General features: G+C 39.0%; 49 protein-coding genes and 1 pseudogene (1 of these 50 cut by a window edge). 10 read left to right on the forward strand and 40 right to left on the reverse strand.

All coding sequences use genetic code 11. From position 1 onward, the window contains the following. The 3 genes from AC07XU_RS15565 to fsa form a co-directional block, all read right to left on the reverse strand. A protein-coding gene (locus AC07XU_RS15565) for a RagB/SusD family nutrient uptake outer membrane protein (protein ID WP_494944563.1) crosses the window boundary here: on the reverse strand, positions 1 to 666 show its 5' end (the start). It extends 1,224 nt beyond the left edge of the window; 666 of the gene's 1,890 nt are visible here — the first part of the coding sequence; it begins with the start codon at positions 664 to 666; its stop codon lies beyond the left edge, outside the window. Positions 667 to 677: 11 nt separating this feature from the next. After that, complete coding sequence (locus tag AC07XU_RS15570) at positions 678 to 3,851, reverse strand: SusC/RagA family TonB-linked outer membrane protein (RefSeq protein ID WP_494944564.1); 3,174 nt, start codon at positions 3,849 to 3,851, stop codon at positions 678 to 680. Between the two features lie 871 nt (positions 3,852 to 4,722). After that, positions 4,723 to 5,382 carry a fructose-6-phosphate aldolase gene (fsa, locus tag AC07XU_RS15575; protein ID WP_494944565.1) on the reverse strand — a complete coding sequence of 220 codons (660 nt, stop codon included), beginning with the start codon at positions 5,380 to 5,382 and terminating at the stop codon, positions 4,723 to 4,725. Positions 5,383 to 6,376: 994 nt separating this feature from the next. Between fsa and AC07XU_RS15580 the strand changes: the two genes are divergently transcribed. The 3 genes from AC07XU_RS15580 to AC07XU_RS15590 are packed head-to-tail and all read left to right on the forward strand — an operon-like array spanning position 6,377 to position 7,566. Continuing rightward, complete coding sequence (locus tag AC07XU_RS15580) at positions 6,377 to 6,745, forward strand: ArsR/SmtB family transcription factor (protein WP_494944613.1); 369 nt, start codon at positions 6,377 to 6,379, stop codon at positions 6,743 to 6,745. Beyond that, the gene (gene merTP / locus AC07XU_RS15585) at positions 6,742 to 7,350 is read left to right on the forward strand and encodes a mercuric transport protein MerTP (RefSeq protein WP_494944566.1); all 609 of its coding nucleotides are present in this window, start codon (positions 6,742 to 6,744) and stop codon (positions 7,348 to 7,350) included. Before AC07XU_RS15580 ends, merTP begins: the two co-directional genes overlap by 4 nt. Continuing rightward, positions 7,351 to 7,566 (forward strand): GDCCVxC domain-containing (seleno)protein, encoded by a 216-nt coding sequence (locus AC07XU_RS15590; RefSeq protein ID WP_494944567.1) that lies wholly within the window; start codon positions 7,351 to 7,353, stop codon positions 7,564 to 7,566. It abuts the gene before it with no gap. Between the two features lie 606 nt (positions 7,567 to 8,172). On the opposite strand, the gene AC07XU_RS15595 is transcribed toward AC07XU_RS15590, so the two are convergent. The 30 genes from AC07XU_RS15595 to AC07XU_RS15740 all read right to left on the reverse strand — a co-directional run bounded on the left by AC07XU_RS15595 (position 8,173) and on the right by AC07XU_RS15740 (position 44,662). Then, on the reverse strand, positions 8,173 to 8,634 hold the full coding sequence (locus AC07XU_RS15595) for a YybH family protein (RefSeq protein ID WP_494944568.1): 462 nt from the start codon (positions 8,632 to 8,634) through the stop codon (positions 8,173 to 8,175). Positions 8,635 to 9,101: 467 nt separating this feature from the next. Next, complete coding sequence (locus AC07XU_RS15600; protein ID WP_494944569.1) at positions 9,102 to 9,548, reverse strand: hypothetical protein; 447 nt, start codon at positions 9,546 to 9,548, stop codon at positions 9,102 to 9,104. A 131-nt stretch (positions 9,549 to 9,679) separates the two neighbouring features. Further along, positions 9,680 to 10,768, reverse strand: coding sequence for a YncE family protein (locus tag AC07XU_RS15605; RefSeq protein ID WP_494944570.1), 1,089 nt, complete (start codon positions 10,766 to 10,768; stop codon positions 9,680 to 9,682). 17 nt (positions 10,769 to 10,785) lie between these two features. After that, on the reverse strand, positions 10,786 to 11,274 hold the full coding sequence (locus AC07XU_RS15610; RefSeq protein ID WP_494944571.1) for a DUF305 domain-containing protein: 489 nt from the start codon (positions 11,272 to 11,274) through the stop codon (positions 10,786 to 10,788). Between the two features lie 33 nt (positions 11,275 to 11,307). Then, complete coding sequence (locus AC07XU_RS15615) at positions 11,308 to 13,821, reverse strand: heavy metal translocating P-type ATPase (RefSeq protein WP_494944572.1); 2,514 nt, start codon at positions 13,819 to 13,821, stop codon at positions 11,308 to 11,310. Between the two features lie 10 nt (positions 13,822 to 13,831). Continuing rightward, complete coding sequence (locus tag AC07XU_RS15620) at positions 13,832 to 16,459, reverse strand: multicopper oxidase domain-containing protein (protein ID WP_494944573.1); 2,628 nt, start codon at positions 16,457 to 16,459, stop codon at positions 13,832 to 13,834. 10 nt (positions 16,460 to 16,469) lie between these two features. After that, positions 16,470 to 16,937 (reverse strand): heme-binding domain-containing protein, encoded by a 468-nt coding sequence (locus tag AC07XU_RS15625; protein ID WP_494944574.1) that lies wholly within the window; start codon positions 16,935 to 16,937, stop codon positions 16,470 to 16,472. A gap of 5 nt (positions 16,938 to 16,942) precedes the next feature. Beyond that, positions 16,943 to 17,515 carry a DUF3347 domain-containing protein gene (locus AC07XU_RS15630; protein WP_494944575.1) on the reverse strand — a complete coding sequence of 191 codons (573 nt, stop codon included), beginning with the start codon at positions 17,513 to 17,515 and terminating at the stop codon, positions 16,943 to 16,945. A 157-nt stretch (positions 17,516 to 17,672) separates the two neighbouring features. Further along, on the reverse strand, positions 17,673 to 18,161 hold the full coding sequence (locus AC07XU_RS15635) for a DUF3347 domain-containing protein (protein ID WP_055132851.1): 489 nt from the start codon (positions 18,159 to 18,161) through the stop codon (positions 17,673 to 17,675). Between the two features lie 109 nt (positions 18,162 to 18,270). Then, complete coding sequence (locus AC07XU_RS15640; protein ID WP_136875614.1) at positions 18,271 to 18,705, reverse strand: hypothetical protein; 435 nt, start codon at positions 18,703 to 18,705, stop codon at positions 18,271 to 18,273. 112 nt (positions 18,706 to 18,817) lie between these two features. Continuing rightward, positions 18,818 to 19,384 (reverse strand): DUF3347 domain-containing protein, encoded by a 567-nt coding sequence (locus AC07XU_RS15645; RefSeq protein WP_136875616.1) that lies wholly within the window; start codon positions 19,382 to 19,384, stop codon positions 18,818 to 18,820. Between the two features lie 24 nt (positions 19,385 to 19,408). Beyond that, positions 19,409 to 20,638, reverse strand: a complete 1,230-nt coding sequence (locus AC07XU_RS15650; protein ID WP_494944576.1) for an efflux RND transporter periplasmic adaptor subunit — start codon at positions 20,636 to 20,638, stop codon at positions 19,409 to 19,411. Between the two features lie 4 nt (positions 20,639 to 20,642). Beyond that, a complete protein-coding gene (locus AC07XU_RS15655; protein ID WP_136875620.1) occupies positions 20,643 to 21,854 on the reverse strand; it encodes an efflux RND transporter periplasmic adaptor subunit in 1,212 nt (403 codons plus the stop codon). Next, complete coding sequence (locus tag AC07XU_RS15660; protein ID WP_225871291.1) at positions 21,832 to 23,058, reverse strand: TolC family protein; 1,227 nt, start codon at positions 23,056 to 23,058, stop codon at positions 21,832 to 21,834. Before AC07XU_RS15660 ends, AC07XU_RS15655 begins: the two co-directional genes overlap by 23 nt. Positions 23,059 to 23,068: 10 nt before the next feature. Next, on the reverse strand, positions 23,069 to 25,006 hold the full coding sequence (locus AC07XU_RS15665; RefSeq protein WP_494944577.1) for an efflux RND transporter permease subunit: 1,938 nt from the start codon (positions 25,004 to 25,006) through the stop codon (positions 23,069 to 23,071). After that, the gene (locus tag AC07XU_RS15670) at positions 25,003 to 26,301 is read right to left on the reverse strand and encodes an efflux RND transporter permease subunit (protein ID WP_494944578.1); all 1,299 of its coding nucleotides are present in this window, start codon (positions 26,299 to 26,301) and stop codon (positions 25,003 to 25,005) included. Before AC07XU_RS15670 ends, AC07XU_RS15665 begins: the two co-directional genes overlap by 4 nt. 45 nt (positions 26,302 to 26,346) lie before the next feature. Beyond that, complete coding sequence (locus tag AC07XU_RS15675) at positions 26,347 to 26,715, reverse strand: heavy-metal-associated domain-containing protein (RefSeq protein ID WP_494944579.1); 369 nt, start codon at positions 26,713 to 26,715, stop codon at positions 26,347 to 26,349. 100 nt (positions 26,716 to 26,815) lie between these two features. Beyond that, a complete protein-coding gene (locus tag AC07XU_RS15680; RefSeq protein ID WP_494944580.1) occupies positions 26,816 to 27,214 on the reverse strand; it encodes an HYC_CC_PP family protein in 399 nt (132 codons plus the stop codon). A 158-nt stretch (positions 27,215 to 27,372) separates the two neighbouring features. After that, a complete protein-coding gene (locus AC07XU_RS15685) occupies positions 27,373 to 27,936 on the reverse strand; it encodes a helix-turn-helix domain-containing protein (protein ID WP_090993203.1) in 564 nt (187 codons plus the stop codon). 113 nt (positions 27,937 to 28,049) lie between these two features. Further along, a complete protein-coding gene (locus tag AC07XU_RS15690; RefSeq protein WP_090993202.1) occupies positions 28,050 to 28,262 on the reverse strand; it encodes a heavy-metal-associated domain-containing protein in 213 nt (70 codons plus the stop codon). Positions 28,263 to 28,283: 21 nt separating this feature from the next. Next, positions 28,284 to 30,518 carry a heavy metal translocating P-type ATPase gene (locus AC07XU_RS15695; protein WP_090993201.1) on the reverse strand — a complete coding sequence of 745 codons (2,235 nt, stop codon included), beginning with the start codon at positions 30,516 to 30,518 and terminating at the stop codon, positions 28,284 to 28,286. A gap of 1,070 nt (positions 30,519 to 31,588) precedes the next feature. Beyond that, entirely contained in the window at positions 31,589 to 33,598 is a 2,010-nt protein-coding gene (locus AC07XU_RS15700; RefSeq protein ID WP_494944581.1) for a heavy metal translocating P-type ATPase, read from the reverse strand. A 17-nt stretch (positions 33,599 to 33,615) separates the two neighbouring features. After that, a complete protein-coding gene (locus AC07XU_RS15705; RefSeq protein WP_494944582.1) occupies positions 33,616 to 33,792 on the reverse strand; it encodes a hypothetical protein in 177 nt (58 codons plus the stop codon). Between the two features lie 62 nt (positions 33,793 to 33,854). Further along, complete coding sequence (locus AC07XU_RS15710; protein ID WP_494944583.1) at positions 33,855 to 35,054, reverse strand: efflux RND transporter periplasmic adaptor subunit; 1,200 nt, start codon at positions 35,052 to 35,054, stop codon at positions 33,855 to 33,857. Position 35,055: 1 nt separating this feature from the next. Next, positions 35,056 to 39,423: a CusA/CzcA family heavy metal efflux RND transporter gene (locus AC07XU_RS15715; RefSeq protein WP_494944584.1), complete on the reverse strand. Its 4,368-nt coding sequence runs from the start codon at positions 39,421 to 39,423 to the stop codon at positions 35,056 to 35,058. Positions 39,424 to 39,492: 69 nt separating this feature from the next. Further along, positions 39,493 to 39,810: a DUF6660 family protein gene (locus AC07XU_RS15720; RefSeq protein ID WP_494944585.1), complete on the reverse strand. Its 318-nt coding sequence runs from the start codon at positions 39,808 to 39,810 to the stop codon at positions 39,493 to 39,495. 1,258 nt (positions 39,811 to 41,068) lie between these two features. Continuing rightward, positions 41,069 to 42,316, reverse strand: a complete 1,248-nt coding sequence (locus tag AC07XU_RS15725) for a 5'-methylthioadenosine/S-adenosylhomocysteine nucleosidase family protein (protein ID WP_494944586.1) — start codon at positions 42,314 to 42,316, stop codon at positions 41,069 to 41,071. Between the two features lie 85 nt (positions 42,317 to 42,401). Next, positions 42,402 to 42,827 (reverse strand): ubiquitination-like system serine protease family protein, encoded by a 426-nt coding sequence (locus tag AC07XU_RS15730; protein ID WP_494944587.1) that lies wholly within the window; start codon positions 42,825 to 42,827, stop codon positions 42,402 to 42,404. Then, a complete protein-coding gene (locus tag AC07XU_RS15735) occupies positions 42,814 to 43,992 on the reverse strand; it encodes a ThiF family adenylyltransferase (protein WP_494944588.1) in 1,179 nt (392 codons plus the stop codon). Before AC07XU_RS15735 ends, AC07XU_RS15730 begins: the two co-directional genes overlap by 14 nt. Continuing rightward, positions 43,967 to 44,662, reverse strand: a complete 696-nt coding sequence (locus tag AC07XU_RS15740) for a multiubiquitin domain-containing protein (protein ID WP_494944589.1) — start codon at positions 44,660 to 44,662, stop codon at positions 43,967 to 43,969. Before AC07XU_RS15740 ends, AC07XU_RS15735 begins: the two co-directional genes overlap by 26 nt. A 104-nt stretch (positions 44,663 to 44,766) precedes the next feature. Here AC07XU_RS15740 and AC07XU_RS15745 point away from each other — a divergent pair, with 104 nt between their 5' ends. The 5 genes from AC07XU_RS15745 to AC07XU_RS15765 are packed head-to-tail and all read left to right on the forward strand — an operon-like array spanning position 44,767 to position 49,774. After that, the gene (locus AC07XU_RS15745) at positions 44,767 to 45,354 is read left to right on the forward strand and encodes a hypothetical protein (RefSeq protein ID WP_494944590.1); all 588 of its coding nucleotides are present in this window, start codon (positions 44,767 to 44,769) and stop codon (positions 45,352 to 45,354) included. Beyond that, on the forward strand, positions 45,351 to 46,976 hold the full coding sequence (locus tag AC07XU_RS15750) for an ImmA/IrrE family metallo-endopeptidase (RefSeq protein ID WP_494944591.1): 1,626 nt from the start codon (positions 45,351 to 45,353) through the stop codon (positions 46,974 to 46,976). The genes AC07XU_RS15745 and AC07XU_RS15750 overlap by 4 nt, the downstream gene beginning before the upstream one ends. Next, positions 46,958 to 48,598 (forward strand): adenylosuccinate synthetase, encoded by a 1,641-nt coding sequence (locus AC07XU_RS15755; RefSeq protein ID WP_494944592.1) that lies wholly within the window; start codon positions 46,958 to 46,960, stop codon positions 48,596 to 48,598. Before AC07XU_RS15750 ends, AC07XU_RS15755 begins: the two co-directional genes overlap by 19 nt. 3 nt (positions 48,599 to 48,601) lie before the next feature. Then, positions 48,602 to 49,231: a DUF7002 family protein gene (locus AC07XU_RS15760; protein ID WP_494944593.1), complete on the forward strand. Its 630-nt coding sequence runs from the start codon at positions 48,602 to 48,604 to the stop codon at positions 49,229 to 49,231. Between the two features lie 39 nt (positions 49,232 to 49,270). After that, positions 49,271 to 49,774: a hypothetical protein gene (locus tag AC07XU_RS15765; RefSeq protein ID WP_494944594.1), complete on the forward strand. Its 504-nt coding sequence runs from the start codon at positions 49,271 to 49,273 to the stop codon at positions 49,772 to 49,774. A gap of 94 nt (positions 49,775 to 49,868) precedes the next feature. Here the strand turns inward: AC07XU_RS15765 and AC07XU_RS15770 are convergent, their stop codons facing one another. From AC07XU_RS15770 to AC07XU_RS15795, 6 genes are all read right to left on the reverse strand, one after another. After that, on the reverse strand, positions 49,869 to 50,924 hold the full coding sequence (locus tag AC07XU_RS15770) for a DUF932 domain-containing protein (RefSeq protein WP_494944595.1): 1,056 nt from the start codon (positions 50,922 to 50,924) through the stop codon (positions 49,869 to 49,871). Further along, positions 50,908 to 51,111, reverse strand: a complete 204-nt coding sequence (locus AC07XU_RS15775; protein ID WP_494944596.1) for a hypothetical protein — start codon at positions 51,109 to 51,111, stop codon at positions 50,908 to 50,910. Before AC07XU_RS15775 ends, AC07XU_RS15770 begins: the two co-directional genes overlap by 17 nt. A 59-nt stretch (positions 51,112 to 51,170) precedes the next feature. Further along, positions 51,171 to 51,854 (reverse strand): hypothetical protein, encoded by a 684-nt coding sequence (locus tag AC07XU_RS15780; protein ID WP_494944597.1) that lies wholly within the window; start codon positions 51,852 to 51,854, stop codon positions 51,171 to 51,173. A 436-nt stretch (positions 51,855 to 52,290) separates the two neighbouring features. After that, a complete protein-coding gene (locus tag AC07XU_RS15785) occupies positions 52,291 to 52,497 on the reverse strand; it encodes a hypothetical protein (protein WP_494944598.1) in 207 nt (68 codons plus the stop codon). Between the two features lie 7 nt (positions 52,498 to 52,504). Next, positions 52,505 to 52,969 (reverse strand): JAB domain-containing protein, encoded by a 465-nt coding sequence (locus AC07XU_RS15790; RefSeq protein ID WP_494944599.1) that lies wholly within the window; start codon positions 52,967 to 52,969, stop codon positions 52,505 to 52,507. A 278-nt stretch (positions 52,970 to 53,247) separates the two neighbouring features. Continuing rightward, the gene (locus AC07XU_RS15795; RefSeq protein ID WP_494944600.1) at positions 53,248 to 53,868 is read right to left on the reverse strand and encodes a UPF0758 domain-containing protein; all 621 of its coding nucleotides are present in this window, start codon (positions 53,866 to 53,868) and stop codon (positions 53,248 to 53,250) included. Positions 53,869 to 54,499: 631 nt separating this feature from the next. On the opposite strand from AC07XU_RS15795, the gene AC07XU_RS15800 reads away from it, so the two are divergent. Continuing rightward, positions 54,500 to 54,718 (forward strand): DUF6965 family protein, encoded by a 219-nt coding sequence (locus AC07XU_RS15800; protein ID WP_494944601.1) that lies wholly within the window; start codon positions 54,500 to 54,502, stop codon positions 54,716 to 54,718. Between the two features lie 159 nt (positions 54,719 to 54,877). On the opposite strand, the pseudogene AC07XU_RS15805 reads toward AC07XU_RS15800, so the two are convergent. Further along, positions 54,878 to 55,060: pseudogene (locus tag AC07XU_RS15805) on the reverse strand (Y-family DNA polymerase); the annotation flags it as partial. 137 nt (positions 55,061 to 55,197) lie between these two features. Here AC07XU_RS15805 and AC07XU_RS15810 point away from each other — a divergent pair. Continuing rightward, a complete protein-coding gene (locus tag AC07XU_RS15810) occupies positions 55,198 to 57,660 on the forward strand; it encodes a tetratricopeptide repeat protein (RefSeq protein ID WP_494944602.1) in 2,463 nt (820 codons plus the stop codon). Positions 57,661 to 57,671: the final 11 nt, after the last annotated feature.

Consider the following 57,671-nt stretch of genomic DNA (forward strand, 5'->3'; position numbering starts at 1 on the left):
CCAATTTATTGGCAATAAATCTGCAGCTTCTCTAAAATCTTGTGCCGCTTTAGCTGCTGCCTCTTGATACTTTAATCTAGGCAATCTAAATGCTTCATCAGAAGGTAAAACTTTGTCGATATATGGCAAGCCACCAAAATATTGGATGAGCATAAAATGAAACCATCCTCTAAAAAACAACAATTGGCCTTTAATTACATTGCGTTCTTCTGGCGTAGCATTTACCATCAAGTTCATATTCTCCAAACCTAAATTGGCTTTACGTATGCCGTACCAAGCTAAAGGATATAAACCTTTAGTGAACCTATCGTTATTTGTATTAGCACCATTGTTATCCATAAAGCCAGCGCCCCAACCATCAAATTCTCTTTGCCAACCCCAAAAATCTCCATTGTCAATTTTATTCACAAAGTGAAAATTTTGGACTGTACTTTGGATCTCATCTTCACCCCAGTTGAAACTGTTTGTCCAATAGCGATTAGTGAAATCTGGTATACAGTTATATAATTCTTCGGTAAAGCCCTGAAAACTGCGAAAATCTTTAAATGCTGATTCTGCTGATACAATTGCCTCAGGATCCCTATCCAAATATTTTTTACAAGAAGTTAAACTTGTACTTGTCCAAATAATGCCTAAAATTAAAAGGCTTTTAAAATATTTTTTCATAACAATATTAATTAGAAGATGAAATTAGCACCTAAATTATAGCGTTTTACAGTTGGATACGCCCCTTGAGCAGCCCAACCTTGCCCACCAGCACCTTGATAATTAGCTTCGCGATCATCCGGCATCTTAGTCCATACTGCTAAATTGTTCCCGTTTACAAAAACCCTTAAACTTGATACACCCAGTTTTTTGATCCAATTTTGTCTAAAAGTGTAAGCAACTTCTGCATTTTTTAATCTTATATATGAGCCATCAAACATAAATCTATCTGCCCTAAAATAGTCTGCAGGAGTAGTTTCCCATCTTGGCAATGGTCCGTCGGGATTAGTATTATCTTTAGACCAATAAGAACCTTCATCGTAAGCCACTGTATTTTTACCAGAAAAAGAACCCAGCACAACTTGGCGAGTAACATTATTTACACCATAAAACTGTGCAAATACGCTAAAACCTTTCCAATCGAAACCGATTGTTGCATTATAAGTGTTTTGAGGAGCCCCAGCATAGCCAAACGGAATGTTATCATTTGCGTCAATAATTCCATCGGCATTAAAATCAACTATATGATAATTACCAGGGAGTTTTTGTTGATCATTAGCATTGTGCCTAGTACTTCCATAAAGTTGATCCCAAGTATTGTAATAACCTTGGCTAACATACGAGTAAGCCTGACCTATTTGTTTATCAATTGGTTTTGAGTAAAGAGGTAAAAGTTCTGCCACATCAGCATCAATTACTTTGTTTTTAGCATGGGTGTAATTTAAATTTGCCCAAGCCGTTAGATTATTATTAATTTTCTTGTTAACACGAACATCTATCTCGTAACCTCTAGATTGTACTTTACCAACGTTAAATGTTGGAGGTTGAGCACCATAATAGGTTGGCACCGCTCTAGCTGTTCCAGTTAAAATATCACTTCTATCGTCTTGAAAGAAATCAACACTACCTGAAATCATATTTCCAAAAAAGCCAAAATCTAATGCGATATTCTTTTTAACTACTTTTTCCCAACGCACATTCGGGTTACCAACACCAGTTTCTCTATACCAATTATACGGACTTTGTTCAGCTGCTTCGCCAGTTATTCCTAGTGGAGTTGTACCCCCAAAAGCCCAGTTTGTAAGGAATGCAAATCTTGGCGAACCACCATCATCACCTATCTCACCATATGAACCTCTTAATTTAAGAGAACTGATAAATTTAAGTGGCTTCATGAAATTCTCTTCAGAAATCATCCACCCTAAACCTCCAGAAGAGAAGAAATCAAAACGATAAGCAGGGCCGAATTTTTCAGACCCATTGTAAGCACCATTGTATTCTGCACTGTATTTTCCTTTATAACTATATGTAGTTCTAAATACCCAATCTTCACGATAAGAAGGAATGATACTACCTGTAGCGGTTTCATCTCTGCTCCACAAACCCATTGCCGTAAAAGCATGATTTGTGGCAATAGTTTTAGCATAGTTTAATTGTAATTGTGAGAACATTCTACGGAAGGTAGCTCCATCATTAACAGTACCTGCTCTACTTGCCCATCTTACACTCTCTCTCCATTCTAGCTCAGTAGCTGCATCTTTAGTTTGGGAGTAACTAACAATCCCTGTTTCTGGATCGATATATTTACTTAAAGTACCGTTATTTCTATCATCAATTCCTCTTCCAGCCTCAATAAAAGTATTATCAATAGACAATGTTCCTTTAAAATTTAAGCCTTTTGCAATTGCATCTAAATTTTGATCTAAAGTAAAATCTGTAGTTATTCTTGATGTTGTTGTAGTTTGTAAACCGCTTGTTGCAACAATACGAGCAGAGTTTAAGCTTTGCTGCTCATTAGGTTTATAAAAACCCCATGTACCATCAGAATAAATAGGTAAATATAAATTTGGCGCAGCAGAATAGGCAGCTGTCCACGTATTGTAAGGATTAACATCTATCCATGGTCTATCAGAAAGACCTCTAGAACCTGAAATGTTGGCTCGGAAGACAGTTGTTGGTGTTAACTGAAAATCTAAATTACTTCTAACATTCAATCTTTTAAAACTGTAACCGCCACTGTAACCTCGGTCATTTTCAAATCTTCTAAATAAATCTCCTTCATCAAGATAATCAACAGAAGAAAAATATTTAACAAAATTAGTTCCACCACTTACATTTAAGTTTGCGTTATATGACATGGCATTATCCTTAAACAAGGTATTTACCCAATCTACATTTGGATAACGTTCAGCTTCTTCTAAATTAGCTGGAGAACGATATTTTTGCATTACCGCCTCTGGCAAGTATGAAGTCCAAGCTCCAGGTGCTAAAGCTAATTCATATTCAATTGCTTTATTTCGTACCTGAAACATATCATACGAATCAAGCTTACCAGGAAGTTTTGAAGCTGATTTAACAACTGTGTTTGCAGCAGCTCTAATTTCTGCTTTACCTTCTTTTCCTCTCTTTGTGGTAATTAAGATTACACCATTTGCTCCTTTTACACCGAATACAGCAGTAGCTGATGCATCCTTTAATACAGAGACTGATGCTACCGAACTGATATCGATATTGTTGATCGATCTTTCAACCCCATCAACTAAAATAAGCGGACTAGCATTATTCCATGTACTTCTACCTCTAATCAATATTTGAGGATCTTCTTCACCAGGCATACCACTACTTGCTGTAGTAATAACACCAGGTAAATTTCCTGTTAAGGCAGCTCCTAAACTCGATACACCACCCGTTCTTTCTAAAACTTCACTTGTTGTTTGGGTAATTGCTCCAACCACGCTTTGTTTCTTTTGCACACCATAACCAACCACTACCACTTCTCCTAATTGGTCTGCACTATCTTGCATTACTACTTTAATTGTAGTTTTTCCAGCCACATTTACGTCTTGGGTTTTCATCCCCAAATACATAAAGTTTAAAACTTGTTTATCGGCTGGTACATTAATAACAAACTCTCCATTGTTATTTGTCTGAACTTTAGTAGTGGTACCTTTTACACCCACAGTTACCCCAGGTATTGGTCCTTGTTGTTCATCAACAACTCTCCCAGATACATTTCGGTTTTGTGCAGCTGCACTACCAACCATAACAAAGGAGGCGATGATCGTAAGATACATTATAAGTAATAATTGCTTATATCTGCTAAACTTTAGATATACGCTATTACCCACTTTGATTTTTTTTTCCATTATTTAAATCATTAAATGAGAATTTGGATACTTTAAATCATTTCTATTTATAAAAATGATGAAACAGAAAAATACTGTTTGCCTGAAATTCGAGCGAATCTCACTCTTTGATGTAGTAGCTTTTCTTCATGAAGTTAGGTTTATATTTTGGTTTGTATTTTTTGTAAATTCAACTAGTGTGAATTTGAGCACGTAAGAATATACGTTATGATTTAACTCGGTGCTATCATAAGATTTCGTTCTATTTGGTTAATATTATTTGGTTAGCAACCTTACATGAACAATAGCAACTTACATTGCATAATTGTACATATTTAGTTTACCGAAGCTACATTAGGTAATTTTTTTACTATAGCACAATTGTTTAAATTTATACCGAGTTTGTTTAACTATCTCAAAATCTTCATTTTTTACGCTTAATAAGTGTTTTAGCGCTAAATGTCGATTAAAAAAACTAATCCTTAAAACATATTTGATAGTTAATCTTTAATAATCACTATTTAACAAGTTATTTATCGGTATCACTTTTGATTGCTAAAAGCAAATTATTTATGCAATCGATACATTATATATTTTAGGCACTTTTTAACAAGTTATTTTATTAATGAATATCCTCTTCCAAAAGAGTAGCATATTTTGCCGTCTTTAATTAATAGATTATATGCTTTGGTAGCATAGTCTTTTTGAAAGTATGATTTTACCCCGATACAATGTGGATCTGGAAGTATATTGCATTCAGATAACCTGCCTTCATCTATTGCTTTTTGTAATACATTTTTAAGCTGTAGATGATATGGAATATTGGATAAAAAATTCGGAGACCAATTTTTTAATAACATTTTAATAGATTTTAAGGTGAAATTCAAACTATTTATAATCCTGCTGCTTTTTTGTGATCGGCTAAGAACTGTGACAGTCCATTCGCTGTAAGCGGGTGATTTAATAAGGAAGCAATCGCTGATAGGGGAGCGGTTATTACGTCGGCTCCTATCTTAGCACAACTTACTATATGTATAGGCGTTCTCACCGAAGCAGCTAAAATTTGAGTTCTAAACTCATATGTATCATAAATTAGTCTGATATCTTCTATTAACTTCATCCCATCAAATGAGATATCATCCAGGCGGCCAACAAACGGCGATACATAAGTTGCCCCAGCTTTAGCAGCAAGAAGTGCCTGGCCCGAAGAAAAAACCAGTGTACAATTTGTTTTAATGCCTTTAGAAGAAAAGTATTTTATTGCTTTAATACCATCTTTAATCATAGGCACTTTTACAACAATCTGTTGATGCAAAGCGGCCAACTCGTCACCTTCTTTAATCATTTGCTCATAAGTGGTACTAATTACCTCTGCACTAACATCGCCATTTGTAATCTCACAAATGGACTGATAGTGAGCTAAAACATTTTGATGTCCACTTATTCCTTCTTTAGCCATTAAAGAAGGGTTTGTAGTTACACCGTCAAGTATACCCATTTCATGTGCCTCTAGTATTTGTTGGAGGTTAGCGGTATCAATAAAAAATTTCATAATATTTATTTGGTTAGAATTTACATTGCCCACTTAAATGGGCAATGTAAATTTCAAAACAAATGAGAAGCTTACATGCTACGTTTCTATAATTAATGTGGTTTATTTGTTTAATGTGAAAAGATTGGATAATCCTAACGTGAAAAACAGCATAAAAAAAAATGCCTTTCAAAAATAATTGAAAGACATTTATAATTTGTGGAGAATATCGGAGTGGATATTTCATCAATTGCGAGCTCTAAACGCTGTTTTTGATGCTCTAAAAGGGGTTTTTTATCCGTCATTTTGAGTGATTTGGCTGAGTTTTGGCTGAGTTTTTAATTAAAATTTAAAAATAAAGATAAACAAAAAACATCATTTAAACCACTTTAAAGACATATTTTAAATCTATTTTGTGTCGATCACATTATTGTCAACAAATAAAATTTTCGTTAAATCATCAATTTCATGTTAAAATTAGCCGTTTTTTAGTCTTTTTTTTCGGAAAATTTTAATGGCAATTTTTCGGAAGAATTTCTATAATTTGGCTGAGTTTTGGCTGAGTTTTATACATTAAATACCTGCTTGGATAAACCAATTTGATTAACCCCGTTCCGCCAATTTCGGAATACCGCAAAGCAAACTGGTTGTCAGACAATAATCAATAACTTATTTTTGGTAAAGAGGGGTCAATAGGTTATGGTTTTTCCACTATCTGTTGTTTCCGTTCGTCTTTCATATCGCGACAATTTCAAAGTATTGCGACAAAAACAAAGAGGATTTGTCGCAATATATTGTATTGCGACAAATCTTCACCATTTTTGGTGACAAATTGATTTCTGCATCTTTAGACCCATCATTAATCCGTTCAATATTTCTTTCCCTAGATGAGAATTGCGCAATGATCACAACAGACAATCTACTGATTGGCATCTAGAAGATATCCTATCCCTGAATTGCATAATTTGTATTTAAGTAATTGCTTAAATGCTTATATTTGTTCATTATTTTAATGATGAACAGTTGTAAAAGAATTTTCGCGGATCAAGGTCAGATTAATAATTGCAAAGAAGCCTTGAATGAAAGTAGTGGTCCATTCTCATACCTATCAGGACTATTGGCTCTCACCGGGAACGAGGTTAGACTAAAGATACTTTTCCTATTAAACAGAGAAGGCGAACTTTGCCCATGTGACCTGAGCGACATATTGGGTATGACAATCCCTGCCATATCACAGCACCTTCGCAAGCTGAAGGATGGTGGCATGATCCATTCCGTAAAATCTGGCCAGACCATATTCTATTCCATTGAGGATTCCCAACTCGGACTGCTCCGCCCGTTCTTTGGTCAACTGCAAAAACATTTAACAACGATACAACCATGAGTACAGGATCACCAAAAAGCTGGATAGCAGGCTTGTTTGCTGCATTTACAGCATCTCTTTGCTGCATTGTCCCCTTATTTGCCGTCATCGGGGGTGCAGTGAGCGCCCCCACCTATTTCGGTTGGATAGCGCCTTATCGCCCGTATATTATCGGACTGACCATTCTGGTGTTCGCACTGGCCTGGTATAACCTGCTGAAAAGAAAAGACATGCAAGAAGATAACTGTGGATGTGAGGTGCAGAAAAGAAGTTTTATGGGGTCAAAAAAGTTTCTAATGGTTGTAACGGTAATCTCTGCCCTGTTGATCACGTTTCCCTACTATTCAAGTTTGCTTTACGCCAGCCCAAAGACACTGTCCGCAACCAGAACAGTAGGAAAAAAACTTGCCAACGTAAAGTTCGCCATAGAGGGGATGAGCTGCGAGGGCTGTACAAGCCACATCGATGGTGGCCTCAGCGGTGCAAAAGGTATCTTCAGCTCAAAGACCTCCTTTGAAAAGGCGATGGCTGTGGTCAGCTATAACCCAGACAGCATATCAGCCGATAGCATTAGCAAAAAAATAAAGAAAATAGGTTACAAGAATAATATTATAACTAAAAACTAAATGGAAACAGCAATCATACTCAGTTCGACGATCACCTGCCCGGCATGCGGCTTTGCAAAAAAAGAAGAAATGCCGACAGATTCCTGCCAGTATTTTTACGGATGTGAAAACTGCGGAACGGTACTAAAGCCACTGGCTGGAGACTGCTGTGTATTCTGCAGCTATGGCACAGTAAAATGTCCGCCCATCCAGCAGGGAACCTCCTGCTGTGGTTAGTTGACGATGCATAAAGTGTAAATCATTGATAAACACCAATTTGAAAATGAAAAGGAACACATGTGGGACAAAAATAATTTAATGATAACTTATTGATTTTCAAAGAATTATTTATCATCTCCCCTTAAATTTTCTTCCAAAAAATAAAACAAACTGTAAAACAGTTACTTACACACTTCTTAACCCAACAAAACTACACAAAAAAAGAGCAATTCGGACTATTTTTCCACACTTCTCATTTTCTCCTAAAAATAGCAGCTTATGAGCTAAGCTGCTATGATTTACTAGAACCGACCGCCACCGGGCTATCTACGGATAGCATTAAATAGACATAACATACGTATACCACAAGCAACAACAGCAACGAGAGAATGTCTATATACTTATCAACGATAAAACGAAAGATCTTATTTCTGTTCCTATCCCTATCCTTGGGTCTTGGTTGCTTAATGACTTTCCAGTTTTTTTTATTGTTGTATTTGGTCATTTCCGTTTGATAATTGTAAAACCGCTAACCATAAACCCATTGACCATATCCATTAATTACAAGAGACTGGTCAATGGGAAACTGTAAATAGTGATCTTACACTTTTGAGTTAAAAAAGCCTATTTCGTATTGCGCGAAGAAGAATGTGTAGATTTAATTCTCCAGCCTTGAGCCGTTTTTTCTAGCACGGAAGTCGCTACTCCTCTTTTCTTGATTTCTCTTCCATCTTTTAGTGTAATGACATAGATGTATTTCTCCGTACAAAACGAATAATTACCTCCCAGATCAACCTTAACGGTATAATCGTTAAACTTAAAGGATTTGAATTCTTTTAGTTCTGGGCCCAGGTGATGCTCTAAATAGGTATCAATTGTACCTTCAACACTCCCTGATTCAACAATCTCGGAATTTTTAACAAACAGTTCCGAGATGCCAGAAACAGACAGATTTTCGATAGCAGCTTTATAGCTGTTTAACACTTTCTTTACTGCATCTGTTTCAGATGTCTGGGCATAGCTTTTTGCCACGATGGCGATTAAAAGACTAAATATGATAGCTGTTTTTTTTATTTGATTTTTCATATTGTTTTTTGGTTTAAATACATGTTTTTAATTGATCGGTATAGCATCTACAATGCGGACACCTTTTTTTATTCTTTTTAAGATTACCCTAAAAGAGCATGAGCAGGTTCCTTGTCATCAAAATATTGGATATTGAAATGCAAGGAACTTACCTAGAGGGCTAATTAAGTGAGATCATAAAGAGATTTTACAGCTATGCTATGCCGATATTTGCTTCTTTTGGAGTTGCAACTAGCTGGCCTATGCAAATGAGCACCCAAGAGACTGTCCTTTGGCAATAGCATCATCTTAGATTAAAACGCCCTGCATTTTTAATCCGCGCAACCAACACCGAGAAAAACATCGGTAAACAAAATGTTCTTGATTAGCATCGTAAATTTCTACCCAATGAGAAATATCTATCACCCCTTAAATGGGGCAATAAAAATTAGCTGTAGAGCGGAGCTCTAGGCAGTATTACGTGTATCTCAAATTAGGAAGGAACTTATAGAAATCCTGATATCCACGGAGGACGGTGGCTTTCTATCGGTGATAAAAAAAGTTGTTTTAGACTGCTCGATTGCGAGCTGATCAAAGCAATAAAAAAACGAAGGTAATAAAAGATATACAGGGGCCTTTAAATCTATTTTTCCAACATGGATTAAGTTCTTGTCCAACAAACTAAACTCCTCCACCTCATCCTGGCAACAAACATCTACATTATCGGCAGGAGCCTGTAAGGAATCAAAGCTGGCTAAGTAATGATCTGATTGACCTTCTGGATGATGGTGATCAGCTGAGTGCAAGTGGCTAGCATGTTCATGTCCTTTGCTGCGGGAAGGCTGTAGCGCTGAACCCAAATGTAAAGAGCAAGCAAGCCCAACTACTGTATGGAGTAGAAATATAACCAGCAGAAATAATGCTTTGCCTTTCATGTATTCTAAGTAAATTTATATATTGGTTTTGATATTATTTTATATAATTTTCGAGATTTGTTATATCATTTCTAAATCATCCTTTTATGGATTGAGCCGCTAAAATGCTGTACCGCTATTTTGATTGTCATTTAGTTATTAATTATCAGAATACCATTTGGCTTCTTTCCCACGGTTATATCTTTTATTTTGATGTGACTTTCAACAGAAACGACCGATACACTTTTAGCTAATTGATTGGTAACATAGGCTGTTTTCCCGTCTTTGGTGAAGGCAATCGCATGAGCTCCTAGGCCTGTTGAAAATGCATTTCCATATACCCAGTTATTATTTATTGTATTCAAGGTCCAGTAATGCACTTTCCCGTTTTCAGGGTCTGTTACCCATAATTCATTTTTAAATGCATTATGTGCAACACTACCTGGCATAAAGCCAAGAGAAATCGTCTGAATCACCGTATTTGTAGCCACATCGATTACGCTCACCGAGCGGCCGTCCTCATTGTCTACATACATTCTATTGTCCAGGCCAACCCATGCGGCAACAGGGTTATCTCCCACGGGAATTGTGGCAATCTTTTCTTTTGTTATAGGATTGATCACCGAAACATTATCATCCCCGCCATTGGCCACGTATGCTTTTTTTCCATCGGCAGAAAAGGTAACCTCAGCAGGTTCCATGCCTACATTTATTACCTTTTTAAGTGCATAGCTTTGGGCATCATAAATCAATACCTTCCCTTCCATTTCCATCTGAGATGTCCAGATCTCTTTCCCATCAGGTGAATAAACGGCATTATGGTTCATCACTGGCAATTCCAAATCTTTGATTAATGCTCCCTTTTGAGCATCCAAAACCATTACCATACCCCTCATATCTGCCATACCACCACTATGTCCTGCACTTAAATCTGCACCTGGGATAGCGATGGTCAAATTATTTAAAGTTGGTGATTTATAAATGTGATGAGGCCACATCGCCATTTTACCTGTGGCATTCATTAACGAAATGGTTTGGGTAACTAGATTTTTTGACAAGTCAATAACCGATAAAGAGCCATCTTCTCCGTTAATCACATAGGCCGCCGGGTAATTGATATTCAGGCCCATATTCATCCCCTTATCGTCCATATCGTGGACCATCTTTTTACAACTCGAAAAGAGTATAGCGCCCCCAGATACAACTAGCAAGGTCACAACAAAAAATTTAAATGTTTTCATTTTATTAATATTTTACATTATTTAATAGATTCTAATTTTGCTTTCATAACTTCTATTTCCTTTTGTTGGCTTTTAATGATTTCCTGTTGCAGTTTCTTTATTTCTGGGTCATTTGATTTTGATTGCTCACTCATTAAAATTGCCGCTGCATGATGCGGAATCATTCCCTTTAAAAATTGTTTATCCGAAACCGCCGTTTGAGATTGGATCAACAAGAAGAATGCAATTAAGCCTACTGAACATATCGTAATCAAACTTATATTGAGCTTTTTATTGCCATACATTTTCCCCATTAAAATAAGTTCAATGATAATCATGGGCATCGTCATCAGCCCAGCCATATAAAACTGGTTAATATTCGGGTATACATTTGCAAAGCTATTTACCATTGAGTACATCAGAATGTACATCGCTATGAAAGAAAGTACTGCCATAATGAGCAGCTTTTTGTAATGGTCGCCATGATTTTGCAACATTTCCATTTGCTTGTGACCTTTATGTTCCATAATTAATATGATTTAAGTGCTTTTAAATAAAAACTAGTCAATATTCGCGCTCCTAAGGCGCAATGAGTTTAGAATAACAGATACTGAACTAAGACTCATGGCAAGTGCAGCTATCATTGGTGATAATAAAATTCCAAAAAATGGATATAAAAGTCCTGCGGCCACAGGTATTCCCAATACATTATATCCAAGGGCGAAGAAGAGATTCCCCTTAATATTACCCATTACCTTGTGGCTCAATAACCTAGCTTTTGCAATTCCATTCAGGTCACCTTTTACCAAAGTAATTGCTGCACTTTCAATAGCGACATCCGTTCCTGTACCCATAGCGATACCAATATCTGCCTGCGACAATGCTGGGGCATCATTAATACCATCGCCAGCCATAGCTACCTTTTTCCCTTGGGCCTGTAGTTTTTTGATTTCGTTCAGTTTATCCTCTGGCAGCATCCCGGCTTTGAAGCCATCTAAATTCAAGGTTCCGCTAACTGCCCTTGCCGTATCCTCATTGTCGCCAGTAAACATAATTACCTCCAAGCCTTCATCCTGAAGTTTTTTGATAGCGGTTGCACTGGAGGCTTTGATTTTATCAGAGATTACCACAAAGCCAACAGCTTTATTTCCAACGGCTAAATAAGAAACCGTCTTGCCCTGTTTTTGAGCAGCTTTGACCTGCTCTTGCAAATCGGGATCAATTTTGGCCTTAACGTGTTCCATTAATTTCTGATTACCCAAAGCAAGTTTTTCCTCCTTCAATATGCCAGTTACACCTTTGCCGGTTACAGCTTCAAAATTTGAAATTGGTTGAACCCTTATTTTGTTTTCTTCTCCGTAACGTAATGTTGCCTGCGCTAAAGGATGTTCACTGCTACTATTTAACGCCACTATTCTTTCAAGGACTTTCTTTTCGTCAAAATCCGAATTTACACTAACAACGCTCTCAACTGAAGGTTTTCCTTCGGTAACCGTTCCTGTTTTGTCAATGATCACCACATCAATAGCATTCATTTTTTCAAGGGATTCCGCATTCTTGATCAATATACCAGATTGGGCGCCTTTACCCACGCCAACCATTATAGACATTGGTGTAGCGAGACCCAGTGCGCATGGACAGGCAATGATCAATACGGCAATGGCATTTACAAAAGCGTATACATAAGAAGGTTCTGGACCATATATTGCCCATACGATAAATGTTATTATGGCAATCAATACCACCACGGGCACAAAATATCCCGAAATCTTATCTGCCATTTTTTGGATAGGCGCTTTTGAACGACTAGCAGAATTAACCATTTCAATGATCTGGGAAAGTAGCGTTTCTGAGCCCACTTTTTCTGCAAGCATTACAAAAGTTTTATTTCCGTTGATCGTACCTGAGCTTACCTTGTCTCCCGTCTTTTTCTCCACCGGGACAGGTTCACCCGAGATCATAGATTCATCAATAATTGCTTCCCCCGTTTTAATGCTTCCATCTACGGGTATTTTTTCGCCCGGCTTCACTCTTAACAAATCTCCCTTTTGAATGTCATCAATAGAAACCGTCGATTCTTTATCTCCCACAACCTTTGTAGCCGTATTAGGCGCCAATTTCAATAGTTCTTTAATGGCACTATTGGTTTTACCATGTGCTCTAGCTTCTAAAAGCTGACCAAGCAAGACTAAAGTCAAGATCACGGTTGCCGCTTCAAAATAAACATAGACCGTACCATGATGGGTCTTAAATTGGTCTGGAAAAATATCTGGAAAAAGCAGGGCCACAAGGCTAAATAGCCAAGCTACCCCCGCACCAATACCAATTAATGTAAACATATTTAATTTCCAAGTGACCACCGATTGCCATGCACGCTGAAAGAACATCCATGTTGCATAAAAAACCACCGGTATGGAAAAGACGAATTGAACCCAATTCCAATATTTCAGTTCCATTAACTTAAAGATCGGATTACCGGGTATCATTTCTGACATTGCTATTAAAAAAATGGGAACGGTAAAAATGGTGGCAATTTTAAACTTGCGCAAAAGGGTTTCATAGACTTTATCTTCCTCTTCCAAATTACCCCCTAACGGCACCAAGTCCATCCCACAAATTGGACAGGAACCGGGCTGATCGCTAATGATTTCGGGATGCATGGGACAGGTAAATTGTGTTGCTTGCTTTAATGTAGGCTGTTTTAGCAAATCCATTCCACAAACTGGGCAATGACCTGGTTTATCATACGTTTTATCTCCTTCACAATGCATCGGACAATAGTACACCCCTCCAGTTTCTTCCCTGTTTACTTTAATAGGGGTTGTGCCATGATGGTGATGAACTTTTTCTTTTGTATCCTTCTCATGGGCTTTCATTTCAATACTGTAATTTCCGCTAGCCGATAATGCTTCCTGCAACTTTTCAGTCTGAATATGCTTATCCATGGTAATTATTGCCTCAGCAGGTTCCAGCGTAACCTTAGCAGAAATGCCATCAATTCCATTCAATGCTTTTTCAACCTTGGTTCGGCAGCCCTGGCAGCTCATTCCGGTTATTTTATAGGTATGCGTCATGATTAATAAGTTAATAATTTAATGTAAGTCCAGCACCATAGCCCATATCACTATCATAGTGGGTAGATAGACCAAAGTACTTGGTAACTATATATCTAAATCCTGCCATGTACTCCTTATCTGTATTTACCATAAATTGAAAGCGTAATTTTTTGGAGATGGGCACATCTTCCCGCATCAACTGAAACCTGACATTTCCTTTGTGATCGATGGAAGCATCTGCGATAATCAGCATCGGTAGGGTATACTGTACCCCTAACTGAAATACCTGCCTAAAGTTTTTGGTATTACTCTGTCCGAAAATGTTTTTTCCTGGTGCTAAGGATTGTCCAAATATATTTTTGTCCAATGGATCAACAGTCCTTTTTCTAAAGTCCCAACCAACGTAAGGTAATAGCCATTGATTTCGTCCGATATATCTTCCAAAGTGGCTTTCACTTTCATAACCCATTTCTTTATCAAAGCCAATTCTCCATTCTGTTGTGAAACGATAGCGGGTATTGGCCAGCATAATCTCACCGTCACTACCATTGGTCTCTATTCCAACCCTTGCCATTGGATGAAATTCCCTATCATCACTGAACAATTTGCGTTGTGCCAATTTAGGATTAGGGATTTCGGGATTGGGTGGCGAATTTTCGTAGCTAAATACCCTGCCCATACCGCTCATCATGTGGTAAAGGATATGACAATGGAAAAACCAATCACCCCCAGGTTCTGTAGCAGCAAATTCAATTGTGTCCCGCTCCATTGGCATGATGTCGATAACGTTTTTCATAGGGGCATTTTCACCTTGTTCATTTAGCACCCTAAAATCATGACCATGAAGGTGCATCGGATGCCGCATCATACTGTTATTGAACAGGATAATCCTCACATTTTCGCCTTTCTTGATCAGTATTTTATCACTTTCAGAAACCGTTTTGTTATCCAAAGTCCAGACATAGCGGTTCATATTACCAGTAAGATCAAACTTTAGCTCCTTCCATGGGCCTTTCGGTAAAGTTGTTTTTTTAGGATCACGGAGCATTCCATAGTTTAACGTAACGATGTCTGAGTTATCAGCGGCCATATTCATTCCTGCCATGCTTTTATCGTTTGGCATTTGCGTACCCTGCATGGCTGCTTTTTTGTTTTCTTTTTTCGGACTTTCCTCACCTGTTACTTCTGGATACATCACAGTATTCATGTCCATGGCCTGGTTCTGCATTTTCATACCTTCCATTTGGACCATGTTGCCACTCATGTCCATCATGTCGTTCATCATTTTCATACCGGCAAAATATTTCAATTTTGGCAGTTTCTGGGCAGCGACTTTCTCTCCTGTACCCAACCAAAGTGATGCCGATTTTGTACGGTCTTCTGGTGTCACCAAAAATTCGTAGCTTTTATTTTCCGGAATGGTTACCACCACATCATAGGTTTCAGACACGGCAATGATCAACCTGTCAACCTCTACAGGCTCTACATCATTTCCATCTGTAGCTACTACGGTTATTTTACCGCCTGAGTAAGTCAGCCAAAAATAATCTGAGGCTCCGCCATTGGCAATGCGTAGCCTAACCTTATCACCCGCTTTAAACTGGGGCTGAACATTTTGGTTCCTACCGTTGATCAGAAAGGCATCATAATAGACATCACTAACATCCATAGCATTCATGCGCTTCCACTCATTGTTGATCTTGGTTTTGAAGTGTCCAGTTCGGATTGCCTCGGCATAACTTTGGGTCGTTCCTTTTTTAATGGCAAACCAATCATTAGCATTTTTCAGACTTCGTTGTACTTCTTCTGGCTTCATATCCGTCCATTCACTCAACACTATCGGAATGGTTGGAATGTCCCATTCTTTCTTTTTGTTCATAATGAATGCGCCGTACATCCCAATCTGCTCCTGAAGTCCGCTATGGCTGTGGTACCAGTGTGTACCTGTTTGAACGATAGGAAATTTGTAGATATAAGTAGAGTGGGGTTTAATGGGCATTTGTGTAAGGAAAGGAACTCCATCCATCTGGTTCGGCAAAAACAGGCCATGCCAGTGCAGGGATGTCTCCTCATCTAAATTATTATGTACATATATCAAAGCCGTATCACCTTCGGTAAACGTTAAGGTAGGCATAGGGATTTGACCGTTCACAGCAATTGCCCGTTTTGTTTTCTTTCCGAATGTTACGGTTGTATCGGCAATGTAAAGATCATAGCGAACGGTGCGAGGAGCTTGGTTATTTGTAATGGTTTTAATAGCCCCCAAATTTACCTTTGCCTTTTTGATGTTGTCCATGGCGGAACTGTTATCACCCATTTCCATTCCGCCCATGTTTTCCATATTGTCCGTCTTTTTAGCTTCCTCTTTCATGGGCATTTTCATATCTCCCATATCTGAAGTCTTTGCAGGCTGCGCTTTTTTATCGGGAGCAGAAGCTTTCGGTTTAACAGTTTTTGCTTTTTGAACGACGAGCTTCATACCACATTTCGGGCAATTACCAGGTTTGCTAGATTGTATTTCCGGGTGCATCGTACAGGTATAAATAGTTGACACTTGTTTATCAGTTCCGTTGCTAGGCATTTTCATTCCCTTCATATCCTGAGCGGAAGCTACTGCATAAAAGATCATTAAAAAGGCTGTTAATATATTTTTCATAATTTGATAATTAAAGATTTCTTTTATTTAGACTATCCTTTGATATTTGAACCCAGTTAATTATTTGCATTTTTTCTGCATCGCTCAAAATAGCATTTCTATGGATGAGGGTATATGAAGATAAAGGCATGGTACCATCTTTTAAACTATTCTCTATAGCGCTTAATTTGCTCTGTTGTCTTCTGGGAGTATAAGCGCCAAACTCGTTAAAATTAAGTTCTGCTTTACCAGATTGTACGTGATCGTCCAAGAACCAGTTCAAAGGTTGCATATTGGCATACCATGGGTACTTGGTGTTATTACTATGGCAATCGTAGCAAGCTTTTTGTAAAATACCCTGTACATCACCTGGCATAGTAACCATTTTAGAAATATCATTTGGCATAGCCTGCCCACTTTTATTGCGGGCAGGTTGTATAAACTGGATAATTACAAGGATTACCAATAACCCAAGAAGTATTTTTTTTATGCCTTTCATGGCTGTTATTTTAATTCCTCTTGAACCGTACCGCAAGTTGGCATAGCTTTTCCAAGATAAGGATTTTTAATATCCTTCACTTCGCTCAACCAGATTGCGCCCTTATTTTTATTATACATTGGGCAGTGGTCAACATATAAAGTTTGATTGGTTCCAAGTAGTTTAATAAGGTCGTACATATCCTTGCTCAATATATCAAAGTGTTCTCGCTGATGTGCAATATTTCCAACGTTGGCTCCAATGTGTTCGGCATGTTCTTTGCCATCATCGTATATATCGGTATAAGCTTTATCCTGCTCTGGTGTTAAAGATTTTTTATCAAAAGAAGCGAAGCCAGCGACCATTTCATTTCCAGCCGCTGCTGCATCTTTATCATTGTCAGCTGTAAGGGCGTTCTTTAATTTGATATATGAACTTAACAGTGCAGCAGTAGAAGTACCTTTTTCTGCAGGTTCTGTTACAACAGCTTTGGTGGTTGTAGAGTCTGGCATAGCCGTTGTTTGGGTTTTATCACTACCATTAGAGCAGGCTGCTAGAAATAGTAAGGAAAAAGCTGAGCTATAAATTAATGTTTTCATCGTATTTTAATTAAAATATTTTTAAATTGTTGATTATCTGTTTAGGGAACAATTGCATTTGTATAACCCTAGAACAGAATTATTTGATAAAATTCGAAGTTAATTGTACAGCTACTTGCACCCAAATAAGGTGAAACTGTATAATTAACAAACAGAATTACTTTAAAGTTTCCTTTATCGCTCCGCAGGTTAACATTTGTTTTCCGAAATAGGGGTTTTTAATTGCTGTGTTATCAGAAAGCCAATAGCTTTTTTTCATTGGGCAGTAGTCATAATAGACTGGCGCTTTGGTCAATTTTACAGCTTTAGCTAATTTGAAAAGGTTGGCAGAAAAATTAGCAAAGTGTTCTCTTTGATGTACGATTTCCTTTGTCTCTGAGATATGTTTAGCATCAAATTCAAGTTTATCCTGAAGCCCCATAAAAGAGGTCATTTCTTCCTTTGGCATTGATTTCATATCCATACTGCTCAATACTTTAGAAAATTCGCTTGCTTTTGATGCGGCTAAAGTTGCATCGGAATTTACCAACGCATTTTTGATGTCGTAGTAAGCCGTTAATAAAGATTGTGTTTGGCTGTTTTGGGCAAAAACAGGTTTGATCCATGCAGTTGCAACTAAGGCAACTACTAAAAATATTTTTTTCATGATGTGATAATTTAATGTTTATACTAATTTTTAGACATAGCAATAGCTATGTCTAATGTATTTGTCCGCTAACAGTAGTAAACTGGCTGTTTAGCAAGCTCATTAAATCTTATATCTGAAAACTTTGAATGCTTATTCGAATATCTTCGTTAGGGGGTCGACACCTATGGTTTACGTAACCACTTTGATCTGGTGCGATACTGATTACTGTAACTAATAAAGTATAAGCGTAATTGGCAAGCCCTACTACAGGTAAACTAACCAGTACTTTAGCACTTTCTGGGATGAGTTTACTTTGGATAGTCAGCTCATTTACCAGCTTTTTACAACAAGGATCTTCGTTTGAAGAATTCAGTCCTGGTATCGAGGTAATCTCATGGTCCTCTGCATGATTGTGCTCATGATCTTTGTGTTCATGAACAGCCGCTTTTGTATGGGAATGAGTATCATTATCATGATTCTCCTCCATTGCCAAAGCACAGCCAAAACCCACAACAGTATTGAGCAAAAATATAACTAACAGAAAGATAGCTTTACTTTTCATGACTATGCAAATCTATATAAAGATGCAAAATTAAATTTATATTATTCTACCTATTAGTTATATAATTATGCTGCTACCCATTTAGAGTAGCAGCGTTTAAATCCATCTATTCTTATTTCAATGTTTCTTTTACTTCGCCACAAGTCATCATGCTTTCGCCGAAATAAGGGTTTCTGATTTCTTTTTGATTACTTAACCAAGCCGCACCTTTATCATTTAGTGCCATAGGGCAGTATTCTACATAGATTTCGCCAGAGTTTAAGCCAGCGCTTTTTACTCTTTCTATAAAATCAGTACTCAAATCAGCATACAAAGTTCTTTGGGATTCAATATCTTTAGCTGCACCTATTTTAGCTGCTAATGTAGCTAATGAACCACCATTATTTAGTGCTTTTGAACCCAGTTCGATAGCATTAACTGCTACTTTTGCCTCGATCATATCACCATTTACAAGTGCATTGGTAAGATGTACATAATGTTGGTAAACTGCATTTAATTTATCGTCTTTTAAACTAACGCTTACAGCTGTTTTTTCCACAGGAGCCGCATCGTGACCTTCGCCTGCCGCATGGTTATGACCTGCATGTGCATCTTCAGCTACTGGTTTATCACTGTTTCCACAAGCTGCAAATAGCATTACTGCAACTAAAATCATTACAAAATTGGTTATTGTTTTCATTTTTTTTGGTTTTATAATTAATATTTATGATTTACTTAGTTTAAGCCCTTCAACAGGGTTTTTTCCTCTTTTAAGGATATACTCGCTATACAATAGATATGCTCCAGTTACTACTACCTGATCTCCTTTTTTCAATCCTTCGGCAATCTCAACCTGATCATCGTTTTCTTGCCCAGTTTTTACAAGCTTGGCTTCAAAATTGTCTTTTCCGCTTTTAACCCAAACGTGCATTCCTTTTCCATCTCTTATTACAGCATCTACCGGCAAAGTCAATACATTAGTTTGACTTGCAGAAGGTAAAAAGACGTTGGCTTGTAAGCCTGGTTGCCATTGATTTGATGGATTAGGGATAGTCCCTCTAATTTGTGTAAGCTGTGAACCTGATTGTAAAGCTGGTGTAATAAAGCTAATGATCATTTCTTGTGGCTTATCTTCCCAACCTGCAACCACCACCTTAACCTTTTGGCCCTGTTTTATGTTTTTAGCCTCATTTGGATAAACATCCGCTTCGACCCATAACTGACCATAGCCTTCCAGTCTTATTATCGAGCCTCCTTCTTGCACATACTGCCCCTGCGTTACGGATAACTCTGCCACAATACCACTTTGCGGTGCATAAAATACAATAAATGGATCCTTTTTCTGTGTTTTTAACAATTGCTGAACCTGACTTTCAGATTGACCATATAACAACAATTTCTGTTTAGCCGCAGCAACTAGCTGACTCTCTATTTTATCGCCCTGAAATTGTTTCTGTTGTGCTACAGCCATTAAATACTCCTGTTGCAGGGTAGCCAATTGCTCAGAATACAATTGATACAAAGGCTGCCCTTTACTTACCTTAACTCCAGTTTCTCTTACATATAATCGCTCTATTCTACCTACAATTCTACTAGAGATATAGCTACTTTGTTCAGGATCAACAGTTAGTCTTCCATTTAGCTGTTTACCACCAGAAAAGCTATTTTCACCTATGATTAGGGTAGTTATATTGGCTAATGCCTGGCGTTTCTCATCTACTTTCAGTGCTTTATCATTACTGTTTTTTTCAAAAGGCACTAAATCCATCCCACAAATGGGACAAGTACCCATTTCATTTTTAATTACCTGCGGGTGCATAGGACAAGTAAAAGTCTGCACCTTTTCTTTTGCAGCCCCCTCTACAGGTTTTTTCTCATTGCTACACGCTGCAATAAATACCGATGGAAGCACCGCCATTAAGGCAATTTTCTTTATAAATAATTTACGTTCCATAATTTTATTTTTTAATGAAGCTTTCACTATCAACCAGGTATGCTGCATTTTTACTTACCTCCCAATTGCTAATATCTTCTGTAATTTGTACCATCCCGGCTATGGTAACGCCTGTTTTTACCGCTTTTGGAATAACTACATTACCTTCTTTTTTAAAGAGCACTTTTTTGTCTCCTAATGATACTATTGCAGATTCTGGTAGCCACCATGAAGCAGCTAACAATACAGGTATTTTAGCAGTAAGAAGTTCCCCAATCCTAAAATTCGATTTGTTGAGATAGGTTCTGGCAATAGTAAAGTTTTCGCCATTTTTAAAAACAGGCTGTATCATTCCAATAGTTGCGTTCTGAGCCGTGCTTTTATCGGCAGTTTTATAAAACATCAACTTATCGCCTTTTTTAATAAGCGATGCCAAGTCAGGTTTAAAGGAAAACTCTGCAAGCATACTACTGGCATTATAAATCGTAAAAAGCGATTGTCCAGCACTTACATACTGTCCTTCTCGTAACATCACCGGAGAATTTACTGGAGTACTTGCCACTGGTGCAGCAGCTGTCGTAGATCCACCAGCCATACTACTCATTCCATCTCCACCAGAAGATGGGGCAGCAGCAGATGGGGCCACAATCTGGGCCGCAGCAGATTTTTCAAGAATATATCCATCTGCATTGCTATAAACAGGAATACGATAATTAACTTTTCTTGTTTTTAACAACTGATTAACTGTCGAATTATTCATCCCCAATAATATCAACCGTTGTTTAGCTCGTTCTAGCATAGACTGATCTGTTTCAGAACGTTGCAAAAAAAGCAATTCCTGTTGAGCAGCAGCCAAATCTGGAGAATAAACTTCCATAATTAACTGCCCTTTGCGAACGGGTTGGTAATTGTATTTAATCAACAAACGCTCTATTCTTCCACCAACCCTGCTTGCTACACTATGCTCATTACGTGTATCGTAATTAATTATGCCATGCACTTCTTCCGTAAATATTCTTGTACCATACTCGGCTTTAATTACTGGCAATGTTGATACAACCTGTGCATTTGTAGGTTTAAGCAGGTGAGAAAGATTACTGTCTATTTTTACTGCGCCAAGATCATCATGGGCGTCGTTTTTAACAGCTTTATTCCTATTACAAGAACTGATTACCATTATGCCAGCCATCATCAACAAAGCAAAGCTAAAGGGGTTAACGATATATTTCTTTCTCATAATCTACAATCATTAAGTAAAGTTTCAGTTTTTCATCTAGCACATTCGTCTGCATCATGGTTAATGCTTCCCACGAATCGATTACTTCTGGTAATTCCATTTTATTCTCACGGTAGCTTAAAAAGTTAACATCTAGTGTTTTTTGTAAACTCGGAATAATTTTATCTTCCATTACCTTGATCCGCTTTTGCATAGACTGGATTTCGAATTGCATACCGTATAACATCCCCTGCGTTTCTTGAAGCATAGCCGCTTTCTCTTTTGCCATAGCCTGCACTTCATATTGCATTCCTTTTACTTCAGATTTATACATTTTTGAAGACCATGGCGCAATTGGGATACTTACCATTCCCATAATGCTAAAAGCTTTAGGCATTGCTTTTGTTAAAGGAGACATGTGATCAAACCTTAGCTTAAAATCGGGCCTGCTTTGCTTTTTCATTGCTTCGATATTCAACTGCATAGATTGTATGCTATAATCCATTTTCTTAATATCGTTTCTAGCTAAGGCCAAACTACCTGTATCAATAGCTCTTGCAGCCACAAAAACTGGCTGATAGGTGGTATCAATAGCAAAATCTGCATTTCCCTGTTGGTTCATCAAACTATTTAGCCAAGCCCTACTTCTAGCTATATCACCCTCCTGCATGATGATCATGTTTCGGTTCTCTTCCAGTTTGGCGGTAGTTTTATATACGCTACTTAATTTCGACTGGTTAAAAGGGTACCTGATCTCTTCGATCTTTTTCATGGTTTGCATAATCTTTTCATTCTGCGTCAATACCCTAATCTTTTGTTGCGCAACCAACCATCCAAAATACAATCGCTTTGCTTGCGCCTTGTATTCATTTAAGGTAACTCCCCGAGTTTCGTTTTCTACTTTACCCTTAGATTCGATATAGCGTTTGTTCGCATTTTGTTTAACCGGATTAGGAATATCTTGCTCTAATTGTAGCATTAAAGAACCTTTATCACTTTCATCCATAATCATTTGACCAGGGTAGGGAGTCATAAACGTACCCACACCTACCATTGGAGCCATCCAAGCCGTTGCTGCTTTAGCCGTATGTTTGTAGCTTTCTGCTTTTAACCCATAAGATTGCAACAATAGATTATTCTTATCTATTCTTTGTAAAACCGTATCTAATGTGAGCACCTGTTTTTGTTGCGCTAATGAATAAAATGGCAATAGCAGTAGTATCAACTTTATTTTTTTAATGCTGTACATCGTGAACCTCCAATTTTCCATATTTCCTCAATTCGTATTCTTTAGACATTAAAAAGATGAGCGGAGTAACTAGTAAGATGTGCGTAGAGGAAGTAAGTACTCCACCTATCATTGGTAACACAATGGGTTGCATTACATCTACTCCAACTCCAGTAGCCCATAATACGGGCACCAAACCAAACAGCGACACACAAACCGTCATTAGTTTCGGCCTTAACCGTTTGGCAGCACCATGAATTACATATTCTCTCAAATCTTCTTTTGTGATGGTCTCACTTGAATTTCCTTTTAATTTAATCAGTTGCTGCATGGCATCATTCAGGTAAATGACCATCACAATCCCCGTTTCGACGGCAATACCGAATAATGCAATAAAACCTACGGCTACACCCACAGATAAGTTTACATCCCAGAAGTAGATCATATAAGCCCCGCCTATTAAAGCAAATGGAACCGTTATCAAGCTTAAAAAGGCTTCTCTTACCGAGTGGAAAGCGAAATACAAGGAGAAGAAAATTATGACCAAAACAACGGGAGCTATCCACATTAAGGTTTGCTTACCGCGGATAAGGTTTTCATATTGCCCGCTCCATTCCAAGAAATAACCTTCTGGAAGCACTCCTTTTTCTTTGTTTAGCTTTTCCATTGCGTCTTTAACTGTGCTGCCTAAATCCCGATCTCGCACATTAAACATCACCGCACCACGCAAAATGGCGTTATCGGAATTGATCATCGGTGGCCCGTCTTCAAATTTCACATCGGCTACGGCTGACAGGGGAATTTCGCCAAAGGTGGTAGACTGAATAGGAATACGCTGAATACGCTCTACACTGTTTCTATATTCTTGTGCTAAACGCACGCTAATAGAAAAACGTTGTCTACCCTCAATGGTATTGCCAATGGTTGCGCCACCTAATGCACTTTCTACCACTTGGTTTACATCATCAACGTTTAAACCATAACGTGCCAGCTCTTCTCTTTTTATATCGATAGCCATGTATTTTCCACCCGTAATTGGTTCTACAAATAAATCGCTAACACCAGGCGTGCCTTCTAATGCGGCTTTCACTTTTTCAGATACAGCAGCAATGGTATCTAAATTTTGTCCAAAAACCTTAATCCCAACATCGGTACGAATACCTGTAGCCAACATATTTATTCTGTTAATAATCGGCTGTGTCCAACCATTTACCACACCCGGAATTTGCAGTTTAGCATCTAGCTCGGTTACAATATCTTTTTTGGTGATGCCTTTACGCCAGTCACTTTTAGGTTTTAAAGTAATAATGGTCTCAATCATACTAATTGGTGAATTATCGGTGGCTGTATTAGCCCTGCCTGCCTTTCCCAAAACCTTATCAACCTCCGGCACCGATTTAATAATCTTGTCCTGTACCTGCAATATTCGCTTTGCTTCTGCATTAGATACGTCGGGCAAGGTAACTGGCATAAAAAGAATACTTTGCTCATCTAATGGTGGAATAAACTCTGTTCCTAGGTTTTTAAGCAATGGAATGGTAATTAACAAAGCAATAATATTAACTGCAATTGTCGTTTTTCGCCATTTTAAAACAGTCCTGATAATTGGTTCGTAAACCTTTTCTAATATCCTGTTTACAGGATTTGCATTATCTGGCTTAAATTTTCCCTTCATAAAAAAGGAAATTAGCACAGGTGCTAGTGTAATTACCAACAAAGCATCTACAATCATGATAAATGTCTTTGTATACGCTAGCGGATGAAACAGTTTACCTTCCTGTCCGGTTAACATAAATACGGGTAAAAAAGAGGTAATGATAATGACTGTTGCAAAGAACACCCCTCTTGAAACCTGCTTACTGGATTTGGTAATCACCGCAAGGCGATCTTCTTCACTGATCCAATCAGGCGTTTTTTTAAATCTATTTTTTAACCACTTGATCATGATGTTGTTGTTTTATTTTGGTCCTTTTCCCATAACTCGTATCGTTCTGCCAAATGCTTATATGCATTTTCGCTCATAATAATACCGTTGTCTACAATTACACCTATAGCCAGTGCAATACCAGTTAGCGACATAATGTTAGATGAAATATCAAAAGCATTGAGCAGAATAAAGCTTGCCGCAATGGTAATTGGAATTTGTATGATAATACTTAATGCGCTGCGCCAATGAAATAGAAATACAAATACAATAAGCGATACCACGATCATCTCTTCTATTAATGTATTTTTAATCGAATCGACAGATTCTTTAATTAACTCGCCCCGATCATATACAATATCAAATTTTACACCCTTAGGTAATCCTTTTGATACTTCTTTCATTTTTGCTTTTACTTTATCGATTACCTCTGCCGCATTTTCGCCGTAACGCATTACCACAATCCCGCCTGCACGTTCTCCCTTGCCATCCTGATCAAATATGCCCAATCTGGTCTCTCCAGTCATTTGCACAGTAGCAAGGTCTGAGACCTTTATAGGTGTGCCATTTTGGTTCTTTACAGGAATATTTGAGATCTCTTCGAGCGATTTGAGATAGCCCGAAGTTTTGATAATATAGCCCATATCGCTCATTTCGAACTTACGTCCACCAGATTCGTTATTGTTGCTTCTTACAGCAGCAATTACCTGAGGCACACTAAGCTTGTAATACAGCAATTTATTTGGGTCTAATGAAATTTGATATTGCTTTTGAAAACCACCAAATGAAGCTATCTCACTAACTCCTGGGACGTTTTGCAGTGCAAATTTCACATACCAATCTTGTATGGCACGTTGCTCGCCTAAATCCATATCTGGGGCATCCAAGGTGTACCACAACACATGACCCACTCCTGTACCATCTGGCCCTAGTTGTGGCGCAACACCTTCTGGCAAAGTTTTGGATATTGTACTAATTCGCTCCATTACACGTTCTCTAGCCCAGTATACATCTACATCATCCTCAAAGATTACGTAGATGAAACTCATCCCGAACATAGAAGAGCCCCTTACATATTTAATTTTGGGAATACCTTGCAAATTGGTAACTAATGGATAGGTAACCTGATCTTCTATCAATTGTGGCGATCTGCCCATCCATTCGGTAAATACAATTACCTGATTTTCTGAAAGGTCGGGAATTGCATCTATCGGGTTTTTTTGTACAGAGAATACTCCCCATATAAATAATCCGGCAGAAAGCACCAGCACAATAAACCGATTGCGCATAGACCATTCTATAATTTTATGTACCATCTTTATTTTTTTCAAATCGGTGCCTGATTACTCAGGCACCTTATGTTAATGTTTGTGATCTGATTCTGGCTGTTTTGCCGGCTGACTTGCCCTATCGTATTTGCAGCAGCCTGGAAGTTTAGTATAAACCGCTTCAGTAGCTTTAAATTTTGGTGTATCATGCCCCACATCAGCAATCTTGCGTTGTATATCATCTAACTTAATTTTGTCAGAATCGTAACTTAAGGTTAGCATTTTTGATTTTGCACTCCACTCTGCAGCAGTTACTCCATCTACTTTTACAGCTGCTTCTATGCGTTTTTTACACATACCACAATTGCCAGATACTTTAACACTGTCTGTTTTAGACTGTGCAAAAGTTGCACTGCCAAGGAAAGCCAACATGGCTACCAAAGAGAATCTTAATGATTTCATAATGAATTGATTTGAAATAAAAATTTGGATATAAAAATTTTGGGACATAGCAAAGCCATGTCCAGTACACGAATGTGCAGGACAGCGATATTAAAAAGGCCTAAATTCTATAGGTACAGTTGCGGATAAAGACGGGAATACCCGGTCCTTCTGGTGGTGCATTACTGAATACAGTACTTGTTTTCTGGGCTGATAAAGCAACCTGATAGGTGTCGCTTTTAAAGGTATGCTGGAAAACTGCTGGAAACTGTTTGAACTCGTAAACAAGCTGAGTCGACTTTTTAGATTGGTCTATCTTCGCTTGTTTATAATCGTTTTTGCAACATGAATTTTTCTCCGTGGCATTTTTAGTCATTCCGCAAAACTCACAATCACCTTCATCTGAAGTAGTTAAACCCCATTTCACAAGTTCTCCCATGCAATAATGAAAATGCACAGTTGCCCCGCTGGAAGTTCCCAGATAGAAGAAAGCAACAAAGGTCAGCAGTATTCTTTTCATTATCGGGGCAAATATAAGCTACTTTAGTGATTTTTTGTTATATAATTCTAATAATTTATTACATCATTTGTACGTAGCTCTGAATTTTATCATGCCATGAGTTAGTTGTTGCGACTGAAGAATGATTGTCGGATGCCCTTCACTAAAAATCATATCTGTTATATACTATCCAGTGGCTTTCGGTTATTTACTTCTAGTGATCTGAACTCCCTTGGGGATATACCAGTTACAGACTTGAACTGATTGGACAAGTGTGCACTACTGCTATAACCCATTTGCCAGGCAATCTCATTTAAGTTCAGCTCCCCATATTGAAGGAGTTCCTTAACTTTTTCAATTTTCTGCTGGATAATAAATTTTTCGATCGTGATATCTTCACTTTCCGAAAACAACCTACTTAAGTAACCATAATCCCGGTGCAATCGGTCGCTGAGCACCTCACTGAATAAGACGTGAAATTCTGGTTGTGTAGAGTGGTGTATTAGTTCAACAATGATGTTTTTGATCCGTTCAACCAGCTTATCCTTGTCCCTATTGATAAGTTCAAATCCCAAAATTTTAAGGGAAGCGGAAATTTTACTCAACATTTCCTCCGATGGTTCGGGAGACACAATGGCCTGTCCAAGTGAAATATCCTCAACCTGAAGATCGTGGTGCTGAAGCTGTTGTGTTACTACCGAAATACAACGGTCACACACCATGTTTTTTATTGATAACAACATACTAATAGGTTAGATTAAATGCTAATATACGCTTTGTTTCAACGGCATAATTATCAACGGCAAGAACATCAAATTGATAGCTAAATGATGTTCTTGCCAAAATGAAAACCGGATTAAATTTTTTCTGCCTTGTAACCAGCCTCTTCCAGCGTGTCGATGATCTGATCGGTATCGATTCCCTGCTTTCCCTCCACCGTTAATATCTTGTCGGGGTTTTGTGTATCCACCTCCCATTTTTCGATACCAGAAAGTTTGTTCAAGTGGGGAGTAACAGCAGCTATGCATCCACCGCATTTGATATTGGTTTTGAATTTTAGTGTTTCCATGATTATAATTATTATTTGTGATTAAATGAGTTTAGCAAACTTAAGGCGAAGACTATTGCTCACCACTGATACAGAACTTAAGGCCATTGCAGCACCTGCAATCATCGGATTTAAAAGGAAGCCGTTAAGCGGATATAAAATTCCTGCGGCAATCGGGATACCGATAAGATTGTAAATAAATGCCCAAAATAGATTTTGGCGAACAGTCCTAACGGTAAGTTTGGATAATCTAAGCGCCTTGGGTACCTGTAAAAGATCAGATGAAACCAAGGTAATCTTGGCAACATCAATTGCAATATCTGATCCTTTGCCCATTGCAATCGAGACATCTGCCTGTGCAAGGGCGTGGCTATCGTTGATGCCGTCACCGATCATAGCAACTATCTTTCCCTGTGATTGCAGTTCCTTAACGAAATCAGCCTTATCTGAGGGCAGTACTTCAGCTCTAAAATCTGTAATTCCCACTTGTTTCGCAACGGCAGAAGCAGTTTGGTGATTATCTCCAGTGAGCATATATACCGCAATATTCCGCTTTAAAAGTTCAGAGACAGCACGGGCAGAACCCTCTTTAATCTGATCGGCAATGGCAATAGTAGCTAGTACGTTATTTTCATTAATGAAATAGATTACCGTTTTTGCTTGATCTTGAAGCCTAGTAACAGAGTTCTCTAAATTTCCTTCAATTTCGATACCAGCATCTTTTAAAATTTTATGGCTGCCTGCCCAGTACTTTTGTCCTTCAAATGTAGCTTGTACACCTTTTCCAGTTAGACTTTCAAAGCCCGTCACTTTTGTCGGGTGAACATTCGCTGTTTGCAGATGGCGAACTATAGCTTCCGCAAGCGGATGTTCAGATTGCTGTTCAAGTGCAAACAGGATACCGATCAATTTTTGCTTGTCAATATCTGTTTTGTTTTGCCAATTGAGTTCTGTTACTTCAGGCTTGCCTTTTGTAAGGGTTCCGGTCTTATCTAGAACAACTGCGTTAACCTTATGTCCAAGTTCCAGCGCTTCGGCATCTTTGATCAATATCCCATTTTCTGCACCTTTGCCAACGCCAACCATAATCGCTGTCGGAGTTGCAAGGCCGAGGGCACAGGGACAGGCAATTACCAGAACGGTTACCATAGCCAGCATTCCTTGGGTGAGGGCATTTTCACCACCAACCAATATCCATATTATAAGTGTAAGAAGTGCGATGCCAATCACTATTGGAACAAATATCCCTGCAATTTTATCGACGAGCTTTTGTACTGGCGCCTTAGAGCCTTGGGCATCCTGCACCATTTTTATGATCTGTGCAAGCATGGTTTCCCCACCCACTTTACGGGCCACAAACCGGAAACTTCCTTTTTGATTTATGGTTCCTGCAAAGACCTGATCTCCTATATTCTTGGAAACCGCAACAGGTTCTCCAGAGATCATGCTTTCATCTACATAGGATGTTCCTTCATAAATTTCGCCATCAACAGGAATCTTTTCACCAGAACGCACCAGTATTTTATCGTCTATTGCAATATCAGAGAGCGGGATTTCCTTCTCTCCATTTTCTGTAATAACTAGTACCGTTTTTGGCTGTAACCCGACCAGTTTTTTGATGGCGGACGAAGTGTTGGATTTAGCACGTTCCTCAAGCAGTTTCCCCAGCATGATAAATACAATAACCACGGCGGCTGCTTCATAATAAACGTGTGGATGAAGCCCCCTTTGGTGCCAAAATTCTGGATATAGTGTATTGAAGAGACTGAAAAGGTATGCAATGCCAGTACTTAAGGCAACAAGGGTATCCATGTTCGCTCTACCATGACTTGCCTGTTTGTAGGCATTAACAAAGAAGCTTTTTCCAAAAATAAAAAGTATAGGGGTTGTCAGTGCCAGCATGTAGTAATTTGCATACGGTATATCCATAAAGAACATACCGATCAAAACCACTGGAAGTGCTAGTATTCCAGAGGCAATCATTCGCCTCTTCAGAGAACTATAGTTTTTTTGCTGTACCTCTTCCTGTTTTTCTTTTCCATTTTCGGAATCCATAATCAGATCGTAACCTATTGACTGCACTGCTTTTTGGAATGCCGGCGGCTGCACCTGATCTGGGTGATAGGAGACCTTAACGGTTTGGGTGGCATAATTGACCTCTGCTTGCTCGACTCCCTGCTGGGCGCCGATCATACTCTCCACGCTGTTTGCGCAGGCAGCACAGGTCATTCCAAGAACTGGGAGCAAAATGGTTTGTATATCGTCTTGAGTTTTCATTACCTTATTATTGATAAACAAAGTTAAGGCGACTTAGGGCTTCCAATTTTACAGGATTTTGTGAAAAAGTTGTATAATTCCACAACAAATGGTGGATTCAAACAACAAGAAAAATATCCAGTTACAGGTTTAAATTGACCGCATGTTCCATAGAACCTTCAATACATCATTATTACATGTTTTTGTCATAATTCACTTCCAGCCAAAGTATTTTAACTGAAATGACATCTTATTGAACTACAATTACGTTATTTGTTTTGTGAAGCCGATCGCCTTACTTCTGGTTGCCTGCATTTTGATGCTTTCATCTCTTCAGGGGAATGGCGCAAATATGCGTCCAAGTTCGGTCTCGGATTGCTGTAAGGAAGGATCTTGCAAGCACGGAAAACAAACCAACCAGAACAATGGATGTGATAGTAAGGCGTGCAGCAGAATGGTTTCTTGCAGCCAATATGGTTTCATCATTTCTGAACAGCTACTTTTTCAAGATATTTTTATCTTGAGCAACGGTAAGTCTATACCACTTGCAACAATTGGTGTTATTACTGGATACACACAGATTGGCTGGCACCCTCCAAAAGTTTAATAATAATTCCGTACATCTATCTAGTACCGTAAGTATTATTAATCATTTAAATCAAAAATCATGAAAAAGTTTCTTTTCGCCACGATGGTGATGTCATTATCTATATTCTCAATTTCTTATGCAAACACTCCTTGCTGTAACAGCAAAATGAACAGTTGTACAAAATGTTAGAAAACCTGTGGTAAGCCAAATTGCATGGATACCTGTAGCAAGGCCTGTAAGGCATCAGGTGAATGCAAAAAGACCTGTAAATAGTAGTAAAAAGCCGGGGAATCCCCGGCTTTTTTATTCCAAAGTTATTTGGTGAACTGGATATCAGTTGAAAATATGCACTTTAAAAACGTGCAAAAGTTTCATCATTACTCCGATACCAAGAATAATCCACATCATCCAAAACAAAGTCATTTTTACGATATAAGCAGTTGTTGGCTTTCTTTTTGAAAGCTTTCTGCTTTTTAGCCTTTTGAACATAGGACTGGCTAGATTAGATGTGCTTACGCTGAATCCTGATCGCATTCAGTATCGCCAGAAATGCTACACCCACATCTGCGATTACCGCTTCCCAGAGATTGGCAACACCAAAAGCACCTAAAGATAATACAGCAGCCTTTACTGCCATTGCCAAAGCGATATTCTGCCAAACAATGTTACGGGTAAGCTTTCCAATCTTAAGTGCAGCAACAATCTTCAAAATCTGGTCATTCTGGATAACGATATCCGCTGTTTCGATAGCTGCGTCACTACCAAGTCCGCCCATTGCAATCCCAGCTTCCGCCAGGGCAATGACTGGTGCGTCATTAACGCCATCGCCAACGAAAGCAACGTGCCTGCCTTCTGCGATCAGCTTTTCTACGTTTTCAACCTTGCCCTCCGGTAAAAGATCGCCATAAGCATTATCAATGCCTAGTTTTTTGGCCACGTTGTCTACCACGGCCTTTTTATCGCCCGAAAGCATCACCGTTCTTATTCCGAGATCGTGCATCTGTTTAATTGCTTCAGCAGAATCTTCCTTGATTTCATCTGCAATGGTAATATAGCCTACATATTTCCCATCTACAGCAACAACTACAATGGTGTCTACAACTTCCTCAACATCTTTTGGGTATTCAACTTTGTATTTTTTTAAAAGTTTAAGATTACCTGCCATTACCGCCTTTCCATCGATCTTCCCCCTGAGTCCATGCCCTGAGATTTCTTCCACAGCAGTTGCCTTTTCTCCATCGGCGGCTTTGCCAGCATATTCAACTATGGCCTGTCCAACGGGATGTGTCGAGTTTTTTTCAAGTACCGCAGCTAGTTTGACCAATTGTTTTTCAGTCAATCCAACAGGCACTACCTTTTGCACCTTAAAGACACCTTTTGTAAGTGTTCCCGTCTTATCCATTACAATGGTATCAATCTTAGTCATTACGTCCAAGAAATTACCGCCCTTGAACAAGATCCCATTTTTTGATGCAAGACCTATCCCGCCAAAATATCCAAGTGGAATGGAAACTACCAAAGCACAAGGGCAACTGATGACCAAGAAAACCAGGGCACGATATAGCCATTCATTAAATACATACCCATCCACAAAAAAATAAGGAACCAAAGCCAATGCTAGGGCTAAGAAAAAAACGATAGGTGTATAAACTTTCGCAAATTTCGAGATGAATAGTTGGGTCTGGGATTTGCGTGAGGAAGCATCCTGAACCATTTCAAGTATCTTACTTAGCTTACTGTCTTTAAATAGCGCAGTTACCCTGATCTCTGAAACCGTATTTAGGTTGATCATTCCAGCAAGTACCTTTTCGCCTTTGTACCTGCTATCGGGACGGCTTTCGCCAGTTAAAGCTGCGGTATTAAATGAGCCCTTATCCGAAACCAGTTCTCCGTCCAGCCCAACTTTCTCTCCCGCCTTGACCTGAATAATATCGCCAAGTTCAACATCTGCGGACGGGGTTACCCTTGCGTCGCCATCGTTTAAAACGGTTACCTCATCTGGTCGTATATCAAGCAACGCCTTTATACTGGCTTTTGCCCTGTCTACGGCAGAATCCTGGAACCATTCGCCGATTGAATAGAATACCATAACGGCAACACCTTCTGAATATTCCCCAATATAGAACGCTCCCAAAGTGGCAATGCTCATCAGCACGAATTCATTGAATATATCGCCACGTACCGACTTACGAAATGCAAGTATAAGTACGTTCCATCCTGCCAAAAGATAGGCAACACCGTTAACCACTAACGACACCCATTTGGAAAATTTGATGCCAAAGCCATAATCAAGAGCCAATACGCAAATGAGTATGAAAAGACCTAATAGGAGACCTAGATGCTGTCGCCACCCGGCCTGTTCGGGTCCTGCAATGCCATGGTCATGACCGTCATTATCTTTGTGATCTTCGGCATCACCATGCACTATGTTTTCTTTTTGACCTTTGGATCTGGCATTCTTTACCGGACTTTTTGGTTTATCTTTTTTAGTGTTATCGCTATGTTTTTTCATTATAGTATTTCTAAAGGTTAACCTTCCGAATCCATAAACCAATTTTCTGCCTCCTCAATCGCCCGTTTAATGGCGAGGTTCCTATCGCTTTGGAGTTCACCTTGCCTATCTTTTAATAGCTCCAATGCCTTTGCCCTTACATTGGGCTTTAGGTCCTTTAGCTCAAGGTCGATATCTTCAAATTGGTTTTTCATTTTCTCTGGTCCGAATTAATTTTCTGTCTCGCTATATTAATTAAAGGAATTCCTTCCTTAATCTATTCTTCCTCGCCTCCGCCACTTGCCTTAGATTGAAGGTAGAAAGCCCCTTTCGTTACAACCCTGGCTTTTCCTGGTAGCTCCTCGATAGGAACAACCTGCACATATCCCTGTTCGCTAACACCGGTCTTCACTTCGGTTCTAATGAAACTGAAGGTTTTTACATCCTTATGTTTAGCATTCTCATCTACCACAAAGATGTACTGTTTACCTTCCGACCTGACTATCGCATCAACAGGAAGAGCAGGCATTAGTTTGCTCCCCGTACTGATCAGTGCGGTAACATACATGCCCGGTATCAGGTTCTTGTTTTTTGCATTATCAATTACCGCATGGACAATTACGCCCTTGCTTTCATTTTCAAAAGATTTATTGATGCCATTTATCCGTCCGCTAATCAATTGGTTTTCCTGATTTGTCAACTGGAAACTTACCTTTTGCCCAACCTTTACGGCCATCAGGTCTTTTTCAAAAACCGTAAGGTCGCAATGGATCTTGGAATTATCTACGACTTCCATGATTGATGTTCCAGGCTGTACAAATGCGCCCGTATTGGCCGTGATCTGGCCAACTGTACCATTTATTGGCGACAGGACCGGGAATTGGGAGATAATTTTTCCTTTGGCAATGCTAGCGGGGGAAACACCCAGCTGTTTGAGCTGGCTTTCATAGGCCGTAAGTTTTGATTTTTCTGCATTGAAAGTTGCCTGTGCAGATTGGAACGATTTTCCAGTTCCCGCATCTGCTGCCTGCAACTGCTTTTGACGTTCATATTCTGCCTCTACATAAACAAAACTGTTCCTGCTTGCCAAATAATCCTGTTGGATCTTGATCAAATCTTGGTTGTTAATTGTGGCTAGCACTTGTCCTTTTCTAACCTGTTGACCTTCCAGTACATTGATCCTTGTGATGATGCCTCCAGAAAGGATGCTCACGTCAGCCTTGTTCTGTGGTGGTACGGCAAGTTGCCCGTTCGCCTTAACTACTGCGTCAAGGTTTTTCTGCTCGATATTACCTATTGTGATTCCAACTGTTTCCATTTGTTCGCTCGTAAGTTCAAGTGCATTTGCCTCCCCTTTAGGTTCCTCGGTCGCAGTCTCGTTCTTTTCACCCTTTTTTGGATCGCTTGAACAGCTGGCAAGTGATGCCAGAACTATCACAGTGATGAAAGGGATTAGTTTTATTTTGATTTGATACATGTTAATTTCCTTTAAGGTATTGTAACTGAATAACTGATTGGTTAAGTTGGCTTAGTGCCTCTATGTAAGCAAGCTTGGTCTGAACAGCTCCAGCTATATGTTGTATATATTCCATATATCCGATTTCTCCCAAGTTGAAGGATACCTGCGCAATCCTTGACTGTTCATCGGCCAACTTAAGTCCTGAGCTTTTGTAATAATCTACCAGTTTTCTGAAAGTGTTATAATGTTCCAGTTCCTGATTATAGGCCAAACTGACCTGTGACCTTGTATTTTCCAGATTGGACTTGGCAATTTCGATGCCGATTTTCTCGGCAGTTATCCTCGAACGGTTTGCACCATTAAAAATTGGAACGGCGACACCAAACTGGATCCCTGCTATACGTGTACCAGGGGAATATGTTCTTGAAATATTTGCTGGATTAAAGCCAGAAATAAGCAATTGCTGATTATATCCCACAATGAGCTCCGGCAGTGATTTCGATCTTTCTACGGCAAGTCTTGCGCTCGCAACTTCTATATTCTGCAACTCAACCCTTGTTTGGGGATTTACCAATGGATCGATCATAGTTGTAACTGGCATTGCAGCGATAAGATTGTCTTCTGCCACCATCAAAGTACCATCCATGTTCAACAACTGCTTAAGGGTATATTCGCTATTTTTTAGTTCCGCTTCAGCACTGGTTTTTAATGCCTGAACTTCCTGGAACTTGGTGGTTGCGCTGATCAGTTCAAGTTTTGATGTTTCCCCGGCTTTTAACCTAATTTCAGCCTTCCTAACAAAGTTGTTATAGATACTGTCCTGATACTTCAGCACACGCACGGTTTCCCTGTTCAAAAGATAACTGTACCACGCATTTTTAACATTTCTGGTTATTTCGGATTCTAAAGAGAGATTGGTCCGTTCTGCCAAGACGGTCTGCTGGTTCAACAGCTTGCGGTTGTTCTTATAAAGGCCAGGCCACGCAATATTCTGGCTTATCCCCAGGGAATTGTCCATGTTGCCCCCACTCGTAGGGTCTTGTGTTAACAGCAGCTCCGTCTTAGGGATATCGACTGCAGATTTTTGGAGCGACCGTGACTGTTCAATGGAAAGCCGTGAAGTCTTTAGCTGGATGTTCTGCTTCAATGCCATGGAAATGGCACTGTCCAACCTCAATGGCTCAACTTGCTGGGCTTTTGATGGGATTGTAAAACAGGCAGACATACCAACAACAAGAAGTATTACCGTAGGTTTTGGAATGGAAATCTTCATGCGATCTTTCTTGTTAAATAATAGGTATAAACAAGGGAGTACAAATAAAGTTAGCAGGGTTGCTGTGATCAGTCCACCGATAACTACGGTTGCCAAGGGCTTCTGCACCTCTGCACCTGCACTTGAAGATAATGCCATTGGAAGAAAACCTAATGACGCAACGCAGGCAGTCATCAGTACGGGACGTAATCTTGTTTTTGTTCCTTCCAGTACCCGCTGGTAAATATCAGTCACTCCTTCATCTCTTAACTGATTGAAGTAGCCAATGAGAACTATTCCATTAAGCACTGCAACACCGAACAGCGCAATGAACCCAACTCCAGCCGATATGCTGAATGGCATTCCACGTAGTAAAAGGGCTGCTATTCCTCCAATTGAAGCAAGTGGAACTGCGGTAAAAATAAGCAGACTGTCCTTCACAGACCTGAACGTTACATACAACAGCAATAGGATCAGGATCAGGGCAGCAGGAACAGCAATGGATAACCTGGTCTTGGCCGCCTGTAGATTCTGGAACTGACCACCATAGGTAATATAGTACCCGCTGGGCAATTTAAGCTCGCGATCTAACTTTCCCTGTATTTCTTGCACAGTGCTCTCTACATCTCTTCCCTTGACATTGAATCCAACATATATTCTTCTGTTCCCATCTTCTCGTGAAATTTGTGCCGGTGCATCCTTGAAGTCGATTGATGCTACCTGGTTTAAGGGCACCTTATTGCCAGAGGGAAGGGGTATCAATAGGTTTTCGACTCCTGAAATGTTTTCGCGAAGCTCCCTGTTCAACCTTATCACCATGTCAAAGCGCTTTTCTCCTTCGAATACGACACCAGCTACACTGCCCGCAAATGCGGTCTTTAGTATCATATTTACATCACCGATGTTAAGCCCATACTGGGCTATTTTATCACGGTCATAGACAACCTGTATTTGGGGAAGACCATCTACCTTTTCTATGAAAGGCTCATTGACACCTTCTACCGGGGATATGATTTTGGCAATTTTATTTGCCTGCACTGCCAGCACTTCAAGGTCATTACCATAGATTTTAATGGCCACATCTTGTCTTATTCCCGTCATTAGCTCATTGAAACGCATCTGCATGGGCTGGGTGATCTCAACATTCAGTCCTGGGATTATGGATAGTTCTTCTTCCATTTTCTCCATCATTTCCTCCCTTGAACTAGCCGATGTCCACTGCTCTTTGGGTTTCATCGAAAGCATCATATCGCCCCTTTCCATCGGCATGGGGTCGGTTGGGATTTCTGAACTTCCAATACGTGTTACCGCTTGCTTAACTTCTGGAAATTTATTTTTAAGCAGTTTCTCCGCTTTGCCGAATGCACTTACAACCTCTGTAAGTGATGTTCCCTGTGCCATTGAAATCTCAACAGTCAGATCGCCTTCCTCCAATGTTGGAATAAATTCACCACCCATGTTCGAGAACGCCCATAACGAGATTGCAAACAATGCAACTACAACCACAACTACAGATTTTTTCACCTTTAATAGCCTGATCAGTGCCCTTTGATATACCCTTTGCAGGTATTCGATCAATTTGTCTGAGAAATTTCTTTTGTGCGTAGTGTTTTTAGACAAGAACAGTGCACTCGCCATAGGGACATAGGTAAGCGAAAGAATAAATGCACCAATTATAGCAAACACCACCGTCTGCGCCATAGGCTTAAACATTTTTCCTTCAATCCCAACTAAGGCTAGAAGTGGCAGATAAACGATAAGGATAATGATCTCGCCAAAGGCCGCACTTTTCCTGATCTTTGATGATGCTTCAAAAACAGCCTCATCCATCTGCCTGCGGTCAAGCCTTTTCACACCTGGAAAAAGGTTGTTTTCGGTTAGCCTGAAAATAATCGCTTCGACTATGATTACAGCCCCGTCCACAATGAGCCCAAAATCTATTGCGCCCAAGCTCATCAGGTTTCCCGAGACATTGAAAAGCTTCATCATCGAAAAAGCAAAAAGCATGGCAAGCGGTATCACCGATGCTACCACGAGACCAGCACGCCAGTTGCCCAATAACAGGACAAGTACCAGCACTACAATAAGCGCACCTTCTAACAGGTTCTGCTTAACTGTTCCGATTGCACGGCCTACAAGTTCTGTACGGTCAATGAATGGCTCAATCACAACTCCTTCGGGAAGAGATTTTTGTACCTGAGCCATTCGTTCTTTTACGTTCTCGATCACTTCACTAAAGTTTTCGCCCTTTAACATTAAAGTAACACCTGCAACAACTTCACCCTCGCCGTTACGGGTAACTGCTCCATACCTAGTTCCGCTTCCAAACTGTACCGTGGCTACGTCACGAATCAGAATTGGTGTGCCAGCAATATTTTTGACAACGATTTTTCGGATGTCTTCTAGGTTCTGGACCTGCCCAAGCCCTCTGATGAAGTAGGCATTTTTTTGCTGTTCGATATACGAGCCGCCCGTGTTCTCATTGTTCTTTTCAAGGGATTCGTAGATTTCTGGAATGGTGATGCCCAAGGAATTAAGCTTATCATTATCGAGTGCGATTTCATATTGCTTTACAAAGCCGCCCCAGCCACTTACTTCTGCTACACCAACTGTTCCGGCAAGCTGTGTCCTTACCAACCAATCCTGTAAAGTTCTGAGGTCAGTAGCCGAGTATTTATCTTCATAGCCTTTTTTTGTGTGGATCACATACTGGTATATTTCCCCAAGACCTGTGGTAATCGGAGCGAGCATTGGCTCTCCCAATCCTGATGGGATAGAATTTTCGGCTTCTTTGAGCTGCGCATTCACCTGTGTTCTTGCCCAGTAGATGTCTATGTCATCTTTAAAAACTATGGTAATTACTGATATCCCAGAACGGGATATCGAACGTTTTTCTATGATTCCAGAAATGTTTGCCATAGAAAGTTCAATGGGAGCTGTAATAAACTGCTCCACCTCCTGGGCACCAAGGCTAGGCGCTTGGGTAATAATTTGAACCTGATTGTTTGTGATATCAGGCTGTGCGTCTATTGGCAAATGGTAGGCGGAATAAATGCCTACCAGAACAAGTGCAAGTGTTGCCAAGCCAATAGTTATTTTGTTCTTGATGGAGAACGAGATTATTTTTTCAAACATGGAAATTTTATTAATACGTAGAGATAACCTAACAGAAAATCTGGAAGGCAACAATTAGAATTTTACGTATTAAGCAATTTGGGGAGGCTGATAGATCTCCAGGGTCTGTTCGGCAATTGCGGGCATTTTATACTCTGCATATTGGGTCTGAACTTGGTAGACTGCAATGCCAAAGGTCTTGGTGGGAATAAAATCCCTTGAAACCGAACAGCATGAACAGGTACAGAAGGGAGGACAGGTCTCAAGCCCATTATGTTCGACACTCTTTGCCTGTTTTTCGATGGTTGAGCCATTTACCTTTGCACTGCCAAAATCCTCGCTATCCTGACATGGCATCAGGGTGAGAAGGGCCATATAAAGGCTGAATATGACGGCTAGGTATTTCATCCTTAGCAAAGGTAGGAAATATTTCGTTAGCAACGAAACGAACTTCTCTGAAGTATGTTAGAATAGCCTGAAAATGGAAATTGGCCGACTTTCGGTTGAACAAACTAAGCATAATTGCACAAATAGCTAAAAATCAATATATTATTTTTCATTTACATAGATTGCAATAACGGATTTTTTGTTCGCAAATCGCAAACAAAGAACAAAAATAATTAGTAATATAAAGTACACTCTAGCTAGAGACTGAGTTATGGCTGAATTTATAATTATAAATCTATTAGACCCACTTTATAAAGCAATTAGCTACACATCGTTTTAAATGCAATATTCTCCACAAATAATAAATGGGAAACAAAAAATAATAGGGGCCTCAGACCGGACGGGTCCGTGATTTCATATTATAACGGTCTTTAAGCCAGTTTCTTGTGTGTTTTTCAAAGTGAGTACTCACGAATTACTCACTGACAATTTTTTCAAAGTGCTACAAATGCTATGAACGAATTTACGAAAACTAATGCGAAACTGCAATATTTCAATCAAAATTCTTAGAATATTAATATCTGAAGTACACTCTAAATTTCACAGAAATTTAAGCGAAATTACCGTTGAAAAGAAAAGCCCTATTCTAATCGGACAGGGCTTTTGCCATATCGATTTCATCAAGCGATTAAATTCCATTGACCAAATGCGATAATGATTTTCCCGCTATACATTTGTTAATTTAATGGTCAACTTGTGCCCTTCTGTTTGGCAGGCTCTGCAAAATTCGAATTTTGCAACTCCACCTTGCAGGCCTGGGTCAGCATATATTAAAAGAGAATGTCTAGGTCAATATTAATTACCTTCACTCCTTAAAGAGGTTCAATTTGCTTTGCTGTTGACCAACATTTATTAAAAACAACAGTTACTTTATCATATAACTCTGGCAATACTAATGCTATAAAGAAATCTCAGCTTCAAACAAATAGCGTTATGCAAAGAAAAGAGTATAAATGATTAGGGGACTCCAAGGGGGGGGGTAGAAGGAACAACAAGTGTTGTGAAAACAACCTTCATTTCACAAGACTTTTTAATTCCGTAGGGGAATCGAACCTACATGCTAAAATGCCTATTTTCAATGTTTTACAAACTCGTTATTTAGGACTCACCGAATAACTCACTGTGATTTGTAAAATTGTATATTGTTGCAATTGCTTGATGGTACAAACTTAATAAAAAGTGATTTTGAAGTCCATTTTTTAAAAAAAAATATTTATCTCTAAACCAATGTTTTAATAAACTGACGTATAAAACTAGCACTTGTAAACGCCGCATAATCGCGATAACCATCAGTTTTCCTTTTATCCGCAAAATCAGAAATACTTTTAATACTGATTGCTTTAGCTGAATGAACCTTTTCAAATGACTTACAGCCATAATAAACACCAAAAGTCTCCATATCAATTCCAATAAGCTTTCGATTCCCAGCTCGGATTTTCTCTACTTTCTTATCATCTGCTAGAACTGCCGATCCTGATGCAATCGGTCCAAAATGCACATTAAAACATTCATCATGCTTCTTTTTGGAAGGTGTGGCTGTAAATTCATTGTAAATTGACATCCGCATTGGTTCATTATTCTTTAACATATTTATAGGCGCAGTAAATGTTCCGTCAAGCTCTATAGGTTCTAGGTTCGGTTCAAAAACAGTTTGTTTAAGCTTTTGCTTATATTGATATTTACCAGATCCATAATTAAACGTATATCTACCCACGAGCACATCTCCAAAATTCCTTTCTTCAGATTTTACTCCTGCAGCTATTCCCCCCATGATCACATACATCGGCTTAAATTTAATTAGTATTTTGATCGTTAGGGCTGTCGCAGCCGACATGCCCATTTTGTCATCTGTGGCCACAATGACCTTTTTACTTCCAATTTTACCCTCTAAATATTGGGTTTGATCATCTGAAACCTTTGGCTGAAAATCAGCTAATATTTTTTGAAATGCCTCAAATTCTGTATCATGTAGAGCAGTAATTATCACAACATCTGCATTTCCTGAATCAACTTCAATACTCTTAGGAACAGGAAGTTCGCCTTTAAGCGCTTGTACATCATCCATCTGCAATACAACCTCAAGACACCCTTTAATTTCGTTATGTATTTCAAGAATATTGGCGAATGGCTCATAAGTGTGATCTTCCTTCTTAAGAACCTCTAAAGTATCTTGCACCAATTTTTCATTCACCAAGATATAATCATACAAACTTTGCCATCTATCTACTAATAGCTTTGGAGAAGGGAATTCTTCTGGGATATCGACATTATTAAATCCTTCATCCAAATTATTCACCAGAGAACTTAGATAATTCGACATCTGAGCATCGTTGTGATACCGGCCATAACCAGTTCGGTTTGGATTTTCATAAGCTTTCAACACACTTCTATATTCTTGGATTTTCGCCATTTTAAATTTTCTAAAATAGGCTCTAGATTCTGGCAAAAACTTTGGTGTATCTGTCATTGAGAGTGAAGACTATGTTTAACATTCAAGCACGTATAATTAATCGCCTGAATGTTAAATATAGCAAACATTTCCTAATCAACTGTTATCTCCAAAAACATAAAAATGTTAACCATCTCGATTTATTTGATTTAGTCGTTTCAGGCTCAACATCTCCAACAATCTTCGTTTCCAACTTAATTTCTTTATAAAATTCCTCTTTAACTTTCGAGTCATATTTTCTGCCTTCGGCTATGTCCTTATCAGACCATTTTGAGGTCCATACTATTTCGCCGCTTCTTATAAAATAATGCGATTTACAATCAAAATTCCAGTTCCCGATTGAAGGTGTAAGTGTAATATTTTTGCCGTTAAAATACATCTGCCAATCGGTTGGAGAAATAGGCGTTACAACCTTATTACCACAACCACACGCACAATTATGAATGGCAGTGCAATATTCAAGAGAAACAAAAAGAACACCTTCCTCAATAATATCGGGAATGAGTTCAACAAACCTATGCTGTAACATCTTCATTGAAAATCTTAGAAACACTAATTGAATATGAACTATGATGTTCTTGCTCTAGATCAACATAAAATCCGGCGAACTTCTTCCATTTCATTACTGCAAATCCTGCATTTAAAGAGTTCAGCTCAGCAATCTGGATATTTGTGGCGTAATCGTTCATATCATTATCTTCAACAAAGATCCTGTCCTGTAGATGGTCGTTTTTTTCCGAGGTCCCAGATGTAGTTCGGAAAGCCCCAATTAACTTACCGTTAACGATATTTACACCCAAACCTACATCTATAAATGAAATACCTTTTGAAACTAAATAGGTTATAATTAGATTTCTTACACTGTTTTTGTCTACACAAATAAAAACGTATGACATTTCATCCAGTTCCGACAAATTCGAGGCATTTAGATAGACACTATTTGCTTTAACTCCTTTATGCATTTTGGAGTAGATACCAGCAAAGTATTCAGCTTTCAGAGGGTTTGTGTCCAAATCTGAAATTGAAGCAGCACCTGGAGACCTGAATGCATTATGTTGATCAAAACTATCTCCATCATAAATATTAATATTGGATACTGGAGTTTTTGCCACAAGATCTAAAACGTAAGCACCCGTCCCCCCAAGACCAATAATTGCTATCTTTTGGCCAAAAAACTTCGAATTCATTTGCTCGATGTTTGCCCTGCTAGCGTTTGTATCTATATATTTAAAGACACTTTCCTCATCAGACGACGGAATTACTTTAAATGTCTTTTCAGTCACCCCATCATTAAGATATTTCGCGGGAGCCGAAATTATATCCGCATATCTTTTTACTTTTTCGAAATAATCAGGATATCCATCAGGTGGTTTATTAGAAAATGATCGATCAATCTCTAGTCCTTCACTTAACCTGTTTAAAGCATTGCTATGCTGTATGGAAGAAATAATATTACCATCGACATTGCATGGATTTTCACCGATAAAATGTATTACATGGTTGTCTGGCTTTGTAGTTTTACTACTGTTTGCCAAGGACAGAGTACTAACCAATGTTCCAAATTTAATTACTTTATTACTTGTTAAATATGGAATATGATGGATAAGTAAATATCCACCATATATCTCCATTTCATAACCTTCGTCTCTTAGACGCTTTAGGTCAGGGCTAAGATTTATCAGTTGCAGTGACATCGAAAATCATCTTGTTTTTTATATTAACAACTGAACCTTTAACCATTGTACCCTCAGGTTTTGGATCTTTTCCCCTACTATAGGTAACGGTATAGCCTTTATTTGGATTGTTGTCATAAGAGCCAAACGCAAGAACCACAACCTGTTCAAAAGAAATTGTTTTTTCTCCCCAATCTTTAACTGAAGCATTTACAATGATTTTAAAATCGCGAGACTTTTCTTTTGAATAGAACTTTTCTATACCAGGCCTTGCTAGATTTACTCTATCTTCATTACCTATCAATTCATCCTCGTATGGACCCGCGATGGACAGAAATATTTCATCATCCGCTCCGATATTTGCAATCTTTCTTAGCTCGGCACCAGTTAAGTATTGTTTATCGGAATAGTAAGTTTTACTGTCGACTACAAATTCTAATTTTTTCTTGATGTAAAACCCTTCTACTCCTGGCCGTGCAAGATCGACCTTTACTTCATTAGCAATGGGCTCATCTTTCCAAGGTTCCCTTATAGTAAGAAACAATTCAGAACCTTTAGGTAATCCTGCAATCTTTTTAATTTCAAATCCAGTTAAATACTGCTGGTCAGTTTCATAAGGCTTATCTTCCACGTTGAAAGACAAAGTACGCTCACAGCCTGGCTGTATTTGTACATTTTTTAAATCATCCATACTATCCTATGCTTACCAAAAACTATTTTTTGCCATCGACGGAAAAAAAAGTTACATTAGTAGCATAAGGTAATGTGGGGTTGATCTAAAAATTAACGTTATCAATGGATACAATCAATTGGGATGAATTATACTTACAGTTATTTGCATATACGGACTCGCTCCTCAAGGCTAACACATGGTTTAGAAAAGGAAAAATCGATTCGTATTTGGAAGGTAAACAAGTTCATGACTATGTCTCAGCAGCAATTGAGAAATTTCTGAGTGAGCCTCATAAGTACGATCCTACCAAAAGAAGTCTTGTTGGATATTTAAAAGTGCATATTATCCGTTCGTTAGTATCGAATGATGTTAATAAAGCAGAAAACAAGACAACTAGTGATTTGGAATTCATGCATAACGACGAAGATGATGAAGCATTTAATAGCATTGAGGCTCTTTTGCCCTACGCCAATGCATATTTCGACCAGCAAATTGATCATGACCAAATTCTTAACGATATAAAGGAAGAAATAAAGAGTGATGAAATTGTGAAAAAAATATTTGAAGCACATTGCCAAAATGGACTTTTGAGAAGAGAAATACTAATGGAATATAATATGGACGCCAGTGCGTTCGACAATGGAATGAAAAGATTAAAAACTGTGCTTAAAAAAACGGCAAAGAAATACGATTTAAGGCAACAGATATGAGCAAAGAAACAATATTTAACCGAGAAGATTTTATTAGGTTGGTTTTAGCAAAAGTTGAGCATAATAGTTCTTCAATTGATAATGCTAAAGAATACTTAATGGATGAGGGATATAAAATTGATGCTGTGGTAAACGAAGGTATGAAACGAATTAGGGAAATCACGGGTCGCCTAAATTTAACCGATGTACAATCTACCCAAGGCAAGAAGACACCCGCTAGATCTTCCAATAAAAGCTTCCGGAAAAATTGGACACATAAATCCGTTTTATTGTTAATTAAGGAATCAAATAACAATGATCCATACGAAGAGATTAAAGCTCGTGCACGTGAACTTGTTTTAAAGGGATTTGAAAAAGGTTGGGAAGGCCCACCATACAGTCCAATTAAACTTGCTGAAATTATGGGGATTGATGTTACACCTAATGATTCAGTCCTTGACGCTAAAATTGTTCCAAAGTCTGGCAATAATTTTCAGATCCAATATAATCCATTTCAGATACCGACCAGAGTAAATTTTAGCGTTGCACATGAAATTGCTCACACTTTGTTTTCAGACTGTGCGCAGGCAACGAGAAATAGGGAGGAAAATCCAATGGAAAATCGACAACTTGAACAATTGTGTAATGCAGCGGCTTCAGAAATTCAGTTGCCATATGCTATATTTTCAAATGACGCCAATAATTCACCTGCTTCAATGAAGGGACTAATTGAGTTGGCGAAAAAATATAAGGCTTCATTGGAATCTGTTTTCATGAGATATACTGAGGTCATTGATCAGCCTTGCGCAATTTTAATTGGTATTTTTCAAGACGATGGAAATATCGTAGTTGATTACTATAAGTCGTCAAGATTTTTCTCATTGGATATACCTGAAAATTTCAAAATCCCTGTTGGTTCAAACGCATATGAATGTACTTCTCCTGGATGGACAGCTGAAGAGACAACTTATTGGGATATTTTTCTTGGAGAACAGTACCTAGTTAGTTCTGCAGGAATTTCCCCTTATAAAAGAGATACCAAGCCAAGAGTGGGAATTTTAATAATGCCTGTGGAATACGCTCGCCATGATGCAGATTACGGAAAGATAGTGCTAGAATTTGGTGACGCTACCAAACCTAGGGGTTCGGGGAAAAAAGTAATTGCGCAAGTAGTAAATACCAGTGCATCCTTGGGCCGAGGTTTTGGTTATTCTTTGGCTAAAAATTATCCCATGGTTAAAGAGCGTTTGAAAGAATGGAGTGCAGATAAGTCAAAATTTGTCCTTGGGAGCACGAATGTAATACAAGTAGATAAAGACATTTATGTATTTCAGATGTTAGCCCAAAAGGGCCTGTTTGCTAAAGGTGATGAAATACCATTGAGGTATAAAGAGTTGCAAAAGTGCCTCGTTCAATTGAGGGGATTTGCATTAGAAAATAATTTTTCAATACACATGCCTGCTATTGGAGCAGGTCAGGCCGGGGGTGACTGGGAAATCATCATAGGTATGATCCATGACGAGCTTGTTAATTATGAAATCAAAGTAAATATTTATTTATTTCAAGGCACATCATTTAACCCCAAAAGAAAATCTAATTTAACGCTACTCAACGAAAGCTCGACATGGGAGAAAAAAAAGTAATCCTAGTCCTAACTGGAGAAATTAGTACAGGTAAAAGTACATTGACTGAAAAACTGGAAACAAGGTTTGGTTTTAAGACTTGTAAAACCAGGGATGGTCTTAACTATTTTGCAAGAAAGAAGTTAAAAGGCAAAGAGCCGGATAGGGAATTCTTACAAAAATACGGCACCGAACTTGATGTCCAAGGTGATGGAAAATGGGTGCTTGAATATTTTCAACATCTTTACGGAAGTGATTTCGACGCCAACAGCTTGTATGTTATCGACTCTGCTAGAATTATAAATCAGATTAAGCACATCAGGGAAGCTTACAGTTATTTTGTATTTCACATTCATTTGGAGGCAAATGCAAAAACTTTGGAACAACGTTTTTTTGAGCGTGGTGAGATCAAAGAAATGCCAGTAGCTAAGCAGGCAGAAAAGTACAAAGGCTATAAAGCGGATGAAACTGAAAAACAAGTGCCGAGATTACGAGAAGAAGCGGATCTCGTCATAGATACTGACCGCTGTAACGATGAGGATGTGTTTGTGAGGGTTGCTAGTTTTTTTAAATTGCTACCTCCATTAAAAAACGAATTGGTAGATGTTATCGTCGGTGGACAATTTGGATCCGAAGGAAAAGGTCAGATTGCGGCTCATATATCGCCTGATTATGATTGCTTAATGAGAGTTGGTGGACCAAATGCTGGGCATACGGTTTTTGAAAGACCAACAAATCATGTCTTTCACCTACTTCCATCTGGAACCTATCGAGCTCCACACTCCAAGTTGCTAATCGGACCTGGGGCTGTTTTAAATCTTGATAAGATATTGCAGGAGATTAGAACATTTAATGTAGAATTTGGCAGGCTTGTCATAGATGAAAATGCAATAATAATCTCTCAAGCTGACATTGATGCAGAAAACAAGATAAAAGAAAAGATTAGCTCTACTGCACAAGGAGTCGGCATTGCGACAGCTGCCAATATAGTATCAAGATTGTATGGAGATGATAAGCACAAGGCCAAACATTATATCAAAGAGCTAAGAGGCTACCTTGGAAACACCTCAGAAGAGTTGGAGTTATTATATCGTGACGGTAAAAAAATATTACTTGAAGGAACACAAGGAACAGGCTTAAGTCTACACCACGGGCTCTATCCGCACGTAACATCACGTGATACAGCAGTTTCTGGTTGTTTATCAGAAGCAGGTATTTCTCCAAGAAGAGTGAGGAAAATTATTATGGTAACTCGTACCTATCCAATTCGAGTAGGTGGAACTTCAGGGCCATTTATCAGTAAAGAGATAGACATGAAAACAGTCGCTGAACGTTCTGGTAAAGATGCCGATGATTTGGTGAAAAAGGAAATTACAACAACAACTAAGAAAAATCGTCGTATAGCTGAATTTAGTTGGTCTTTATTTAGAAAAGCTTGTGAGCTTAATTCCCCAACCGACATAGCGCTTACTTTTACGGACTATATTTCAACAAAAAATGAAAATGCCAGAAGATATGAAAACCTTACCGGTGAGACTAGGCGTTTTGTAGAAGAGATAGAAAGATGCTCAGGAGTTAAAGTTTCTCTGATTGGGACGACCTTTGACTATAGAGCTGTAATTGATAGAAGAAACTGGAAATAAAACATGGATTTAGAAAGATTTATACAACAACGACCATATTTGTACCATTTAACTAATATGCAAAATGCAGAAAGTATTTTGGCTGATAAAAAATTATATAGTGCTAATCAAATAATATATATGTCTGGTGATGATAGTGACAACATTAATCGTCAACGAAGGATCGGACATCAGGAAATTAAGGTCGGAGAAAAATCTTATTTTTTAAGAGACCAACGGCCTATATCGCAAAAAGCTTTGGAAAAGTGTTTGACCGATGATTGGAAGATGCCAGATTTCCTTTACCACTTAAATGACAGGGTATTTATGTGGCCAACTTTAGACAGGCTTTGGAGACATTATAATAGATATGCGTTTGAAAACCCCGTGATCTTTAGATTTCCTACTAGGGAAACAATTGAAGCCAATCCTCATGTTAAATTTTGCCGATTAAATTCTGGGGCAACCAGAGCAAATTCTCACTTAGGCGGAAAGCCACCGGAAAGGGGGAAAAATTCCTTTTTACCTGCGGGCGAATTTCTGCTTCCTATTAGGGAAGTTGCGGAAGTAACCTTTGAAAACGAATGCAATTTTAACTTTGCCATTTCCCGTGGCCTAACTCCTGACGGGAATTTTGTCCAAGTAAATCCTTAATCATATTATAAAGCAATATTTGACCTAATTTTTAAGCAATTGGATAGTGACTTACTATATCAGAAAATCGGAGAATTTGTAGTTTCTTTTCAATGGCTTGAACATCGGCTGAGAGAAATTGGTTGGATAATTACAGATCCAAATCGAAAAGTTTGGCCACCAAAAGATTTCAGGGATGATAGTAATATTCAATTGTTAAATAAAATTGAAATTATATATATAGATTTTATAAAAGCTTCTAAAATTACAGATAAGGAGAATAAGGTATTATCCTTTAAAGGAATTATTGCTTCCCTGCACGAGCATAGAAGATATAGGAATTTGCTATTACATTCAGCTTACATAGAAATTAAAAAGGGAGATGAAAGTGAAGAGATTTGGAGATCGAATCCTAAACTTAAACATGTAGATGGAGAACCTGCATTTGAAACAGAATTATTAACTCCAGAAAAAATAGATAAAGCAATGCTATTAATGGCTCATGACGCTTTTGCGATAAACATTTGCTATGCCCAGGCTCTACAATTAGCAGGAACATATTGATGTTTTATCGGCAATCCTTACAGTCACTTTCCCGGCACTTAAAGCGCGAAAAAACGCCCATATTTCATGGACGTTTCTAATTTCTTAACAAACTTTAATTAAAAGCCCTTACGCCACTCTTTGCAAAGCTTTGGCACAAATCAAATGCGGTTTGATTGCGCTGTAACGCCGTACCGTACATGATGCTTTTAAATTTACTTTCCTCATCCTTGTAATTCCGTACATTTTGAAAGTAGCCATTTACCGCATAGTATGCACCGTATAATGTGCCTTGCGTGGTAGCTCCCAATTGCGAAGGATGCGAATTTGCATAATCCAAAACTGCACTAACCGAATTGTTATAGATGCTCGAAAGTTCATCTGGCCTGTTACTTTGCAGGCTCTGCAAGGTTTCCTTATTTGGAGCCATTGCCATCTGCACCAATTTTTTAACCTCGGAATCCGTGATTTGGATTTTTGCCCACCTGTTAAACAGTTGTTCCATTTCTCCCGCTAACAGATTGGTAATGCCTAGCAGTTCATGCGCCTGTTTTAGCCTATCGGTTGCGCTGGACGTATGGCGGATTTTAATGCAGTTACTTTTGTTGCGCATCGCTGCATTTAAGGTGTTTTGGCAGACAATGCGAACGGGCGTAAACGCTGCCGTTATGCTCCCATAACCATCGTGAGAAGTAGTCAAAAACAAATACTGCTCAATCAAATCGTTTTTACCTACTCGGATATATTCGGGCAATTTTGCGGTAATAAATATCTTTTCTCCGTTGCCTAGTGCGCCAGCAGTTTCATAAAGAATCCCATCTTTACCGCCAACAATGGAATCAAAAAAAGCAAATGCGTCAATGTTCTGTACGATGTGGTAATCCTTGCCAACTACGCCCAAAACTTGGTCGGTGTCAGTACGTACGGTTGCGAAAAAATTATTCACTTCGATTTCCGGAATAATCAAATCCGTTTCGCCCCTGTGGTTTTCACTATCGTAGGTATACAAAGGGCGTTTCTCTACCGAGTAATCTAGCTGAGCGTGTTTGATTGCTTCCGCACTTGTCGGGTAATCGGAAATGATCTGCCCAAGATTGTGCCAGGCTTTTTCCTTCACGCTGAAAAAACTGTGTTTCTGCGTGGCTTCATTGAAATTAAGATTGTGTGCCATGATTGATTCTATTTGCGTTGGTTACTCGGGTTAATAAAATTTCTGTTTCCAATATCTTCACGTTTGGCGTGTCGGGCAAATGCAAACGAGAATGTATTTCCACTTCGTGAACGGCATCGGATATGGTGGTTAGTTCAGTTTCTGCAACTACCCTAACCATTAAATAAAGGGTGTGGTACTTTTTCATTTTGGTAAATTCTAATCAAAAAAATTGCCCCTTACCATAATAGCAAAGGGCAAAAGGATTTAGGCAGGGATAACAATATTAGCTTCGATTTCAGCCAATTTGTCAACACATAATTCATTCACGAACTCGGCAACCGCTTTGATGATTGCTGGATTTTTGGTTACGAACGAATTTCTATCGTCATCCTCGATAGTGAGTTTACAGCCTTGGAACTGCGGAGAGTCGATATCCTCGTTTTCATCCTGTACCAACACTTTAAAGCCGTCCAACGTGTTAATGGTGGTTAGCAAATTGTCACGGTGGATTTTACGTCTGTGCAATTCTTCAACAAGTTTCAATGTTCCCTCTAAATTTAACGCTGGTTTTTCTGCTACCGCTGGTTTTGCCTCTTCTTTTTTCTCTTCTGTCTTTAGTGCTTCCGCCTGTGGTTTCGGGGTATGGTCAACCTGTAGGGCTTGCGCTGTTCCTACTTTTTTGGCATCGTTCTTTTTATCATCAAATGCTGTGCTATTTTGCATAGCTCCATTTTTAGCCTGTGGCGTTTGAACTGCCGTAGCTGTTCCATTCTGTGAATTGTTGTCTGCTTTTCTTTTTAAATCTAACGTTTTCATGATTTCTGTTTTTAAAAATTGTGGGTGATAAATTTTGATTAATTGCCCTAGGGGCATTGTTTTTTTTAGGCGAGCGGTCAATTTTTGGCTACTGCTTTTTTTCGGTGGGCTTCTGTCCTTTGCTGGTATCATGGCTTAATTATTTAGGTCAGTCGGCTAGCGCCTCCTGGCTTTTTGTTAAGCCCCCTCACCTTGATACAATTGATTTTCAAGACAAGACTTTGCGAAAAAAAACCTCGTCCAGCGCAGCTGGGCAGGGAAGATTTTTTCGGCAAACCCCTTGGGGGCCTGGTCTTTTCGGAAAATCAATTGTTCAGAAATTTGCTACTCAAAAAGGTTGGATGGATTAGAATGCAGTTGAAAAATGGCGGAATTAACTGATAATTTTTAGCACTGTGCAGATCAGCTGAAAAGAAATTATCTAACCCCTGCAAACATTATTGATCACCTTCCTAACACTTTACAGGCACTTGCGCCAGCACCAAATAATCACTCCAAACCTCACTTAACCCGCACTTGGCTGGGGGCAAAAAAAGGAGCGATACGCTCCCTTTCGTTACGGCTAAATCTAATTGACCAACGCCACACCGTGGTCGTCCTCGGGCAGATCGGGAGTCATGCACCCAATCAAATTGGCTTCCAATAGATTCACCCTTTCAGAATCCATCATTTTTAGTTTCAGCTTGTCGCGAAGTTCAAGCGCAGTTTCTGCGGTGTCCCTGCAACTGGTATCCAATACCAGTTTGACCATTACAATCAACGTTTCTCTTTTCATAGCTTTTTTACATTAGTTCACTATCAGCCAATGAGATGTAACCGTCTGCTGAAATAATCAAATGGTCATATACCGCAACATCCAACAGCTTACCACCCTCCTTAAGCTTTGCGGTCAACTGCAAATCCCTTATGGATGGGGTCAGGTTTCCGCTCGGGTGGTTGTGCGCCAACACCAATGCGCAAGCCCCAGCCTTTAGCGCAATCCCGAAAACCAGCTTTGCATCAACCAGCGTTCCCGAAATACCACCACGAGAGACCTCGCAAACCCCGATTACCCGACTGTTACGGTTGAGCAGAATGATTTTAAACTGCTCCTGCAGTTCCATCAATCCCAAATCCCAATTGGATAAAAGGACTTGGTAGCAAGAATTAGAATCGCAGACCTTTGGGCGCTGGCTCGCTTTAAAATTCGGATGGTAGCTAACTTTGATTTCTGCAACCCCCGATAACGGAAATGGATTTTGTTTCATGGCTCAAATAATTAAATCAGTCGGCAGTCGCCTCCTGGCTTTTTGTTAAGCAACCTCACCTTGACACCCTCATTTTTTAAAGGCAAGGCTTTGCGAAAAAATACCTCGCCGCAGGCAGGGAAGATTTTTTTGGCAAACCCCTTGGGGCTTGGCCTTGCTGTAAAAAATAGGGTTCAGAAATTTGCATCCCAAAAAGCTTGGATGAAGTTTAATTGGAGATAAAAGGCAGAACACAGCCAGACTGCGGACCAAGGGTTCGCAATTCGCGAACCGCGAATTCAGCTTTCCCTGTTTTCAAAAAGCCCAAAAAATTCGCTCGCCGACTTCGTCTGTTTTTCCACCAGCCGCTTTGCCAGTTCCATTGCCGCAATGATCGAACTACATTTGGCCATCCCCATGCCAGGGAAACTGCCCAAAGCCTTATAGTCCATTTTAGCCAAAAGTTCAAGGTCATCATCCACGCTTTTAATTATCTTGGCTGAAAGATCGACCGCGGTTTCCTTTACCGTACCCGAACCGATCAGAAGGGCCAACAATTCCGCATCGCTTAACACAGCCGCGCCATGAGCCAGCATCTTTTCCCTAGGCCTCATGTCAAGCTCCCAGCTTTTGATCCCGTTCACCTTTCTATCCAGTTGAAGTGAGCACTGCTGCTTAAAGTTCAGTTTGTCCATTCCCAGATGTGCCGCATGGTGCAAGAGTGAAGCTAGCCCCTGGAACAGCAGATGAAAATCCTCTTCAAAAATCTCTACATGGTTGCGCTTGAATGTTCCGTCGGCCTGTTCATCGCTCCGTGTGATCTGTATGAAATTGGTCTTGTTCGCCGCCAGTTTAAAATCCAGAAAGTAGTTCCGCTTGCGGGTTGAAAAATGTTCCGATGCCAAAATATTGCTGTTCATAATTTTATCGTGTTAAATCCACCACAAAATTCCAGACAGCTAAAGCGCATACTCGGTCTAAAAAAAACAATTACCCGATTTCTCCGTTTATAAATCAGATTATCAAGTAATTAAAAAAGTCAAAATGCAGCGAAAATCGGATACAGAACTATTGCCCGAATGCGAAAACTGTCGTAGGGAACTTCACGGAAGGATCGACAAGCGTTTTTGTAATGACAATTGCCGAAATGAATTTAACAGGAAAAAAAACAAGTAGAAGCGCTGAAAGCGGACGACAATCTTCCAGAAACCCTGAAGATCATCAAGGAAAATTACAGGATACTTAAATCCCTTGGGGAGATACCGGTAGGCGAGGAAATTGATACTACAAAACTAGAGCTGGTGAATAAAGGATTCAACTTCAAGTATTTTACCAGCATCGTACAAAGTGATCGCACAACATGGAGGTTTGTATTTGAAAGAGGCTATGCAACCTATTCCCATTCTACCGTTTACATCAAGGAGGATCCAAAACAGATTGAAATTTGAAAGGCAATTCTAGGTGCGTGCTGATGAAAAAATCCTTTTGTGCACGGCAAGAAAACGCGAAGGAAAATGAGTAACCTATCTTCGCAATCCTTAGTTTAGCCGAATGATCCAAGAGCTCAAAGACTACTTCAATTCCATCGAAATCCCAAAAGAACCTGTTTACCTAGACCCATCTGCAAGGATCAACGACGTAGGCCTATTTTTAAAAAGCCACTTCAAGGCACTGGAAGAAAATCCGGATTCAAAGGTGAACGAACCCATCAAATCAAGGCTATTGAAACTAAGGGAAATATTGGAATCAAAATCAGGAGAAACCGATTAGTTGAAATTCAAATGGTCAAAAAGTCCGTGATCATTTTCTCCCTGCATCACCTTGGGAAGAATTGGCTTGGGCACAAGCGAAACGGTTATCATCCCATTTTCATCCTCTGAAAAAGCTGTAAAGGATTTTCGGCTGATGATCATCTGCTCATTGATCCTAAGAGGGCATTGCGGAATGTACCCCAAATTTTCTGGCCTCATAACTGTACGAGGCCACCACACCACGATCCGCAGCACCCCCGATGATAACGGGCTTACCGATCAGTGATGGATCTTTTCGGACCTCATCGGACACGAAGAAAGCATCCTGGTCCATGTGGATAATGTGCTTATCGCCAGACATAATTTAAAAAGTAATTTAGTTTAAATGGAGTGGATTTATTTTGATAATAACTTTTTCTACCTTTAACACCTGCGCTTTTATGTTTACAAGCACATTAAATTAACATTACGCAATAATTATCCGCGTTATCTCAAAAGATGGAAAAGAAAGAAAAAAGTTCCTACCAGATCAGTCTAGAACAAGCATGGGAGTATTACCATAATAATAAGCAGAAGGAGGCACAAGAAATGGTAGAGTCTTTGATACAGGAATACCCTGAAAAATCTGGCCACCACTATTTACTAGGCCATATCCTTTTATCAGATAAAAAAAGAGATAAAGCTGCTGAACTTTTTTTACTTTCTTTAGAAAATCAGATAGAAAAAGATGGCTATGCTTACTATTGGCTTGGAGAGATTTATAGCCAAAGCCCCTTTATTCCTGACGAGGATGATATGAGTATATATGTCTATGACCCAAAAAAAGCTGAGGAATACTATAAACTGGCAATAACCACCAAGAGTTTTCCAGTACAAGCGTTTACTAGACTTCAGTACAAACTGAAAGGTCAGGAAAAAATAGACCTTTATGAACAGGGTATGAAACACTTCCCTGAGATGGCAGACTTTTATGTTTTGCTCGCCAAAGAATACTTTAATAGAGGTCTTAAAGATCTCCAGTATACAACACTGACAAAGGCCGAAGAGAAGGGGATTATCTCTTCAACCCTATATTATAATTTAGCGCTGCTCTATTATGCGAATGACAGCGACAAAAAAGCACTAACATATCTCGAAAAAGCAATCGACGCAAATAAAGATTACCAGTATTCCAATTATGGATTATATTACTGGTTGGGGCTGGTCCAAAAGAAAATGGGATTGTCTGAAAATGCGGAGAAAAGCTTTCTAACATCTTACAACCTAGTTAAAGAAGACTCTGACTGTATGTTTGGACTCTTAAGCCTACTGGAAATTTATCTCGAAATAGGCAGTTTTGAAAAACTTGGAAACCTCGTACAAAATTTTAACATCAACAGAGAAACCCTTGAAATTCACGGGCGAATTAGTGGGGGGCCTTTAGATCTCTCTGAGCATACTCATGACTTCATTGAAATACACGACCTTGGTCAACTCTATAAACTGATACTGAAATTCAAACCGAGCGAAGATGAGACCTTTGCAGGTAAAATCTGGCTCTTGAAATGGTTCCTTGCAGCAAAAGAAAGGAAGTATCAAGACCAGTTACGTGCAATTAAAAATGCAAAAAAATATCTTAGCAGTTATTCTTTTGATTTTTTAGACGACTTGCACTCAAATTCCCTTTATGAGCTTATAAGCAACAGGACAGGGAATGATAGTCAGCTTGAAGCAACGTATCGTATATTCCTAAGCGATCAAATCCAAGACTATGGCTTGCGAGAACATTCGGTCTATTCTTGCGGAGTGTTAATTGATGTTTTATTTGAGTATAAGCAATTTGACAAGATAATCGAGATTTCCGAGATGTTCAACATTGAACAATTATCTAAATCCGATTCTCTCTTTAAAGTAGCTTATTCATATGTCGAGAAAAAAAGGCCGCAGGATGGCAAGCGAAAATACGAAGACTATCTTCAGCTTAAAGGTGACAATAGTGCCGTACTTAACAATCTTGCCTTAATTTTCCAAGAAGAAGGCAACCACGAAAAAGCGATTGAACTATATAATCGGGGCTTAGAATTATCCCCGAAAGATGATCACCTTAACCGGAACATCAAGAATGCCACGAAAGAAAAAACCGAGAAAGAAGAAGATATTGCAAAACAAAAGCGGGTGAATGAACAGTTCCAATCCGCTGTCATTCATTTGCGTGATGAAAATCAGTACGTGTTGGACAAACTATTCAAATTTGTAACGGACATCAAACTGGAAACAGAATTTAAAGATTGGCGCATACCAATTCCCAAATACAAATTCCCGAAACTATTGTCTTCGGATAAACAGCGTGCAGATTCTCTTATTGGGCAATGGTTGACAAAAAAATACATTACAGAAACTGACGAGAGAAGCGAATACAATGTTGTAATCTACCAAGTGAATCCACTATTGGAAAAAGAACTTATTAGACTTGATACTCATAAAATCCCACAAAAGTGGATTGATGGTTTTGTCGGCATATCAATAAATAATTTGGAAGCCCTCGGTTATTTCGATATTTTGTCACGGATAGGAAAGTGCAACAAAAAGTTTAAGCCGCTTATAGAAAGAGATTTTAATGAAGTTGCCATTAACTATTTGATGGGAAACCTTAAATCAACTATCGTATTATCTGGGTCATTGGTCGAACTTGCATTAACCTATCATCTAGAAAGAAAAAAAATAACTATTCTACCAATCAAGGACTCAAAAGGCAATCTAAAAAATAAAAAATTATATGACTGCGTATTATTTGAGTTGATAGGATATGTGGAAGCAAATCATATGTTTGGCCAAGACTTTGTGCATTTATCTAATCTTTCAAGGCTTTACAGAAACTTTATTCATCCTGGAATGGAACTTAAGGCAACCCTTGACAAGACGAAAGCTGACATATGTTTCATTAGTACATTAGAGATTATGAGGCGAGTATTATCCAAATGATCATACAACCC

Source organism: Pedobacter sp. GW456-11-11-14-TSB4, assembly GCF_059424425.1.

Bases quoted from the DNA above. Each gene is read 5' to 3' on its own strand.
- AC07XU_RS15675 (WP_494944579.1), bottom strand. From the start codon at position 26,715: ATGAAATCATTAAGATTCTCTTTGGTAGCCATGTTGGCTTTCCTTGGC.
- AC07XU_RS15750 (WP_494944591.1), top strand. From the start codon at position 45,351: ATGAGCAAAGAAACAATATTTAACCGAGAAGATTTTATTAGGTTGGTT.
- AC07XU_RS15670 (WP_494944578.1), bottom strand. From the start codon at position 26,301: ATGGTACATAAAATTATAGAATGGTCTATGCGCAATCGGTTTATTGTG.
- AC07XU_RS15795 (WP_494944600.1), bottom strand. From the start codon at position 53,868: ATGAACAGCAATATTTTGGCATCGGAACATTTTTCAACCCGCAAGCGG.
- AC07XU_RS15770 (WP_494944595.1), bottom strand. From the start codon at position 50,924: ATGGCACACAATCTTAATTTCAATGAAGCCACGCAGAAACACAGTTTT.
- AC07XU_RS15730 (WP_494944587.1), bottom strand. From the start codon at position 42,827: ATGTTACAGCATAGGTTTGTTGAACTCATTCCCGATATTATTGAGGAA.
- fsa (WP_494944565.1), bottom strand. From the start codon at position 5,382: ATGAAATTTTTTATTGATACCGCTAACCTCCAACAAATACTAGAGGCA.
- AC07XU_RS15635 (WP_055132851.1), bottom strand. From the start codon at position 18,161: ATGAAAAAAATATTTTTAGTAGTTGCCTTAGTTGCAACTGCATGGATC.
- AC07XU_RS15690 (WP_090993202.1), bottom strand. From the start codon at position 28,262: ATGGAAACACTAAAATTCAAAACCAATATCAAATGCGGTGGATGCATA.
- AC07XU_RS15740 (WP_494944589.1), bottom strand. From the start codon at position 44,662: ATGGATGATTTAAAAAATGTACAAATACAGCCAGGCTGTGAGCGTACT.
- AC07XU_RS15680 (WP_494944580.1), bottom strand. From the start codon at position 27,214: ATGAAAAGAATACTGCTGACCTTTGTTGCTTTCTTCTATCTGGGAACT.
- AC07XU_RS15710 (WP_494944583.1), bottom strand. From the start codon at position 35,054: ATGTATCAAATCAAAATAAAACTAATCCCTTTCATCACTGTGATAGTT.
- AC07XU_RS15650 (WP_494944576.1), bottom strand. From the start codon at position 20,638: ATGGAACGTAAATTATTTATAAAGAAAATTGCCTTAATGGCGGTGCTT.
- AC07XU_RS15600 (WP_494944569.1), bottom strand. From the start codon at position 9,548: ATGAAAGGCAAAGCATTATTTCTGCTGGTTATATTTCTACTCCATACA.
- AC07XU_RS15755 (WP_494944592.1), top strand. From the start codon at position 46,958: ATGGGAGAAAAAAAAGTAATCCTAGTCCTAACTGGAGAAATTAGTACA.
- AC07XU_RS15785 (WP_494944598.1), bottom strand. From the start codon at position 52,497: ATGAAAAGAGAAACGTTGATTGTAATGGTCAAACTGGTATTGGATACC.
- AC07XU_RS15800 (WP_494944601.1), top strand. From the start codon at position 54,500: ATGATCCAAGAGCTCAAAGACTACTTCAATTCCATCGAAATCCCAAAA.
- AC07XU_RS15700 (WP_494944581.1), bottom strand. From the start codon at position 33,598: ATGAAAAAACATAGCGATAACACTAAAAAAGATAAACCAAAAAGTCCG.
- AC07XU_RS15725 (WP_494944586.1), bottom strand. From the start codon at position 42,316: ATGACAGATACACCAAAGTTTTTGCCAGAATCTAGAGCCTATTTTAGA.
- AC07XU_RS15570 (WP_494944564.1), bottom strand. From the start codon at position 3,851: ATGGAAAAAAAAATCAAAGTGGGTAATAGCGTATATCTAAAGTTTAGC.
- AC07XU_RS15610 (WP_494944571.1), bottom strand. From the start codon at position 11,274: ATGGAACATAAAGGTCACAAGCAAATGGAAATGTTGCAAAATCATGGC.
- AC07XU_RS15720 (WP_494944585.1), bottom strand. From the start codon at position 39,810: ATGAAATACCTAGCCGTCATATTCAGCCTTTATATGGCCCTTCTCACC.
- AC07XU_RS15615 (WP_494944572.1), bottom strand. From the start codon at position 13,821: ATGACGCATACCTATAAAATAACCGGAATGAGCTGCCAGGGCTGCCGA.
- AC07XU_RS15735 (WP_494944588.1), bottom strand. From the start codon at position 43,992: ATGTCACTGCAACTGATAAATCTTAGCCCTGACCTAAAGCGTCTAAGA.
- AC07XU_RS15810 (WP_494944602.1), top strand. From the start codon at position 55,198: ATGGAAAAGAAAGAAAAAAGTTCCTACCAGATCAGTCTAGAACAAGCA.
- AC07XU_RS15605 (WP_494944570.1), bottom strand. From the start codon at position 10,768: ATGAAAACATTTAAATTTTTTGTTGTGACCTTGCTAGTTGTATCTGGG.
- merTP (WP_494944566.1), top strand. From the start codon at position 6,742: ATGAGTACAGGATCACCAAAAAGCTGGATAGCAGGCTTGTTTGCTGCA.
- AC07XU_RS15745 (WP_494944590.1), top strand. From the start codon at position 44,767: ATGGATACAATCAATTGGGATGAATTATACTTACAGTTATTTGCATAT.
- AC07XU_RS15775 (WP_494944596.1), bottom strand. From the start codon at position 51,111: ATGAAAAAGTACCACACCCTTTATTTAATGGTTAGGGTAGTTGCAGAA.
- AC07XU_RS15685 (WP_090993203.1), bottom strand. From the start codon at position 27,936: ATGTTGTTATCAATAAAAAACATGGTGTGTGACCGTTGTATTTCGGTA.
- AC07XU_RS15705 (WP_494944582.1), bottom strand. From the start codon at position 33,792: ATGAAAAACCAATTTGAAGATATCGACCTTGAGCTAAAGGACCTAAAG.
- AC07XU_RS15790 (WP_494944599.1), bottom strand. From the start codon at position 52,969: ATGAAACAAAATCCATTTCCGTTATCGGGGGTTGCAGAAATCAAAGTT.
- AC07XU_RS15655 (WP_136875620.1), bottom strand. From the start codon at position 21,854: ATGAGAAAGAAATATATCGTTAACCCCTTTAGCTTTGCTTTGTTGATG.
- AC07XU_RS15580 (WP_494944613.1), top strand. From the start codon at position 6,377: ATGAACAGTTGTAAAAGAATTTTCGCGGATCAAGGTCAGATTAATAAT.
- AC07XU_RS15715 (WP_494944584.1), bottom strand. From the start codon at position 39,423: ATGTTTGAAAAAATAATCTCGTTCTCCATCAAGAACAAAATAACTATT.
- AC07XU_RS15760 (WP_494944593.1), top strand. From the start codon at position 48,602: ATGGATTTAGAAAGATTTATACAACAACGACCATATTTGTACCATTTA.
- AC07XU_RS15590 (WP_494944567.1), top strand. From the start codon at position 7,351: ATGGAAACAGCAATCATACTCAGTTCGACGATCACCTGCCCGGCATGC.
- AC07XU_RS15640 (WP_136875614.1), bottom strand. From the start codon at position 18,705: ATGAAAAGTAAAGCTATCTTTCTGTTAGTTATATTTTTGCTCAATACT.
- AC07XU_RS15625 (WP_494944574.1), bottom strand. From the start codon at position 16,937: ATGAAAGGCATAAAAAAAATACTTCTTGGGTTATTGGTAATCCTTGTA.
- AC07XU_RS15665 (WP_494944577.1), bottom strand. From the start codon at position 25,006: ATGATCAAGTGGTTAAAAAATAGATTTAAAAAAACGCCTGATTGGATC.
- AC07XU_RS15780 (WP_494944597.1), bottom strand. From the start codon at position 51,854: ATGATACCAGCAAAGGACAGAAGCCCACCGAAAAAAAGCAGTAGCCAA.
- AC07XU_RS15630 (WP_494944575.1), bottom strand. From the start codon at position 17,515: ATGAAAACATTAATTTATAGCTCAGCTTTTTCCTTACTATTTCTAGCA.
- AC07XU_RS15595 (WP_494944568.1), bottom strand. From the start codon at position 8,634: ATGAAAAATCAAATAAAAAAAACAGCTATCATATTTAGTCTTTTAATC.
- AC07XU_RS15645 (WP_136875616.1), bottom strand. From the start codon at position 19,384: ATGAAAACAATAACCAATTTTGTAATGATTTTAGTTGCAGTAATGCTA.
- AC07XU_RS15620 (WP_494944573.1), bottom strand. From the start codon at position 16,459: ATGAAAAATATATTAACAGCCTTTTTAATGATCTTTTATGCAGTAGCT.
- AC07XU_RS15695 (WP_090993201.1), bottom strand. From the start codon at position 30,518: ATGAAAACTCAAGACGATATACAAACCATTTTGCTCCCAGTTCTTGGA.